Genomic DNA, 57544 nt, shown 5'->3' with positions numbered 1-57544 from the left:
CCGGGCGCGAGATCCGCACCGATCGACAGCTGGCGCTGCTGGTTGACGCGGTCGATCTTGGTCGGCCCCGAGCCCAGCCCGATATCCGCGACGAGGCTGAGCGGCACCGATCCGCCCGTCGCGGTGGCGACCGGCAGGTTCTGGATCGTCGCGAGGCTCGTCCGCGCATTCTGGTCGAGCGCGACGCGGATCGGGATCTGGCGATCGCTGAGCGAGAAGCGCGCGCTGTTCTGGTCGATATCGCCCAGCGTCGCGATGCGGATCGCACTCGACAGGCCCTGCGTCGTCACGCCGAGATTGGCGGCGAGATCGAGCCGCGGGCGGATGACGATTTCAGGCCGCTGCAGATTGCCCGCGACGCGCGGTGCGACGAGCGACGGCAGCTTCGCCATCTCGGTCACGATCTTCTGCGCGGTCGCGTCGAGCTTGACCGGGTCGTCGCCGCCCAGCGTGATCGTCACGTCGCGATTGCTGCCGCCCCAGCCGAACTGCGACCGGAACGACACGCGCGCATCGGGGATCGCCGCGAGCTGCGGCGCGAGACTTCGCTCGAACGCGGTGCTCTTCATCGAGCGATCGTCCTTGAGCGTCGCGGTGACGCGGCCATTGCCGACCGCGGTGCGGGCATAGACCGATGCAACATCGGGTTGCGCCTGGAGGATGCTCGCGACCCGGGTCACGACCGCCTGGGTCTGCGCCAGCGTCGTGCCGGGGACCATGTCGATCGTCGCGGTGCTGGTGTCGCTGTCGCGCGGCGGCTGGAAGGTCGAGGGCAGGACGAAGAACATCGCGATCGTGATCGCGGTCGCGGCCGCACCCGCGACGACCGGCAGCCAGCGGTGCCGCAGCGTGAAGCGCAGCGACGCCATGTACCAGTCCATCAGCTTGCCCTCGCCGTGGCTGGCGGTGCCGTGCGCCTTCAGGAAATAGGCCGCGATCATCGGCGTGATGAGGCGCGCGACCGCGAGGCTCATGAGCACCGAGGCAACCACGGTCAGACCGAAATTCTTGAAGAACTGACCCGAGATACCCGGCATCAGCCCGACCGGCAGGAACACCGCGACGATCGACATCGTCGTCGCGAGCACCGCCAGCCCGATCTCGTCAGCGGCGTCGATCGACGCCTGATAGGCGGATTTGCCCATCCGCATGTGCCGGACGATGTTCTCGATCTCGACGATCGCGTCGTCGACCAGCACGCCCGCGACCAGGCTGAGCGCGAGCAGCGTCATCTGGTTCAGCGTGAAGCCGAGCAGGTCCATGAACCAGAAGGCGGGAATCGCCGACAGCGGAATCGCGAGCGCGGAGATGATCGTCGCGCGCCAGTCACGCAGGAACAGGAACACCACGATCACCGCGAGCACCGCGCCCTCGATCATCGCGTCGATCGCGCTGTGATATTGCTCCTCGGTATATTTCACGCTGTTCGAGCGCAGCACGAAATGCACCGCCGGGTTACGCTTCTCCAGCGCCTCGAGCTTCTTGACCGCATCGTTGAACACGGTGACGTCGGACGCGCCCTTGGCACGCTGGAAGTCGAAGCTGATGACCTGGCGACCGTTGATTGCCGCCGCCGTTCGCTGTTCGGCATAGAGATCGCGGACCTGCGCGATGTCCGCCAGCCGCACGGTCCGCCCGCCGACCGAGATCTGCGTCTGGCCAAGATCATAGGCGTTCTTGGCATTGCCGAGCACGCGCACCGACTGTTCGGATCCGGCGATCTCCGCGCGGCCGCCCGCCGCGTTCAGATTGACCTGACGCAGCTGCGCATTGACCTGGCTCGCGGTCAGCCCCTGGCTCTGCAGCTTGACGGGATCGAGGATCACGCGAATCTCGCGGCTCACCCCGCCATTGCGGTTGACCGCGGCAAGCCCCGATACCGACAGCAGCTCCTTCGCCACGGTATTGTCGATGTACCAGCTCAGCTGTTCGACCGTCATGTCGCTGGCGATCGCGGAATAGCTCGCGATATCCTCGTCGGTGGTGTTGGCGCGGAACACCTGCGGCTCGAGGATGCCCTCGGGCAGGTCGCCGCGGATCTGCGCGATCGCGTCGCGCACGTCGTTGACCGCGCGGTCGATCGGCGTGCCGATATTGAGCTGGATGACCGTCTGCGACGTACCTTCGGTGACCGTCGAGCTGATCTGGTCGATGCCCTGCAGCGTCCGCACCGCCGCCTCGACCCGCTGCGTGACCTGGGTTTCCAGTTCGGTGGGCGCCGCACCCGGCTGGCTGATGACGACGATCGCGATCGGGAAATCGATATCCGGATCGTTGTTCACGTCCATCCGCATGAAGCTGACGATTCCCGCCAGCGTCAGTGCGAGGAACAGCACGATCGGCGGTACCGGGTTGCGGATCGCCCAGGCCGAGATGTTGCGGAAACCCATGGTGCGTCAGCCCCGTTTGCTACTGGTGGGTGTCGTCGTCGCGCTGGTCGTCGCCTTGGTCACGGGCTTGACCTTCTGCCCCGGTGCGAGGAACCCGCCGGCCGACTGGACGACGCGTTCGTTGCCCTGCAGCCCGCCTGCGATCGTCACCGCACTGTCGGAAACCTGACCGATCTTCACGTCGCGGCGCACCACCTTGTCGTCGGGACCGACAACATACACGAAACTGCCCTTGTCGTCGCTCTGCAACGCCGAGTCGGGAAGCTGCGGTGCGACCGTCGCGCCACCGACGATCGACGCCGCGGCGAACCCGCCCGGGCGCAGCGCGGGATCATAGGCGAGCGCGATTCGCGCGACGCCCTGGCGCGTCTGCGGGTCGATCACCGGCGACACCTGCCAGACCTCGCCCTTATACCCCTTGGCCGAGCCGACCGGGGTCACGGTCGCCCGCGCGCCCACCGGCAGGCCGAGCAGATCGCTTTCGGCCAGCGCCGCGCGCATTTCCATCTGTCCGCCCATCGCCATGCGGAATAGCACGCCGGTTCCCGAGCTGACGATCTGCCCGGGCTCGACGCCGCGGGTCAGCACGAGGCCGGCGGCCGGTGCACGGATGTCGAGTCGCCCGTTGCGCGCGCGGGCCTCGCCGAGCGACGCCTGCGCCACCTTCACGCGCGCCGCCGCCGCATCACGCGTCGCCGCCTTGCGCTGGAGATCCGCCTTCGAGATGAACCCGCGATCGACCAGCTGCTGCGCACGGTCGAGCTCCGCTTGCGCGATCGTCTCGTCCGACCGCGCCACCGATACGGATGCCGACAGCGATGCCGCGGTCTCGGTCTGGACCGAGCGGTCGACCGTCGCGAGCACCTGCCCCGCCGCGACCCACTGGCCAGGCTCGACCAGCACGCGCGTGATCATGCCGCCCTCGCCCGCGACGCCGACGGGCATTTCGCGCCGCGCGGCCAGCGTACCGGTCGCGGCGATCACGCGGTCGACGGTCTGGCGACCGGGCACGATGACGGTGACGCTCGGGATCTGCTCGGTCGGCGCACCGGGCGCCGCTGCATCCTTCTTGCCCGATCCGAACGCGAACCAGGCGATGGCGAGCGCCGCGAGGATGACGACCACCGCGATGATGATGTTGCGACGGGTATGCGACGGCGGCGTCTGATCCGTCAGCACCTGCTGCGGCTCGCCGCCGATCGTCCTGGCTTCGTAGTTCATGCGCGCGCTATCCCCGTCCCGACCCGAATCCGCCGGACCACTCGCCAGCTGTATTATATAAATAGATCACCGTGCTCAAGCCCCCCGGCACGCCGCGCAGCCAAATGTCAGACATGACCAGGATCGCACCTGTCTGCAAGCTGCACGCGATGTTCAGCCTGCGTTGACCCGGCTTCGATCAATCGCGAAAGCAGGCTGACTTACAGGGAGACACGATATGACCAGGTTCACCATGATCGCGACGCTGGCGGCGGTTCCGCTCGCCGCCGCGATCCCCGCCGCCGCTTCGGCACAGGCGCAGGCGTCGACGGTCGAACCGATGGTCCCCGCGACCGGGACGGTGCTCGACGTCAGCGCCGAGGGCCGCACCACGCGCGTGCCCGATGTCGCGACGATCCGTGCGGGTGTCGTCTCGCAGGCGACGACCGCCGCGGCCGCGCTGGCGGACAATGCGCAGCGGATGAACCGCGTGCTCGCAGCGTTGAAGAAGGCCGGGGTCGCGCCGCGCGACATCGCCACCGCGACGGTCGGGCTCGCGCCGCAATATCGCTATGCCGACAACCAGCCGCCGGTGGTCACCGGCTATCAGGCGACCAACAGCGTCTCGATCCGCTTCCGCGACGTGGCGAAGTCGGGCGCGATTCTCGATGCGCTGGTCGCCGAGGGCGCGAACCAGATCGACGGCCCCAATCTGTCGATCGACCAGCCCGATGCGGCGCTGGACGAGGCGCGGGCCGACGCGGTCAAGCGCGCGCGTGCACGCGCCGAGATCTATGCGCGGTCCGCTGGCATGCGCGTCTCGCGAATCGTCTCGATCACCGAGAATGGCGAGAATGCCGGCAACCCGAACCCGCCGGTCTTCATGGCGCGCGCCTCGATGGCCAAGGACAGTACGCAGATCGTCGCGGGCGAGAAGGACGTCACCGTTTCGGTCTCGGTCCGCTTCCTGCTGAACTGAGCGCACAGAAAAAGGGCCGCCCGGTTGCCCGGACGGCCCTTTTTTCAACGCTGTGTAGCGACCGCTCTTAGCGGACGCTGCCGCGGCGCACGAGGTTGACGATCGCGAGCAGCACGATCGCGCCAAGCAGCGACACGATGAAGGAGGTCAGCGTCAGCGGTGCGCTGTTGATCGAGCCACCCGACAGGATCAGGCCGCCGATGAAGGCGCCGACGATGCCGACGATGATGTTCAGGAAGATGCCCTGCTGCGCGTCAGTGCGCATGATCATGCTGGCAATCCAGCCGATGACGCCGCCGATGATCAGCCAAAGAATGATACCCATTTTACTTTCCCTCCGTTGTTCCCGTAGCCGGGCGATGGCGGAAAGACGTGCGAGCACGGACGTTTGTTCCGCCCGCGTTTTGATTATGTATGCTGATTCGGGTCAGTATTTTTGCTGCCTTTCGTACAGCGACTTATAGTGCTGGATCCGCGTCACGCGCAGGCCCGGCATCCCCGACCGGTCGATCGCGCGCTGCCATCCGGCAAATTCCTCGACCGTCAGTCCATAGCGGTCGCAGACCTCGTCGACCGACAACAGACCGCCATTGACCGCGGCGACGACCTCGGCCTTGCGGCGTACGACCCACCGCGTCGTGCTGGGCGGCGGCAGCGAATCCAGCGTCAATTGCTCGCCTAGCGGTCCGATGACCTTGGCAGGGCGGAACTTCTGGTTCTCGATCATTTACAACCTCTGATCGGGGCGGGGGCCCCCTCTCGATACGTGGCTACGACCCGTAGCCAAGGGAGTTGAAGAATGGCTGAAACGCCGCGGTAAACGCCGCGGTCATTCCTGTTTCCATCGCGTCAAGGCATCCGCCATTGGCCCGTTGAACGCCCCGTGGACGGGGGCGAACAGCTTGGGATCGATCGCACCCCGCGAAAACCCGGCCTGAACCGCCGCGGTCGGGCTCGCCGCCTGACGCGCGGCGATCCCGACGATCAACACCGCCAGGTCACCGGGCAGAACGGTCAGCTCGGCCTCTCGATCGAAACGGGGGAAGCTCAGATCCAACGCGACACTCGCAAAACACCAACTAGAGGTTCCGTCTAAACGCCGGGGAATGAAAACGAGGTAAAGTTCGGGACAAAGAGTTGTCGCGCCTGTCGCTTTTTTTGCAACGCCTCGTCGCAGAGACTATGGTGTACCGATGGAACAGGCGGATTTTCAGCTCGGCGGCGCGACACCAGGGTCGGGGTCGCTGGCCGGTCGACGGATCGTCGTCGCGATGTCGGGCGGGGTCGACAGCTCGGTCGTCGCGGCGCTCGCGCATGCGACCGGCGCGGAGACGATCGGCGTGACGTTGCAGCTCTACGACCACGGCGAGGCGGTCGGCCGCGCGGGCTCGTGCTGCGCGGGCCGCGACATTCGCGACGCGCGCGCGGTCTGCGACCGGCTCGGCATCGCGCATTACGTCTTCGACCATGAATCGAGTTTTCGCGAACAGGTCGTCGACACCTTTGCCGACGCTTATCTCGCGGGGCGTACGCCGATCCCATGCGTCCAGTGCAACATGGGGCCCAAGTTCACCGACCTGCTGAAGCTCGCGCGCGATCTCGGCGCGGACTGCCTCGCGACCGGCCATTATGTCCGCCGCGTCGAGGGGACGCACGGCGCCGAACTCCACCGCGGCGCGGATCCTGCCCGCGACCAGAGCTATTTCCTGTTCGCGACGACGCAGGCGCAGCTCGACTATCTGCGCTTCCCGCTCGGCGGCCTGCCCAAGGCGCGCGTGCGTGAGATCGCGGCCGAACTCGGCCTAGGCGTCGCGGCCAAGCCCGACAGCCAGGATATCTGCTTCGTCCCCGACGGCGATTACGCCGGGCTGGTCAAGAAGCTGCGCCCGGAGGCGGATACCGCGGGCGATATCGTCGATATCGGCGGCATGAAGCTCGGCGAGCATCGCGGGCTCATCCACTTCACCGTCGGCCAGCGTCGCGGACTGGAGATCGGCGGCAGCCCCGAGCCGCTTTACGTCGTGCGCGTCGAGCCCGACACGAAGCGCGTCGTGGTCGGCCCGCGTCGTGCCCTCGCGGTTTCGGCGGCACAGCTGAGCGACATCAACTGGCTCGGCGACGATTTCACCGGGCCGCTCACCGCCAAGGTGCGCTCGATGGCCAAGCCCGTCCCGGCCCGCCTGATCGGTGACCGCGTCGTGTTCGACTCACCCGAATATGGTGTCGCACCGGGACAGGCGACCGTCCTCTATGCCGGCGACCGCGTGCTCGGCGGCGGCTGGATCGCGTCGACCGAGGCGGCACTCGCCGCCGCCTGACGCGTTAGGTCCGGCATGGATATCGACGACCTGCGCCGCCAGATGGAAGCCGCCGCCGCGGCGATGGACTTCGAGACCGCGGGACGACTGCGCGACCAGATCAGCCTGCTGCGCGGCGGCGGCACCGTCGCCGACACCGCGGGACTCACCCGCCAGCAGCCCGGCGCGATGGGTCTGGGCACCAGCCAGCAGCGTCTGACCCCGCCGCCCGGCTGGGTGAAACCCAAGAAGCCTGACCCGATGACCAAGGGCCGCAAGCGCTAGCCGCCACGTCGCTCCTCTTCCGTCATCCTGACGAAAGTCAGGGTCCAGGGTAACGAAGCAAGACGATCCTGGCTCTGGATCCTGACTTTCGTCAGGATGACGTAGAGTTAGACCGTGATCACGGCAGCAGGAACGTGCCCTCGATCACCGTCACGCATGCACCGCCAAGCACCACCCGGTCGCCTTCGAGCCGGCACGTCAGCCGCCCCCCGCGCGCGCTCGCTTGGAACGCGGTGAAACTGTCCCCCAGCGTCTGCGCCCAGTACGGTACCATCACCGCATGCGCCGACCCCGTCACCGGGTCCTCGTTGATTGCATAATAAGGCGTGAAGACGCGGCTGACGATCGCGGTCGCGGACCCCTTCGCCGCGACGATCGCGACGATCGGAAACTTCGCCAGCGCGACGAAATCGGGTTTCAGGTTGCGGACGATCGCCTCGTCCTCGACGATCACCAGCGCATAGCCCTTGTCGTGCCACAAGGTCTCGACCGGCGAATCGATCGTCAGTGCCGCGACGATCTCCGGCATCGCCTTCGGCGCGGGCGCCCAGGCCGGCAGCTCGAGCGTGTATCCGCCATCCGCGCAGGCGACCTCGAGGATCCCCGCCTGCCGCGTTGCGAACCGGACCCTGTCGCGCGCGCTATCCGACGACAGCACGAAATGCCCGCTCGCCAGCGTCGCATGCCCGCACAGCGCGACCTCTGCGCCCGGCGTGAACCAGCGCAGGTCGAAATCGACGCCCTCTTCGGCCGAGGGGACGATGAACGCGGTCTCGCTCAGGTTGTTCTCCTGCGCGATATCCAGCAGCACAGCATCGTCGAGCCACGCCGACAACGGCATCACCGCCGCCGGATTGCCCGCAAAGGCCGTGTCGGCGAACGCATCGATCTGCGCGAACGGTATTCTCATGCTGCTGCCCCTCATACCCGGTTGTCGGGCACCTAGCGGGTTAAACCCGCTTGCCAAACCAATGCGGCGTCACGTCCGCCTCGACCAGCGGATTGTCGGTATCGACATGCCCTTCGGGATCGAGGTGGATCAGCACTTCGACCTTGGGGAAGGCGGTGCGCAGGTTGCGCTCGACTGCCTCGACGATGTCGTGGGCATGCGCAACGGTCAGGTCGCGCGCGACCTCCATGTGGAACTGCGCGAAATCATGGCTGCCCGACCGGCGGGTGCGGAAGTCATGGATGCCGCGGATGCCGGGCTGACGCGCCGCCACGTCGAGGAACTGTGCACGCAGATCCTCGGGCCATTCCTTGTCCATCAGCTGGTCGATCGCGTTCGACGATGCCGAGAACGCACCCCAGGCGAGCCACAGCGCGATGACGATGCCGAAGATCGGATCCGCCCCGCTCCACCCCATATACTGGTCGAGCACCAGCGCGACGATCACCGACCCGTTGAGCAGCACGTCCGACTGGTAATGGACATTATCTGCCAAGATCGCGACCGAGCCGGTCTGGCGGATGATCCGGCGCTGATAGGCGAGCAGGAACACCGTCGCGACGATCGCGACGACCGACACGCCGATGCCGAAATCGGCGCCCGTGGTCGGCTGAGGATCGTTGAACGCGAGGATCGCGCGCCAGGCGATGCCCGCCGCCGACGCGGTGATCAGCATCACCTGGAACAGCGCGGCGAGCGCCTCCGCCTTGCCGTGGCCGAAACGGTGATCATGATCGGCCGGCGTCGCCGCCAGCCGCACGCCGTACAATGTGACGAGGCTCGCGAGCAGGTCGAGCGCGGTGTCGGCAAGCGAGCCGAGCATCGCCACCGATCCGGTCGTCCACGCCGCAAAGCCCTTCAGCAGCAGCAGGAAACACGCCATCGCGACGCTGGCGAGCGCCGCGCGCGTCGCCAGCGGGATCACCCTGCGGCGTTCGTCCTGGGTCATGGGAATAGCAATCCTTCAGTCCAGCCTTCACCGTCGCGCACGAACAGTCGCCGCTCATGTAGGCGGTGTTCGCGGTCCTGCCACAGCTCGATGCGATCGGGCGCGATCCGGTACCCGCCCCAGTGCGGCGGGCGCGGCACGTCGCCACCCTCGAACCGCGCCTGCGCCTCGGCAAAACGGCGTTCGAACGTGTCGCGCGTGTCGAGCGGGCGCGATTGCTCCGACGCCCATGCCCCGAGTTGCGAATCACGGCCGCGCGTTGCGAAATAGGCGTCCGATTCCGCATCGCTCACCAGGCTGACGCGCCCCTCGATCCGGACCTGCCGGCGCAGCGACTTCCAGTGGAAGAGCAACGCCGCATGCGCGTTCGCGGTCAGCTCGCCGGCCTTGCGGCTTTCGCGGTTGGTGTAGATGACGAAACCATCGGGGCCATGCCCTTTCAGCAGCACCATCCGCACCGACGGACGTCCCTGCGCATCCGCAGTGGCGAGGGCTACCGCGTTGGAGTCGTTGATTTCTGTTTGCCTGGCCTCGGCGTACCAGGCGTCGAACAGCGTGATCGGGTTGTCGGACATGGCAGCGCCATAGCGAAACTCGGCGACTCGCGAAACAGCGCACGGCACGGCGCTCACGGAACGACTCGCGACGCCGACGATTGAATCGGTTTCGCAACGAAGGAAACCGCACCGTGGCAGCGCGCGCCTATTGGCAGGGACAGATCCGGCTCGCGCTGGTCTCGATCCCGGTCGAGATCTACTCCGCCACCAAATCGGGTGCGGCCGTCTCGTTCAAGCAGATCCACGAACCCTCGGGCCAGCCGATCCATTACGACAAGGTCGTGACCGGCGTCGGCCCCGTCGACGCCGACGAGATCATGAAGGGCTATGAGGTCGAAAAGGGCGAATATGTCCTGCTCGACCAGGACGAGATCGACGCGGTGAAGCTCGAATCGAAGAAGACGCTCGAACTGACCCAGTTTGTCGATGCGAGCGAGATCGACGTGCTCTATTATGAGAAGCCCTATTTCGTCGTCCCCGCGGACGATCTGGCGGAAGAGGCGTTCATCGTTTTGCGCGAGGCGCTCCGGCGCACGAAGAAGGTCGGGCTCGGCCAGCTGGCGATGCGCGGCCGCGAATATGTCGTCAGCCTCAAGCCGTGCGGGCGCGGCTTGGTGCTCGAGACGCTGCGCTACGCGGACGAGGTGCACAAGGCGCAGGGCTATTTCCGCGACATCCCCGACGACAAGCCGTCCGAGGAACTGCTCGAACTCGCCGAGGCGCTGATCGAGAAGCGCAGCGGCGACTTCCACCCGCAGGACTTCCACGATCGGTATGTCGACGCGCTGAAGGACCTGATCGAACGCAAGCGCAAGGCGAACGGCAAGACGATCATCGACGACAAGGGCAGCGGCGAGAGCAAGGGGTCGAACGTGGTCGACCTGATGGCGGCGCTGAAGAAGTCGATGGAGAAATCGGGCGGCACGGCCGCGGCTGCGAAGAAGGCGCCCGCCAAGAAAGCTCCGGCCAAGACCGCGCCGAAGACCGCGACCAAGTCTCCGGCGAAGAAACGTGCGTAACGCCCCCTGTTGTGTCCCTGCGAAGGCGGGGACCCAGCCTGGGCTCCCGCATTCGCGGGAGACCGATGGTGGCTGACACCCCCGACCCCCTCGCGCTCTACAATGCCAAGCGGGACTTCGCGAAGACCGCCGAACCCGCCGGCACGCTGACCCCCGGCAACGGCAACAGCTTCATGGTGCAGAAGCACGACGCCACCCGCCTCCACTGGGACCTGCGCCTCGAGATCGACGGCGTCCTCAAAAGCTGGGCGGTCACCCGCGGCCCAAGCCTCGACCCGGACGAAAAGCGCCTCGCGGTCCGCACCGAGGACCATCCCCTGAGCTACGCCACGTTCGAAGGCGCGATCCCCGCGGGAGAATATGGCGGCGGCACGGTGATGCTGTGGGACCGCGGCACCTGGGCACCGATCAAGGGCAAGTCGGCCAAGGACCTCGACAAGGGCCATCTCCACTTCGTCCTCGATGGCGAGCGGATGAAGGGCGAATGGCTGCTGATCCGCCTGAAACCCCGCGCGAAGGAAAAGCGCGAGAACTGGCTGCTGCGCAAGATCGACGACGCCGCGGCGGGCGGCACGGATAGGCTGGTCGACGAAGCGCTGACGAGCGTCTCGACCGGGCGGACCATGGCGGAGATTGCCGAGGGCAAGAAGCCGGCACGCGCGAGCAAACCCGCCCCTCCCCCGTCATCCCGGCGAAAGCCGGGACCCAGAGCGAAAAGCGTCGCGGCGGATACTCTGGATCCTCGCCTTCGCCAGCATGACGGCACGCTTCCCGAATTCCGCGACCCCCAACTCTGCACGCTCGTCTATGCCGTCCCCACCGGCACCGCCTGGCTGCACGAGGTCAAATATGACGGCTACCGCGCGCTCGTCGCCGTCGCGAACGGCAAGGCCAACGTGTTCACCCGCACCGGCCTCGACTGGACCGACAAGTTCGCCGGAATCGCTGCCGCCGCCGCGAAGCTCCCCGTAAAATCGGCGCTGCTCGACGGCGAGATCGTCGCCTTCAAGAACGGCCACCCCGATTTCTCGACGCTGAAAGACGCGATCTCCAGCGGCGGTGACATGACCTTGTTCGCGTTCGACCTGCTCGAGGTCGACGGCGAGGACCTGACCGGCCTGTCCAATCTCGACCGCAAGGCACGCCTCGCACCGTTGATCCCGGCCGATGACGACCGCCTGCGCTATTCGGACCACGTCATCGGCGCGGGCGAGCAATTGTTCGAGACGATGTGCCGCGAGGGCCTCGAAGGCATCGTCTCGAAACGCGCCGACGCGCCCTATCAGGGCAAGCGGACCAAGGCGTGGCTCAAGATCAAATGCACGCACCGCCAGGAATTCGTCATCGTCGGCTGGCTCCCGTCCGACAAGAAGCGCGGCTTCAAGTCGCTGCTGCTCGGTGTCCGCGAGGGCAAGAGCTATCGCTATGCGGGCAAGGTCGGCACCGGTTTCGACCAGGCGCTGATGGACGAGCTGCGCGGCAAGCTCGATGCGCTCGACCGCAAGACGCCGACGGTCGAGGCCCCGAAAGCCGCGGTCCGCGGCGCGCACTGGGTTACGCCGAAGCTGGTCGCCGAGATCGCCTTTGCCGAAACCACCCCCGACGGCGTGCTGCGCCATTCGAGCTTCATCGGCCTGCGCGAGGACAAGGCGGCGAAGGACGTCGTCGCCGAGACCCCCGCCCCGCTCCCCGATGCCGCGCCTGAGACTAAGATCAAGATCACCAACCGCGACCGCGTGATCTTCGACGACTCCGACGTCACCAAGGGCGATCTCGCCGACTATTATGCCGCGCTGTCCGGCCTCATCCTTCCCTTCGCCGGCAATCGCCCGATCAGCCTCGTCCGCTGCCCGCAAGGCCGGTCGCGCGCCTGCTTCTTCCAGAAACATGACGCCGGCAGCTTCGGCGACGCGGTCCATCAGGTACCGATCCGCGAGAAGGACAGGTCGACCGAGGACTATCTCTATGTCGACGATGCCGACGGGCTGGTCGCCTGTGTCCAGATGGGGACGATCGAATTCCACGGCTGGGGATCCTCCAACGAGACGCTCGAAAAGCCCGACCGGCTCGTCTTCGATCTCGACCCCGACGAGGGCCTCGACTTCGACGATACGAAGAAGGCCGCAGAGTATTTGAAGACGCAGCTCGCCGAACTGGGGCTCGTCAGCTTCGCGATGCTGTCGGGCGGCAAGGGCGTCCATGTCGTCGTGCCGCTCACCCCCAAGGCGGAATGGCCCGCGGTCAAGGATTTCGCCGACCGCTTCGCCCGCGCGCTGGCAAGTGCCGAGCCCGACCGGTTCGTGGCATCGATGGCCAAGGCCAAGCGCAAGGGCCGGATCTTCATCGACTGGCTGCGCAACCAGCGCGGCAGCACCGCGGTGATGCCCTATTCCGCCCGCGCCCGCGCTGGCGCACCTGTCGCCGCCCCCGTATCATGGAGCGAATTGCGCGATATCGACACCGCCGCCCGCTGGGGCGTGCGCGACGCCGACGACCTGATCGCACGCGCCGGGTCGCGCGGGTTGAAGGGCTGGGGCGTGGCGGACCAGGTTCTGCCGGATTTCTGAGGGCGGGCGCCTCCCCTAACCCCCGCACTCCACCCCGGCGAAGGCCGGGGCCCAATTGGGGGACACCCGTGATAAAGGGTGGCTAGCCGTTACGCCCCTCCATCCAATTGGGCCCCGGCCTCCGCCGGGGTGGAAGGCGTAGGCGAAACCCGCCCCGCAGACACGCTTTTAGGTTGCGCCGCACCAGCGAAAGGTGAAACACCCGCCGCCACTATTCGAAGGCATCAAGGCATGGAGATGGCGACGCAATCCACGCCCCCGACCGATACGGCGCAATCGAGCGCCTATGACGCGACACGCCATGCCGAGCGCTGGATCGCCGACTATTGCGCGCGCAGCACCGCCGCCGACATGCTCTGCCCCGCCGCCGACGGCAGCATCGACCCCGCCTGGACCGCGACCTTCGCCGAGCTCGCGATGGTCGCCTCGGACGATCTCGGCCATGTCCGCGAACGCGTCCAGCGTCACGCGGTCGATATCGGCACCGGCTTCCGCATCGCCGACGAACCCGACGAGCGCCCCTGGCCGGTCTCCCCCGTCCCGCTGCTGATCGAGGCGGACGCATGGGCGCGGATCGCGGCGGGCGTCGTCCAGCGTGCGACGTTGATGGAAACGGTGATCGCCGATCTGTACGGCGAGGGAAAGCTGGTCGCGGATGGCCATATCCCCGCCGCGCTCGTCACCGGCAGCCCGTTCTTCCTGCGGCCGATGGTCGGGCTCGATCCGCCGGGCGGCCGCCACCTCGATTTCATCGCGATCGATCTCGGCCGCGGTCCAAGCGGCGAATGGCGCGTGCTCGCCGATCATCTGCGCGCGCCCGCGGGTGCGGGCTATGCGCTCGAGAACCGGCTCGCGGTCGGCCGCACGCTCGGCGGGCTGCAGGCGCGGCTGAACGTCCAGCGCCACGCGCCCTTCTTCGCCGCGTTCCGCGCCGGGCTGGCGGCGATGTGCAAGCGCACCGATCCCCGCATCGGGCTGCTCACCCCCGGCCGGTTCAACCCGAGCTATCCCGAACAGGCGCATCTCGCGCGCTATCTGGGGCTGCTGCTCGTCGAGGGCGCGGATCTCGCCGCGCTCGAGGACAAGCTCTATGTCCGCACGATCGGCGGGCTGAAGCGGATCGACGCGCTATGGCGGCGGCTCGATCCGCGGCTGCTCGATCCGCTGGCGTTCGACACGCATTCGCAGATCGGCGTGCCCGGCCTGATCGACGCCTATGCCGCGGGCAATGTCGTGCTGTCGAACGCGCCCGGCTCCGCGGTGCTTGAGGCCCCCGCCTTCTCGGCCTTCCTGCCGCAACTTGCGCGCACGATCCTCGGCGAAGACCTGCTGCTGCCCAACATCGCGACCTGGTGGTGCGGGCAGGACGCGGCACGGACCGCGGTCGAGGCCGATCTCGACCGGCTGCTGATCGCTCCTGCCTATCACACCCGCCCGCTCGGCCTGCCCAACGGCGCGACCGCGGGCGCCGACATCACAGGCGCCGACCGTGCCGCGCTGCTCGCCGACATGGCCCGCCGCCCGCAGGATTATGTCGGGCAGGAGATCGTTCGCCTGTCGACGATGCCCGTCGTCGTCGGCGACACGCTCGAGCCGCGCCCGTTCACGCTGCGCGTCTTTGCAGCACGCGGCGGCGACGGCGAATGGACCGTGCTGCCCGGCGGGTTCGCGCGGATCGGCGAGCACCCAGACGCGCGCGCTGCGGTGATGGGCGAGGGCATCTGGTCCGCCGATGTCTGCGTCTATGGGCCGGAGCCGGTCGCACCCGTCTCGCTCCTCACCGCGCCTGATTCGCTCCACGTCCGGCGCAATCCCGGCACGCTGCCCAGCCGAGTCGCGGACAATTTCTACTGGCTCGGCCGCTATCTCGAGCGCGGCGAGGCATTGCTGGCCGCGATCCGCGTGATGCTCGGCAATTCGATCGATGCCGACGGCGGCGCGGTGCTGTCGTCGCAGACCGTCGGCAAGCTCGTCGGGCTGATCGTCGGCAGCGGTGCCGCACCGCATCCGCCCGCGCTGCGCCGTGCCGACCTTACCGCGTTCGCGCGCACCGCGATGGAGGACGAGGGCTGGCAGTCGGTCGCGACGATCAACCGCCATGCGCGTGCGATCGGCGAGGGATCGCGCGACCGGCTCTCCTCGGACATGGTCCGGCTGCTCGAGGCGCCCTTCCCGACGCATCGCGGGATGCTCGAACGCGCCGGTTCGCTCCAGCGCCGCTATGCCGCGATCGCCGGGCTGTCCGCCGAGCATATGGGACGGACCGCGGCATGGCGGTTCCACGATCTCGGCCGCCGGATCGAGCGTGCGATGGCGATGGCGCGCGCGATCCGGCTGTTCGGCATGCCTGGCGCCTCGCCCGACGACCTGTCGGTGCTGCTCGACCTCGCCGACAGCCAGATCACCTATCGCCAGCGCTATCCGACGGGAATCGCGCGTGTGCCGGTGATGGATCTCGTCGCGCTCGACCCCGGCAACCCGCGCAGCCTTGCCTTCTCCGCCGACCGCATCGCCGCCCGGCTCGCCGAGCTGCCGGTGCTCAGCGACGACGAGATGGCCGAACCGCAACAGGCACAGGCGACCGCACTCATGGCGATCGTAATGACCGCGACCGCCGCCGAGCTGGACGCGGATACGCTGGGCGATGTCGAACGCCGGCTGGCGGGTGTGTCGGACGCGCTGGCGAGACGCTATTTCCTGCAGGGCGCAGAACCGCTCCGCACCAGCGAACTGACGCTCGCATGATCTACGACATCCGCCACGTCACCACCTTTGACTATGGCGCGAGCGTCAAGTTCGCGCGCTGCAACCTCCGGCTGAAGCCCATCGACTGGCCCGGCCAGCGGCTCGACGACTACACGCTCTCGGTCCACCCCGCGGGCCGGATCAGCCCCGCGCGGGCCGAGGCCGGGCTCGCCAACGTCACGCGGCTGGTGGTCGACAGCCCGGTCCGCCACCTGACGATCGAGAGCCGGTCGCGGATCACGGTCGACCGGCTCGTCCCCGTCCCCGCCGCCGGCGACCCGACGCTCGCCGAGATCGCGGCGTTGGCGCGCGCGAGCACCGACCTCTCCGCGGCGAGCCCCGCCACCTATCTCTATCCCTCGCCGCTGATCCCGCTCGACCATGCGATCGCCGATTATTGCGCGGCCGATCTCGACCCCGCGCGCGGCGCGCTGGAGGCGGGGATCGCGCTCGCCCGCCGCATCCAGCGCGAATTCGTGTTCGATGCGGATGCGACGCTGGTCGACACCCCGCCGCACGAGGCGTTCCTCCACCGCAAGGGCGTGTGCCAGGATTTCGCGCAGATCATGATCACCGGCCTGCGCGCCGCCGGCCTGCCCGCCGCCTATGCGTCGGGCTATATCCGCACCATCCCGCCAGCGGGCCAGCCGCGGCTGGTCGGCGCCGACGCGACGCATGCCTGGGTCCTGCTGTGGTGCGGGCCGGTGCATGGCTGGGTCGGGATGGATCCGACCAACGGCATCTGGATGGCCAGCGACCATATCGTCATGGCGGTCGGCCGCGATTATGCCGAGATTGCGCCTGTCGACGGCGTGGTGCTGGGCTCGGGCGCACAGAGCATGGACGTCAGCGTCGACGTCGCGCCGCTCGACGAGACACCGGTCCCGGTCGGCAGGTAACCTGCTTCACGGTCGTCATCCCCGCGGAGGCGGGGACCCATATGCTCGAACGGTTGCGATAGTCTTGCAGGATTGCCGGTATGGGTTCCCGCCTACGCGGGAATGACGAGACGTGCGTCAGTCCTTCCCCTCATGCGGGTTCGGATAGGACCCGCCGCCACTCTCGCCGCCCTTGTCCTTGGCCGGCGCATCGTTCACCCCGTCCTTCTGCTTGGCACCGTCATCGCCCTCGGGCACGCCCTGCATCGGTTGCTTGTCAGCCATCATCGTCTCCTCTCGCCCGCCAAACGCACGGTACGGGAATTGCGTTGCGCCCGCGGCGGCCCCACATAGACGCGCAAGACAGAGTGGGGACCTAAGTGGCCGATCCGTACAAGACCCTGGGCGTTGCCCGCGACGCGAACGAAGCCGACATCAAGAAGGCGTATCGCAAGCTCGCCAAGGAGCTTCATCCCGACCGCAACAAGGACAATCCGAAGGCATCGGAGAAGTTCAGCCAGGTCACCAACGCGTACGACCTGCTGAACGACAAGGACAAGCGCGCGCGCTTCGATCGCGGCGAGATCGACGGCGACGGAAACCCCGCCGCGCCGTTCGGCTTCGGTGGCGGCGGCGGTGGGCGCCCCCAGCCCGGCGGCGGCTTTCGCAGCGAAGGCTATGAGAGCGGCGGCCCCGACATGAGCGACATCTTCGAGGGGCTGTTCGGCGGCGCCCAGCGTGGCGGTGGCGGCGGTTTCGCGAGCGGCTTCGGCCGGCGCCCGCAGCCCAAGGGCGAAAACGTCGCCTATCGCCTGCAGGTCCCGTTCGTCGACGCGGCGACGCTCGAGCCCCAGCGCGTCACGCTCTCCGATGGCAAGACGCTCGATCTGAAACTGCCCGCAGGCGTAGAGAGCGGCACGCAGATGAAGCTCAGCGGCAAGGGCGAGCAGGGCCCGGGCGGGGCGGGCGACGCGATCCTGACGATCGACGTCCAGCCGCACCGCTTCTTCACGCGCGACGGCGACGACGTCCGCATCGACCTGCCGATCAGCCTCGCCGAGGCAGTGCTTGGCGGCTCGATCAAGGCGCCGACGGTCGAAAAGCCGGTCATGCTGACGATCCCCAAGGGCACGACCTCGGGCAAGACGCTGCGCCTCAAGGGCAAGGGCTTCCACAAGAAAACCGGTGGCCGCGGCGATCAGCTCGTCACGCTGATGATCGACATTCCGGCCGACAACAAGGCGCTTGCCGACTTCGTCGAGGGCTGGGCGAAGAGCAATACCGGGAACCCGCGGGGGGCCATGGGCGTCTGAACGCCTTGTGAACGACAGCAATCTTACGCCCGAGGCGCGCGCCCACGACCACGGCGGCACGCGCCGGCGCCTCAATCGCGGCATGGCCAAGGTCAAGCCGGGCAGTCATGCGTTCGAGGTCGTCAAGCGTGCCGCGGTCGGCGTGTTCAACGACGGCTTCATCCATGCGGGCAACCTCGCCTATCTCGCGCTGATGACGGTCTTTCCGTTCTTCATCGTGGCCGCGGCGATCCTGTCGCTGTTCGGCCAGAGCACCGAGACGATCCGTGCGGTCGAATCCTTCCTGAACGTGCTGCCGCCCAACGTTGCCGACCTGTTGCGCAAGCCGATCGCCGACGTGCTCGCCGCACGCACCGGCTCGCTGCTGTGGCTCGGCGCGCTGGTCGGGCTGTGGACCGTCGGCAGCTTCGTCGAGACGATCCGCGACATCTTCCACCGCGCCTACGGGATCAAGGCGACCGCACCCTTCTGGAAATCGCGTCTCGGATCGTCCGCGGTGATCGTCGGCTCGGTGATCATGGCGCTGCTCTCCTTCCTGGTACAGGGCATCCTGACCGCGGCCGAACAGTTCATCTACCGCCTCGTCCCCTTCGCGCAGGACGCCGCGGGCTGGGTCGGCCTGTCGCGTCTAATCCCCGCGCTGCTGATGTTCGGCGCGCTGTACTTGCTGTTCTACTCGGTAACGCCGTCGCGCTATCGCTATTCGAAATGCCGCAAATGGCCCGGCGCGCTCTTCACCGCCGTCTGGTGGATCAGCGCGACCGCATTGCTGCCGATCGTCCTGTCGAGCCTGGGTGGCTATGACCTGACCTATGGCAGCCTGGCGGGCGTCGTCATCATGCTGCTGTTCTTCTACGTCATCGGATTGGGGCTGGTATTCGGGGCGCATTTGAACGCGGCACTGGCGGAACCCCTAGAAACAGCGCTAGAGCAACCGGCTGACGAGGTAGAGGCGAAGGCGAGAACGGCGTGAACGGTTTGATGGCGGGCAAGCGTGGGTTGATCATGGGGCTGGCGAACGACAAGTCGCTGGCCTGGGGGATCGCCAAGAAGCTGTCCGAAGCCGGCGCGGAGCTCGCGTTCAGCTATCAGGGCGAGACGATGGAGAAGCGCGTCCGCCCGCTCGCCGAGCAACTGGGCGTCGCACGGCTGTTCGACTGCGACGTCTCCGACATGGGCGCGCTCGACACGACCTTCGCCAAGCTGGCAGAGGAATGGCCGACGATCGATTTCGTCGTCCATGCGATCGGCTTTTCGGACAAGAACGAGCTGCGCGGCCGGTTCGTCGACACGAGCCTCGACAATTTCCTGATGACGATGAACATCAGCGTCTATTCGTTCGTCGCGGTCGCGCAGCGTGCGGCCAAGATGATGAACCCGGGCGGCTCGATGCTGACGCTCAGCTATTACGGCGCCGAGAAGGTCATCCCGCATTACAACGTGATGGGCGTCGCCAAGGCCGCGCTCGAGACGAGCGTGCAGTATCTCGCGGTCGATCTCGGCCGCGACAATATCCGCGTGAACGCGATCTCGGCCGGCCCGATCAAGACGCTGGCCGCGAGCGGGATCGGCGACTTCCGCCTGATCCTGAAGTGGAACGAATTGAACTCGCCGCTCAAGCGCAACGTGACGATCGACGATGTCGGCGGTGCGGGACTGTATCTGCTCAGCGACCTGGCATCGGGCGTCACGGGCGAAACCCACCATGTCGACGCCGGCTACAACGTGATCGGCATGAAGGCCGAAGACGCCCCCGACATCGCGCTGGTGTAAACGGAAGAAGCACAGACTACCCCCTCTCCCCTGCGGGGAGAGGGAGGGGCCCATGCGCAGCATGGGAGGGTAAGGGCACGGTGAGGCAGAAGGACGGCACCGAAGCCCTCAACCGCGCGCGGAAGCTGCGTCGCGACTCCACCGAGGCGGAAACCCGTTTATGGCAGAAGCTCCGCAGCCGCCGCCTCGCCGACTCAAAGTTCCGCCGCCAGGTGTGGATCGGCCCGTTCATCGCCGACTTTCTGTGCATGGACGCCATGCTCGTCGTCGAGGTAGACGGCAGCCAGCATATTGGCGACGCGGCCTATGATGCCGACAGAAGTACCTACCTCGCGAACAAGGGATACCGTGTGATCCGTGTCTGGAACAACGACGTGATGCAGCGGATGGACGACGCGCTTGCCGCGATCCTGTCCGCGCTCACCAGCGTGCCCTCACCCTCCCATGCTGCGCATGGGCCCCTCCCTCTCCCCGTCGGGGAGAGGGCCAAGTGAGCGTCAACACCTTCGGACGGATGTTCCGCTTCACCACCTGGGGCGAGTCCCACGGACCCGCGCTCGGCGCGGTGGTCGACGGCTGCCCCCCCGGCATCCCCCTCACCGAAGCCGACATCCAGCCCTGGCTCGACAAGCGCCGTCCCGGCACCTCGCGCTTCACCACGCAGCGGCGCGAGCCCGATGCGGTGCGGATCCTCTCGGGCGTGTTCGACGGCCGCACGACGGGCACGCCGATCAGCCTGATGATCGAGAATGTCGACCAGCGCTCGAAGGATTATTCCGACGTCGCCAAGGCCTATCGCCCCGGCCACGCCGACTATGCCTATGACGCCAAATATGGCTTTCGCGATTATCGCGGCGGCGGCCGCTCGTCGGCGCGCGAGACCGCGGCGCGCGTCGCCGCCGGCGCGGTCGCGCGGCTGGTCGTGCCGCAAGTCCGCATCCGCGCCTGGGTCGAGGCGATCGGCGGCGACGCGATCGACCCTGCGAACTTCGACGACGCACAGATCGACCAGAACCCGTTCTTCTGCCCCGATGCGGAAGCGGCGCTGCGCTGGGAAGCGCTGGTCGACGCCGCGCGCAAGGCGGGATCGTCGCTCGGCGCGGTGATCGCGTGCGAGGCAACCGGCGTCCCCGCAGGCTGGGGCGCGCCGCTCTATGCCAAGCTCGATGCCGAACTCGCCTCGGCCTGCATGAGCATCAACGCGGTCAAGGGGATCGAGATCGGCGACGGGTTCGCTGCCGCCGCACTGTCGGGCGAGGCCAATGCCGACCCCATGCGACCGGGCGCAGAAGGCCCCGAATTCCTGGCCAACCATGCCGGCGGGATTGCCGGCGGGATCGCCACCGGCCAGCCGATCCGCCTGCGCGTCGCGTTCAAGCCGACCAGCTCGATCCTCACCCCCGTCGAGACGATCAGTCCGTCCGGCGAGGCCGCGACGATCGCTACCAAGGGCCGCCACGACCCCTGCGTGGGCATCCGCGGCGTGCCCGTCGTCGAGGCGATGGTCGCACTCGTCCTTGCCGATCAGGCGCTGCTCCACCGCGGCCAGTGCGGCTGACCCGGGAACATAAGTCGAACCGAAACGCTGTGTCTCCAACACGATAGGAGAGAAACATGCGTATTCTGACCTCGATCGCAGCGGCAGCCCTGATCCTTCCGGCCGCCGCCATGGCCCAGACCACCGGCGGTACCGCAGGTGGCACGATGGGCGGCACGATGGGCGGCAGCACGACTGGTGGTACCATGGGCGGTACTATGGGTAGCGGCACCACCGGCGGCGCGATGGGCGGCATGTCCACGGGACCGACGACGCAGTCGGGCACCACGGCGACCGATTCCGCGACCCAGACCCGCACCCAGCGCGGCACCCGCGCCCGTAGCCGCACGCGCGGCACGACGGGTACGACGACCGGCACCACCACGGGTCCCGATACGGTGACCGGCACCGGCACCACGACCGGCACGACCTCCGGTTCGATGTCGACCGGCAGCACCGGCCCGGGCACCATGGGTGGAACGATGGGCGGCACGGCTGCAGGTGGCACAATGGGCGGCACCATGGGCGGGACTGCAACGACCGGCGGTACCGTCGGCGGCACGCCGCCACGCTGAGCCATACGGGCTGATCCAAAAAAAGGCCGGGCAATCGCCCGGCCTTTTTCGTGTCAGCGACCGTCGCCTCAGTCGGAGAACGGATCCCGTACCAGGATCGTGTCCGCCCGCTCCGGGCTGGTCGAGACCAGCGCCACCGGGCAGCGGATCAACTCCTCGATACGCCGGATATACTTGATCGCCTGTGCCGGCAGGTCGGCCCAGCTACGCGCACCGGCAGTCGTTTCCTGCCAGCCCTCCATCGTCTCGTAGATCGGCTCGACCAGCGCCTGGTCGGCGGCATGCGCCGGGAAATAATCGAGCGTCTCGCCGCGCAGACGATAGCCGGTGCAGATCGACACCGTCTCAAACCCGTCGAGCACGTCGATCTTGGTCAGCGCGATCCCGGTGATGCCGCCGACCGCCGCCGACTGGCGCACCAGCACCGCGTCGAACCAGCCGCAGCGACGCTTGCGCCCCGTCACCGTCCCGAACTCATGCCCGCGCACACCGAGCCGCTCGCCGGTCTCGTTCTCGAGCTCGGTCGGGAACGGCCCCGACCCGACGCGCGTCGTGTACGCCTTGGCGATCCCGAGCACGAATCCGACCGCGCTCGGCCCCAGGCCCGAACCGCCCGCCGCAGCGCCTGCAATGGTGTTCGACGAGGTGACGAACGGATAGGTGCCGTGATCGACGTCGAGCAGCACGCCCTGCGCGCCCTCGAACAGGATCCGCTTGCCGGCCGAGCGCGCCGCGTTCAGGTCGCGCCACACGGGCTTGGCGAACGGCAGCACGAAACCGGCAATCTCGCGCAGCTCGGCGATCAGCGCCGCACGGTCGATCGGCGGCTCGCCGAACCCGGCGCGCAGCGCATCGTGGTGCGCGGTCAGACGGTCGAGCTGCGGCCCCAGATCGTCGAGATGCGCCAGATCGCACACGCGGATCGCACGGCGACCAACCTTGTCCTCATAGGCCGGACCGATGCCGCGGCGCGTCGTGCCGATCTTGCCCGCGCCGCTCGCATCCTCGCGCAGACCGTCGAGATCGCGGTGGAACGGCAGGATCAGCGCGCAGGTATCGGCGATGCGCAGCGTCTCGGGCGTCGCGACGACACCCTGTGCGCCGAGCCGGGCGATCTCGTCCTTGAGCGCCCAAGGATCGAGCACCACGCCATTGCCGATGAACGACGGCGTGCCGCGGACGATGCCCGACGGCAGCAGCGACAGCTTGTACACATTCTCGCCGACGACGAGCGTGTGGCCGGCATTGTGGCCGCCCTGGAACCGCACGACCATGTCGGCACGCTCGGCGAGCCAGTCGACGATCTTGCCCTTGCCTTCGTCGCCCCATTGCGCGCCGATGACTGCTACGTTGGCCAAACTCTATCTCCTGAGAATTACCCGCAGCGCCTACAGCGCGCGGGGCGCATCCGCCACCCAAAGATGCGTGCAGACCTGCGCTTCGGGGGTATCGCCCGCGTCGAGCGCGGCGACCGTGACCCAGCCCTGCGCCCGCATCGCCGCACCGTCGGCCGCCGGCGTGCCCAGCGGCAGGAACAGGCGGCGACGATCGACGCTGACGACCCGGTCGACCAGCGGGTCGGCAAACAGCGAGAAGCCCGTTGCCGCTTCCTCGGCCCCGCTTTCATGCACCACGGTATAGGTGCCGCCACGCCCGACCTCGCGCGCGCTGCCGTCCGCGAACAGCGAGAAGCCGAGCCAGGTCTGATATTCGAACCCGTGCCGCTCGGTCGGGTCGAGCGTCAGCGCGACGCGGCCGTCGAGCGCTGCGGCGATCCGTGTGAGCGCGTCGAGCCGCGACGCGAGCGCGCCTGTCGTATCGAACATCCGCAGCCGCTCCATCGCCGGCGCGAACGGCCCCGCCGCCTCGATCAGCGGCAGATAGGCGGGCGCGAGCGCGGCGACCGCGCCGGCATCCTTGGCATCAAGCCGGTCGCGCAGCGTCGCGACCTGATCGGGCGCGACCGGCAGCGGGCCCGCCGCAAGCGTCGACACCAGATCGGGCAGTGTGAAGTCGATGGACGCGCCGCGGACCTCGGCCGCACCGAGCATGTCGACCGCGACCGCGACGACCTCCTGCGCGGCGGCGACCGAATCAAGCCCGATCAGCTCGCAACCGATCTGCCGCGTCTCGCGCGCGGGCGCGAGCTGCGACGCGCGCAGCTTGAGCACGGAGCCGGCATAGCTCAGCCGCACCGGCCGCGGGTGATGCCCCATCCGCGTGGCCGCGATCCGCGCGACCTGCGCGGTGATGTCGGGCCGGATCGCGAGCGTACGCTGCGACACCGGATCGACGAACCGCACCGCATCGTGCAGGCCGCCGGCCTTCAATCGCATCTCTAGCCCGTCGGCAAATTCGGCCAGCGGCGGATCGACGCGCTCATAGCCGTGCAGGCGTGCAGCCTCGAGCACACGCGCTTCGAGCGCGGCTGCCGAATCGGCGAAGGGGGGCAGGCGGTCTCGAAAACCTTCGGGGAGCAAAGCAGTCATGCGCGTGCCTCTAACCACTTCGCCCCCCGTTCGCGAGCCTTAGAAGTTGAGACCCATCGCGGTCTTCACCCCCGGCAGTGCGCGCACCTTGGTCAGCAGCTCCGGCGTCACCGCCTCATCGACCGACAGCAGCAGCACGGCCTCGCCGCCCGCCTGGCGGCGGCCGAGATGGAAGGTGCCGATATTGACCCCCGCCTCGCCCAGCGCCGTCCCGAGACGACCGATGAACCCCGGCGCATCCTCGTTGACGACATAGAGCATCGGCCCCGCCAGATCGGCCTCGATCTTGATCCCGAGCAGCTCGACCAGACGCGGCGCCGAATCGCCGAACAGCGTGCCCGCGACCGAGCGCTCGCCGTCCTCGGTCCTGACCGAGACGCGCAGCAGCGTGTGGTAATCCGCCTCGCGCTCGGTCCGCACCTCACGCACCTCGAGCCCGCGTTCGCGCGCCAGCACGGGCGCATTGACCATGTTGACGGTGGCGGTCTGCGTCTGGAGATAGCCCGCCAGCACCGCGCTGGTGATCGGCTTGGGGTTCAGTTCGGCCGCCGCGCCCTCGGTATGCACCGAGATTCGCGTCACCGCGCCATGCGTCAGCTGCCCGACCAGCGCACCGAGCTTTTCCGCCAGCGCCATGTACGGCTTCAACTTGGGCGCTTCGTCCGCCGACAGCGACGGCATGTTGAGCGCGTTGGTGACGCCGCCCGACATCAGGAAATCGGCCATCTGCTCGGCGACCTGGATCGCGACATTGACCTGCGCCTCGGTCGTCGACGCGCCGAGATGCGGCGTGCTGATGAAGTTCGGCGTGTTGAACAGCGGCGACGCCTTGGCGGGCTCCTCGACGAACACGTCGAGCGCGGCACCGCCGACCTGGCCCGAATCGAGCGCCGCCTTCAGCGCGACCTCGTCGATCAGCCCGCCACGCGCGCAGTTGATGATCCGCACGCCCTTCTTGGTCTTGGCGAGCGCCTCGGCCGAGAGGATGTTGCGCGTCTGGTCGGTCAGCGGCGTGTGCAGCGTGATGAAGTCGGCACGTGCGAGCAACTCGTCGAGCGTGACCTTCTCGACGCCGATCTCGATCGCGCGCTCAGGCGTCAGGAACGGATCGAACGCAACGACCTTCATCTTGAGCCCGCGCGCACGGTCGGCAACGATCGAGCCGATATTGCCCGCGCCGATCAGGCCGAGCGTCTTCGACGTCAGCTCGACGCCCATGAAGCGGTTCTTCTCCCACTTACCGGCCTGGGTCGAGGCATCGGCCTCGGGCAGCTGGCGGGCGAGCGCGAACATCAGCGCGATCGCGTGCTCGGCGGTGGTGATCGAGTTGCCGAACGGCGTGTTCATCACGACCACGCCCTTGGCCGATGCGGCGGGGATGTCGACGTTATCGACGCCGATGCCTGCGCGGCCGACGACCTTCAGGTTGGTCGCGTGCTCGAGGATCTCCTTGGTGACCTTGGTCGAGCTGCGAATCGCGAGACCGTCATACTCGCCGATCATCGCCATCAGTTCGGCGGGCGTCTTGCCGGTGATCTCGTCGACCTCGACGCCGCGCTCGCGGAAGATCTGGGCGGCGCGGGGATCCATTTTGTCGGAAATGAGGACTTTTGGCATGGGATTGCTCCTGGGAATGTCGGGGGAACGGAGGTGCGCGCTCGGTTTTGAAAGTCCGTCCTCACCCTGTCCCGTCACCCCGGCGGACGCCGGGGCCCATGGTTGCGGTCCGCTTAGTGAGCGGATGCTCCGTGTCCATGGGTCCCGGCGTTCGCCGGGATGACGGAAAAGGGCGGTGGGAAAAACGGGCGGCAGTAGCGGGTTTTAGGCAGCGTTAGCGGTCGCGTAGGCCCAGTCGAGCCACGGCCCGAGCGCCACGATATCGGCCGTGTCGACGGTCGCGCCGCACCAGATTCGCAGGCCCGGCGGCGCATCACGATAGCCCGCGACGTCGTACGCCGCGCCGGCCTTTTCGAGCGCGGCGGCCATTGCCTTGATCATCGCCTCGTCCGCACCCTCGACCGTCAGGCAGACGCTCGTCTTCGAGCGCGTCGCCGGATCGGCCGCGAGATGGCCGAGCCAGTCGCGCTCCGCGACGATCTTGTCCAAGGCTGCGGCATTCGCGTCCGATCGCGCGATCAGCCCGTCCTTACCCAGAGACTTCGCCCATTCGAGGCTGAAGATCGCGTCCTCGACCGCCAGCATCGACGGCGTGTTGATCGTCTCGCCCTTGAACACGCCCTCGGCGAGCTTGCCCTTCGAGACGAGGCGGAACACCTTGGGCAACGGCCAGGCGGGGGTGTAGCTCTCGAGCCGCTCGACCGCGCGCGGGCCGAGGATCAGCACGCCGTGCGCGCCCTCGCCGCCGAGCACCTTCTGCCATGAGAAGGTCGCGACATCGATCTTGGTCCAGTCGATGTCGTAGGCGAACACGCCCGACGTCGCGTCGGCGAACGACAGGCCTTCGCGGTCGTCGGGGATCCAGTCCGCGTTCGGCACGCGCACGCCGCTGGTGGTGCCGTTCCAGGTGAACAGCACGTCGTTCGACCAGTCGACCGAGTCCAGATCCGGCAGCTGGCCGTAATCGGCGCGCACCACGGTCGGGTCGATCTTGAGCTGCTTGACCGCATCGGTCACCCAGCCCTCGCCGAAGCTTTCCCAGGCGAGCGCGGTGACGGGCTTCGCGCCCAGCATCGTCCACATCGCCATCTCGTACGCGCCGGTGTCGGAGCCGGGAACGATACCGATGCGGTGCGTGTCGGGGAGTTTCAGCATTTCGCGCATCAGGTCGATGCTGTACTGGAGGCGGGTCTTGCCGATCTTCGAGCGATGCGAGCGGCCGAGCGAATCGGTGACGAGCTTGTCCGCGGACCAGCCCGGAGGCTTCGCGCAGGGACCGCTGGAGAAAAAGGGGCGTGCCGGCTTGGTTGCAGGCAGCACAGGCGCACCTGTGGCGGTGGCGTAGGTCGTATCAGTCATGTATCTCTCCTCACAGAGAGCACGCGCGGCGTTGGGACCGCGTGGCCCGTCGCCGGCCCTAACGACGTAGCGCGGCGAGTCAACCTTGTCCGCGCATGCGCTCCCGTCGCCACGCTCCCCCGTTCGCCCCGAGCGAAGTCGAAGGGCAGCGCCGCACACGCCCACGCCTCGACTCGCCGCAACGCCGCCCCGCGACGCGTGACAAGCCGGTGCCACGCGGGGATGATGGCCCCATGTACCGCGTCCTTTACCCTGTCCTGCTCGCGCTCGCGCCCATTCTCGCGCTCGCCGCCTGCGGCCGCGCCGATCGCCCCGCCGCGCCGCAACAGACCCGCCCCAACCTCTCGGTTCCGAGCAATCGCGAGACCGCGCAATGCCTCGCCGACCTGCGCCAGCTCCACGTCTCGTTCCAGCTCCTGCCCGACCGCGAAACCGGCCCCGGCTGCGGGCTCGCGGGCACCGTCAAGCTGGTCGATATCGGCGTCCCCGTCGCCAACCTCACCGCGGTCCGCTGCGGCGCGGCGCGCGCGCTGATCGGCTGGACGCGCAACGCCGTCGCCCCCGCCGCCTATCAGATGCTCGGCAGCGAACTCGCGCGGATCGACAGCATGGGCAGCTATGCATGCCGCAACGTGGTCGGTTCGGCCCGCAACGCGAGCCGCCGCTCGGGCCATGCGGTCGCCAACGCGGTCGATATCGGCGGTTTCGTGCTGAAGGACGGACGACGGATCAGCATCCTGAACGACTGGTCATCGCCCGACCCGCAGGTTCGCCAATTCCTCCAGACGATCCGCGCCTCGGCCTGCAAGCGGTTCGGGACGGTGCTCAGCCCCGACTATAACGCCGCGCACCGCAACCACCTCCACCTCGAGGACGATCGCGCGAATTTCTGCCGCTAGTACACCGGTCTAGCCCTGCGCACGGCTTTCGACTAAATCCGCCGAAATGACAGATACCCGCATTCCCTCACGCGTTTTCGCGAACGCCAGCCAGGACGCTGAAACCGCCCGCGAGATCGTTTCCACGCCGCAGACCCAGCATCCGCATTACCGGCTCGCCTTCCAGGACATGGACTTCCTGCTCCGCGAAGATCTCCGCCCGGTGCGGTTCCAGCTCGAGCTGCTCAAGACCGAACTGGTGCTCGAGGAAGCGAAGATCGCCTCGACCTTCGTCTTCTACGGCTCGGCGCGCATCCCCGAACCCGCCAAGGCACAGGCGCTGCTCGAACTCGCCAGCGACGAGAAGTCGAAGAAGATCGCCGAGCGGCTGGTCGAGAAGTCGAAATATTACGACGTCGCGCGCGAACTCGCCGCCAAGGTCAGCGTCCTGCCCCGCGACGAGCGCGGCTGGCGTCAGTTCGTGGTGTGCTCGGGCGGCGGCCCATCGATCATGGAAGCAGCGAACCGCGGCGCGACCGATGTCGGGGCCGAGTCGATCGGGCTGAACATCGTCCTGCCGCATGAGCAGGCCCCCAACCCGTACGTCACCCCGTCGCTGTCGGTGCAGTTCCACTATTTCGCGCTGCGCAAGATGCACTTCCTGCTCCACGCGCGCGCGCTGGCGGCGTTCCCGGGCGGGTTCGGCACGTTCGACGAGCTGTTCGAGCTGCTGACGCTGATCCAGACGGGCAAGATCCAGCCGATCCCCGTGCTGCTGTTCGGTCGCCAGTTCTGGGAGCGCGTGGTGAATTTCGACGCGCTGGTCGAGGAAGGCGTGGTCAGCGAAAAGGACCTGTCGATCTTCCGCTATGTCGAGACCGCCGATGAAGCCTGGGCCGCGGTCCAGTCCTTCTACCGCGAGCGCGCTGCGGCCGAAGCCGCAGAGGCCGCAGGAGCCTGACCCTCTGCCCCCTCTCCCCTCGGGGGAGAGGGCCGGGGTGAGGGGCTGCCAAACAGCGCATACCCCGAAAAAGCCCCTCTCCTCACCGAGGAGAGGGAGCCGCGATTACTGCTCCGTCCGCGCACCCTTGCGTGCGGCTTCAGGATCGACCGACGGCGCACCCGAAGCCGCCGTGCCGGTGTTCGCGATATCGGCGGTATCGCCGCCGTTCTCGACCGCAGCCTCGGCGGCGTTGGCGGTCGCAGGCTGATCTCCAGCAGCGGCGGGTTCTGCACCGGCGGCAGGCGCTGCCGGCAAGGGCAGGTTCGACCCCTGCTGGTTGAGATACAGGATCACGTTCGCGCGGTCCTCGGCACTGCCCAATCCCGCAAAGGTCATCTTGGTGCCCGGCGCGAACTTGCGCGGGCTGGTCAGCCACGCGTTCATCTTGTCGAAGTCCCACTTGCCGCCGACGCCCTTCAGCGCGTCGGTGAAGGCATAGCCGCCCTTGCCCTGCGCGATCCCCTCGCCCAGCGTCGCGTACAGGTTCGGACCGATCCCGTTCGCGCCGCCCTGGTTGATCGTGTGGCACGCGGCGCACTTCTTGAAGACCTCGGCGCCCTTGGCGGCATCCGCGGTCGGCAGCAGCGACGCGATCGCCACCTCGGCAGCGCCACCGCCGGCACCCTCCTCGACGACGCCCTCGATCGCATAGCCCATCTTCTCGGGGCGCTCGCCGTGGAACAACATGCCCCCCACGATCGACAGCCCAAGCGCCGCACCACAACCTGCGAGCACCCAGCCGGCGATCGTATTGGTCCTGTCGTCCATAAAGCGCACCCACCCCTATTTGATTTAGGACAGCCATAGAAAAGCCTGACCGACACCGCAAGCAAACGCTGCGCCCCGTGTTGCGCGGGCGCCGCGCGCCCTTGATTGCATCCAGCCCGCTGGCTACGCGCCGTGACGATGGAAAACTTCGCCGCCCCCGCCCGTCCGATCGTCGCGCGGATGACCCAAGCCGCGATGGCGGAGCCCGCGCGCGCGGTCGCGTTTCAGGGTGCGCCCGGCGCGAACAGCCATGTCGCGGCGACCGAGGCATTTCCGGACGGCCTGCCGCTGCCCTGTTTCGACTTCGCCGATGCGATCGACGCGGTGAAGGACGGCCGCGCCGACTGTGCGATCATCCCGATCGAGAACTCGCTCCACGGCCGCGTCGCCGATATCCATTTCCTGCTCCCGGAATCGGGGCTGGTGATCACCGGCGAGCATTTCCTGCCGATCCGCCACGCGTTGATGGGGATCGGACCACGCGACGCCATTCGCCAGGCGATGAGCCATCCGCAGGCGCTCGGCCAGTGCCGCCACTGGCTCAAGGCGCACGGGATCGAGCCGGTGAGCTATCCCGACACCGCGGGCGCCGCGGCCAAGGTCGCCGAACTTGCCGACCCGACGATCGCCGCGCTCGCGCCGCCCGCCGCCGCCGCGCTCTACGGCCTCGATCTGCTCGCGACCGACATTGCCGATGCCGATCACAACACGACCCGCTTCGTCACGCTCGCGCGTGGCGGCAAGCCACCGGCGGCGCAGGATCCGGCGGGCGGCGACTGGATGACGACGCTGATCTTCGAGGTCCGCAACGTCCCCGCCGCGCTCTACAAGGCGATGGGCGGCTTCGCGACCAACGGCGTCAACATGACCAAGCTGGAAAGCTACCAGCGCAACGGCAGCTTTGCCGCGACCGAATTCTACGCCGATGTCGTCGGCAAGCCCGGCGACGCGAATCTCGACCACGCGCTAGAGGAACTCGGCTTCCACTCGAAATGGCTCCGCGTGCTCGGCACCTACCGCCAGGCGCGCACGCGCGGCTGAGTCACCCCTTCGCCCAGACGCTCAGCAGCGTGTGCGCGATCGCATAGGGCGGCGGCGGCAGGAACGGCCCCTCCTCGCCGCGCAGCACCGCGCGCACCATCTCGCGCGGTACCCACATCGCATCCTCCAGCTCGTTCACGTCGAGCGTGATCGCGTCGTCCACGGCCTCCGCGACGCACGCGATCATGAGCGACGAGGGGAAGGGCCAGGGCTGGCTCGCGACATAGCGGACACGGCCGACGCGCACGCCCGATTCCTCGGCGATCTCGCGCGCGACCGCCTCCTCGATCGATTCGCCGGGCTCGAGAAACCCCGCCAGCGCTGAATAGCGCCCCGGCGGCCACCCCTTGCCGCGCCCGAGCAGCGCGCGCCCGTCATGCTCGGCGATCATGATGACGACGGGATCGACGCGCGGGAAATGCTCGGTCGCGCAATTGGGGCATTTGCGTGCCCAGCCCGCGCGGAACATCGCCGTCGCGGTCCCGCATTTCGCGCAGAAGCGGTGCCGGACATGCCAGTCGAGCACGCTGCGCGCCGCGGCATAGGTCGCCGCCTCGCCCGGCGCGAGGCTGCCCAGCACCGCCATCAGCGCGGGCGAGCGCATCGCCGGGGCGTTGTCGACCCCCATGCCCGCCAGCAGCGCGGTGAAATGCGGCCGCCCGCTCTCGTCGAGCCCGAGCAGGATCGGTTCGGCATCGTCGGGCAGGTCGGCCATCGACGTCCAGGCCAGCCGCCCCTCATCGGTCACCCCCGGCAACAGACCGTCGAGCGCGAGCAGCCGCGCCCGCCAGTCGCCCTGCGCCGCCGCCAGTGCGTCTGCATCATGGCGGAGAGCATCGGCACGGTCGAGCATCCCGCCGGTAAAACCCGGTGCGACATCGGGCATGAGATCCGCGGTCAAGTTCATCGGCGCACGCCCCCCGCGGATCCGCTTCGCGCGACATCGGCGACCAGCGCGCCGACCACCTCTTTCCGCAACGGCCATTTCTCCCCGGGGAAATAATTGACCATCACCGTGCTCCGGACATGACGGACCGGGTCGACCCAGGCGAACGTCCCCGCCGCGCCGCCCCAGCCGTAGGTGCCCTTCGATGCGCCGCCCGGCACGTCCGCGAGATAGACCGACCCACCCGCGCCGAATCCCATCGCGTTACCCACAGTCGCCGCACCGGTCCCGGTGCCGATCCCGCCGAACGACACCCCCTTGGGCATCAGGTTCGACATGCCAAGCGCGACCGTCTCGGGCTTCATCACCCGCACGCCGCCCAGCGTCCCGCCATCCTGCAGCATGTGCAGGAACCGGTCATAATCGCGCGCCGACATCACCAGCCCCGCGCCGCCATAGGGAAAGCTTGGCCGCTCGGCGAAGACCGACGTCGCTGCAGGGTCGAGCGGGGTGCGGTTGTCGCCGACGAACGCATAGTTGGTCGCCAGCCGCTTCAGCTGGTCCTGTGGCACCATGAAGAAGGTCGAATTCATCTTGAGCGGCGCGAACATCCGCGTCTGCAGGAACCGCTCGAACGACATTCCGCTCGCCACTTCGATCACCCGGCCCATCACGTCGAGCCCGATCGAATAGCTCCATTTGGTGCCCGGCTCGGCGACCAGCGGCAGCGTCGCGGCGCGGTTCGCGAAGTCCTCGAGCGAGGTCGGGCGGACCTTGGCCATCTGCGTTTCCATCTGCGCATTGACCGACATCGGCAGCACGCCGCGCTGCTCATATTCCTTGAGCAGCGGGCCCTTCACATTGATGCTGTAGCCGAGCCCCGCAGTATGCGTCAGCAGCATGCGGATCGTGATCGGCGTCGTCGCGGGCCGCGTCGCCAGCGACGTATCGGGGCTGGTCGCGACCGTCATCGTCTTGAATGCGGGGATGTATTTGCTCAGCGGATCGTCGAGGTTCAGCCGACCGTCCTCGACCAGCATCATCGCCGCCATCCCGGTGATCGGCTTGGTCATCGAATAGACCCGCCACAGCGAATCGGCGTCGGCGAACGGCCGCCCCGGCTCGTCGCCGACTTTTCCGCTCGCCAGGAACAGGGTCGGCCGATCGCCCAGACCGAAGGCGCCGACGATACCGGGCATCTTGTTGTCGCGGACATAGCCATCGAACAGCCGTTCGAGGCTCGGCAAGGCGGCGCGTGCGGGATCGCCCGCGCGTTCGGTGACGGCGATAGGGCCGGGCGCGGCCTGTCGCTGCGCCTGCCCCAAGGCTGCGGTCGTCGCCAGTGCGGCAATCACGCCGGTCGAAATCCAGTGTGCACGCGTCATGCAGGCCTCCCTATCGCGCCCGTATAGCCTGGGCGGCCTTGGCGAAAACGGTCGGCAGCCCGGCGGTATCCAGGGTCTCGACGGGCCACCATTCGCCGGGTTGATGCGCCTCCACCCGCGCCACCGCAAGACCGAGTTCAAGGTCGAAATGCGTGAAGCCATGCGTGACGCGGTCGTCGAGCATCTGCCAGTCGGCCTGTGCCGGTGCGGCCTCGAACCCCGGCGGCTGGTCGGTCCAGGGCCCGGTCGGGAGCGCGCGCATGCCGCCGAGCAGCCCGGTGTCGGGGCGACGCACCAGCAACACCTGTCCGTCGCGCTCGAGCCAGAAGATCGTCCCGTGACGCTGCGGCTTGGCGGCTTTCTTTGCCTTGACCGGCAGCCGTTCGGGCTCGCCTTGCGCAAAGCCGTCGCAGTCGGGGCGGAGCGGGCACAGCAGGCATTTGGGGTTGCGCGTCGTGCAGATCGACGATCCCAGGTCCATCATCGCCTGCGCGAAATCGCCGGCTCGCATGTCGGGCGTGATCGTGTCCGCGGCCGCGCGGATCGCCGGACGCGCGGCGGGGAGCGGCGTCGTGATCGCGAACAGCCGCGCGACGACGCGCTCGACATTGGCATCGACCACCACCGCGCGCTCGCCGAACGCGATCGCCGCCACCGCCGCCGCGGTATAGGCGCCGAGCCCGGGGAGCGTCCGCAGCGCGGCCTCGGTCCGCGGAAACACGCCATCATGCTCCGCGACGACCGCCTTCGCCGCCTTCACCAGGTTGCGCGCGCGGGCATAATAGCCGAGCCCCGCCCAGGCGGCCATCACATCGGCATCGTCCGCCGCGGCGAGGCTCGCAAAATCGGGCCAGCGCGCGGTCCAGGCGAGGAAGCGCGGGGTGACCGCGGCGACCGTGGTCTGCTGCAGCATCACCTCCGACAGCCAGACGCGATAGGGATCGACCGTCTCGCCCGGCCGGGCGCGCCACGGCAGCACGCGACGATGCGCGTCATACCAGTCGAGCAGGGCGACGGGGACCGAAGAGCGCTTGGCGTTCACGCGCCGCCTATGGCATGGGTGGCGCGATGAGCAACCCGCCCGGTATCACCACCGAACAAAAGTCCGCGACCGCGGCCAGCGCGTCGGACGTTCCGCCCGCGCGCAAGACCGCCGTCCGCAAAACTGCTGCCCGCAAGCCCAAAGTCGACGCCGATGCGCCGCGCGCCAACCGGTCGCGCGCGGTCGCCGAGCTGCTCCCCGCGATCGGCGGCGCGGCGTTCCGGCGCTTCGGCTTCATCCAGTCGTCGGTCGTCAGCCGCTGGCCCGAGATCGTCGGCGAGCGGTTTTCCGGTGTCAGCACGCCCGAATCGATCCGCTTCCCGATGGGGCAGAAACAGGATGGCGTCCTGACGCTGACCGTGCGCGGCGCGCATGCGCCGATGATGCAGCACGTCATTCCCGAGATCACCGAGCGCGTGAACCGCTTCTTCGGCTATGCCGCGGTCGCGCGCATCACCATCCGCCAGGGCGAGGTTGCGAAGCCGCGCGTCAAGGCGGCGCCGCCCCCGCTCCGCACCGTTCCCGCCGATCTCGGTCTCAGCCTGAAGGGCATCGCCGATCCCGAACTGCGTGCGGTCCTCGAATCCCTCGCCGCCGGCGTCGCCTCGACGAGCGGCCTTCCCAGGATCAGCTGAATGCGTCTGTTCTTTGCGTTGTTCGGTTTCGCGCTGCTCACCGCGGCCGCGCCCGCCCCGAAGCCCGTGCCCGTCACCCGCACGGCGAGCGGCACCTATGTGCTCGGCAGCCCCGCAGCCCGGGTCAAGCTGGTCGAATATGCCAGCTACACCTGTTCGCATTGTGCCGATTTCTCGACCCAGTCGCAGGCGGTGCTGAAGGGCAGGATGATCGCGTCGGGATCGACCAGCCTCGAATTCCGCCACATGATCCGCGACCGGCTCGATCTCGCCGCGGCGGTGCTCGCCCGCTGCACCGGGCCGCGTGGCTTCTTCCCGACATCGGCGGCGATCTTCGCGGCGCAGCCCGCCTGGCTCGAAAAGGGGATCGAGTTCCAGCAGGTCAACGCCGCGCGCATCAACCTCTATCCGCGGCCGGCGCAGCTCAAGGCCTATGCCGATGGCGCGGGGCTGACCGATCTGGTCAAGGCGCGCGGGCTGTCCGCCGCCGCGATCGACGCGTGCTTCGCGGATACGGCGGAGATCGACCGGATCCTCGCCATCACCGCGGCGGCACCGCCCGAGGTCGATTCGACGCCGTCCTTCTTCATCAACGGCAAGGTCATGCCGCATGGCGGCTGGGCCCAGCTCGAACCCGCGCTGCGCACTGCCGGCGCCCGCTAATTTCGTTGGAGTATCCCGCATGAAGTTCGTCACTGCCATCGCCGTCCTGCCGCTCGCGCTCGCTGCCTGTTCGGGGGGCGATTCGTCGAACACCACCCAGGCCGCAGCCCCCGTCGCCGCGGCGACCGCCCCCGCCGGCCAGAACTGGACCGAGACCGTCGTCAAGACCGACGAGGGCTATCTGATGGGCAACCCCAATGCCCCGATCAAGCTGGTCGAATATGGCGCGCGCTCCTGCCCGACCTGCGGCGCGTTCGGCCGCGAGGCGTTCAAGCCGCTGACCGACAACTACGTCTCGACCGGCAAGGTCAGCTTCGAATTCCGCGACTTTCTTGTCCACGGCGCGCCCGACGTCGCGCTGACATTGCTCGGCCAGTGCGGCGGGACCGCCCCGTTCTTCCCGATCCTCGAGCAGATGTACCAGAACCAGAACGCCTTCCTCGACAAGCTCCAGACGATGCCCCCGGCGATGCAGCAGAGCCTTGCCAATCTCGCCCCGACCGCGGTCGCGACCAAGCTCGCCGAGCACATGGGCGCGATCGACTTCGTCAAGCAGCGCGGCATCCCCGAGGCCAAGGCGCGCGCCTGCCTCGCCGACCAGAAGCAGCTCGAGATCATGGCCAAGCCGACCGAAAACGCGATGCAGTCGGGCACGGTCACCGGCACGCCGACCTTCCTGCTGAACGGCAAGAAGATGGAAAACGTGCTGTCGTGGAGCGAGATGGAAAAGGCGCTCAAGGCCGCCGGCGCGTAAGCCGCATCCCGTCCGGCGGGCATTTGGCAGCCCGGAGTGTTTCCCTGCGAAGGCGGGGACCCAGTCCGGGCTGCTGCCTTCGCGGGAGACCAGAAGCGCGCTGCGCTCGCCAATCGTGAAGGGAGAGCGCGCGCCATGCAGATCAAACGCCTCCGCATCACCGGGTTCAAGAGCTTCGTCGAACCCGCCGACCTGGTGATCGAACCCGGGCTGACCGGCGTGGTCGGCCCCAATGGCTGCGGCAAGTCTAACCTGCTCGAGGCGCTGCGCTGGACGATGGGTGAGGCCAGCGCCAAGTCGCTGCGCGGTGCGGGCATGGACGACGTGATCTTCGCAGGCACCGCGACCCGCCCCGCGCGCGATTTTGCCGAGGTCTCGATCCTCGCCGAGATCGCCGGTCCCGACGGCGCCGACGAACGCGAGATCGTCCGCCGGATCGAACGCGGCGCAGGGTCCGCCTACCGGATCGACGGCCGCGACGTCCGCGCGAAGGATGTCGGGCTGCTCTTCGCCGACGCCGCGACCGGGGCACACAGCCCTGCGCTGGTCAGCCAGGGCCGGATCGGTGCGGTTATCGCCGCCAAGCCCGCCGACCGCCGCGCGATGCTCGAGGATGCCGCCGGGATCGCCGGACTCCATGTTCGCCGCAAGGATGCCGAGGCACGGCTTCGCGCGACCGAGGCCAATCTGGCACGGCTTGACGCGGTCATCGCCGATCAGGACGCACGCGCCGCCGCGCTCAGACGCCAGGCGCGCGCCGCCGAACGCTATCGCCTGCTGTCGAACCAGATCCGCGTCGCGGAGGCACGGACGATCTTCGCGCGCTGGCGCGACGCCGCTGCCGCCGCCGAGGCCGCGACCGCCGACGCCGCGCAGTCCGAGGCGCGGGTGGCCGCCGCTGCCGCCGCCGAATCCCTTGCGGCGAAGGCGCAGCACGACGACGCCGCCGCGGTCGCCACCGCTCGCGCCGCCGCGCTCGCCGCGCGCGACCATGCCGCCGACACCGGCCATAGGCTGGCCGGCCTGCGGACCGAACGCACCGCGCTCGACCGCCGCCTCGCCGATCTCGCCGACTCGCGCCGCCGTATCGCCGAGGACCGGCTGCGCGAGGGTAGCCTCGCCAGCGACGCCGCCGACGCGCTCGCCCGCCTCGCGACCGAGATCGCCGCGCTCGATGCCGCGATCGCCGCCGCCACCGCCGCGCTTCCCGCGCTCGATGCCGCGCAGGCCGAGGCCGAACGCGCCGCGCGCGACGTCGAGGTCGCGCTGGCGCAGGCGATGACCCGCCATGCGAGCGATGTCGCCGAGGCGCGGGTCGCCGCCGCCGCGCTCGCTGCCGCGCGCACCCGCGCCGATCGCGCCGCACGCGACACAGCGCAGATCGATGCGGCGCACCGCGCACTTGGCGATTCCGCCCCGCTTGAGGCGGATCGCGCCGCCGCCGCCGAGGCGCGTCTCGCCGCGCTGGAGGACGCCGCCGCCGCCCGCCACGCGCTCGCGCAGGCCGATAGCGACGAACGCGCCGCAAGTGGTTTGCGCGATGCCGCCGAGACCGCGCGCGCCACCGCCCGCGTCGAGCTCGCCGCGCTCGACAGCGAGGCCGCCGCGCTCACCCGCGCGACCCAGCGCAGCGGCCGCGACCGGCTGCTCGACCATGTCACCGCCATGCCGGGGCGGGAGCGCGCGCTCGCCGCCGCGCTCGGCGACGATCTGGATACCGACCCCGCCGCCTGGGCCGGCGCGACGCCCGCGCCCGGCGATCCCGCGCGCCCGCCCGGCACCACCGCGCTCGCCGCCGACGTCGACGCACCCGCGTCCCTCGCGCGCCGGCTCGCCCAGGTCTTCGTCACCGACCGTGACGACGGCCAGCCGCTCGCGGTCGGCCAGCGCCTCGTCACCCGCGACGGCGTGTTGCGCCGCTGGGACGGCTTCGTCGCACAGGGCAGCGGCGCCGCGGCTGCCGAACGGCTCGAACGTCGCAATCGCCTGAACACGCTGGAAGCCGCGCGGCCCGCCGCCGCCGCCACGCTCGCCGTGCATGACGCGGCGCGCACCGCGATCGACCAACGGATCGCCGCGCACCGCCAAGCCGCCCAGGACGCCCGCGCCCACCTGTCCGCCGCCGAGACCCGCATCCGTGACTCGCAACGCAACGAGGATCGCGCCGCCGCGGCGCTCGAACGCCGCGCCGGACAGCGTGCCGATCTCGACCAGCGCGCGCACCGCGTACATGCCGAACAGGCCGACGCCGCCGCGGACCTCGCCGCCGCCGAGGCCGCGGCCGCCGCATTACCCGACGGCCGCATCAGCGCCGACGCGGTCGCGACGCTCCACCGCGACGCCGAGGCCCGCCGCGGCGCGGTCGCACAGGCGCGCAGCGACCGCGCCGCACAGGACCGGCTGCGCGCCGAAACGCGCGAACGCCTCGCCGCCGCGCAGGCCGATATCCGCAGCTGGCGTGCGCGCGCAGGCGAAGCGGCAACCCGCATCACCGCCTTGGACCGCCGCGCCCGCGACGTCGCCGCCGATGCAGAGGCACTCGCGGACCGCCCCGCCACCCTCGATGCCGCGATCGCCACGCTCGATACCGAGCACGCCGCCGCGCGCGCGGACGCCGACACGCTCCAGACCGCCGAACGCGCCGCCGAAGCCGCGCTTCGCACCGCCGACGACGCGCATCGCCGCGCGGCCGAAGCGCTCGCCGAGGCACGCGAGCACCGCGCCGGCGCGCTCGTCCGTGTCGACACACAGGAGCAGCAGCGCCGCGAACTAGGGCGGCTGTCGGGCGAGCGTTTCGCCTGCCCCGCCCCCGTCCTGCCCGAACGCCTCGACTTCGCGGCCGCCGATGTCCGCACCCCTGCGGACGAGAGCCGCGCACAGGACCGCCTGACCGCCGAGCGCGAGCGGATCGGCGCGGTCAACCTCGTCGCCGACCAAGAGCTCGCCGCACTCGAAACCGAGGCGGTCGGCAATGCGGCCGACCGCGACGAGCTGGGTCAGGCGGTCCACCGGCTGCGCGGCTCGATCGGCACGCTCAACCGCGAGGGGCGACAGCGGTTGCTCGCGGCGTTCGAGACGGTGAACGGCCATTTCCAGCGGCTGTTCGCAACGCTGTTCAATGGCGGCAGCGCGCATCTCGAGCTCGTCGATTCGGACGATCCGCTCGAGGCGGGGCTCGAGATCCTCGCCCAGCCCCCCGGCAAGCGGCTCCAGTCGCTGACCCTATTGTCGGGCGGCGAGCAGGCGCTGACCGCGGTCGCACTCATCTTCGCGCTGTTCCTGACCAATCCCGCGCCGATCTGCGTACTCGACGAGGTCGACGCGCCGCTCGACGACGCCAATATCGACCGCTTCTGCGACCTGCTCGACCGGATGGCGCGCGACACCGCCACGCGCTACCTCGTCGTCACGCACAATGCGGTCACGATGAGCCGCATGCACCGGCTGTTCGGCGTGACGATGATCGAACCCGGGGTCAGCCGCCTCGTCTCGGTCGATCTTCAGGCCGCCACCATCCTCGTCGCGGCATAATGGCGTCACCCGCTGCGAAACGCGCGCAATCGCGCTATAATGGTCGGATGTTCCTCGACGACTCGACGATCTGGCCGCGCAAGGACGATCTCCCGCCGCGCAAGCCCGCCTTCCGCCATGAGAAGGCGCTCAGCCGCATGCTCCTCGTCTATGCGCTCGCGCTGATGCTCCTCCCGATCAGCCTCGGCAGCTTCGTCGACATCATCCGCTACGTCGCTGGGCTGTTTGGATAATCCCCCGGACAGTTGATCCGCATCAATCGACAGGCCCATGCGCGGAACGTAAGATGAACGCATGGCCCAGCTCGACACCCGTGAGAAACTCGAGATCCTGGCCGATGCCGCGAAGTATGACGCATCCTGCGCGTCGTCGGGCACTGCCAAGCGCAATTCGAAGGACGGCAAGGGGCTCGGCTCGACCGAGGGCATGGGCATCTGCCATGCCTATGCGCCCGATGGCCGCTGCATCTCGCTGCTCAAGATCCTGCTGACCAACAGCTGCATCTTCGACTGCCACTACTGCATCAACCGCAAGAGCTCGAACGTCCGCCGCGCGCGCTTCACCGCCAAGGAGGTCGTCGACCTGACGATCGCCTTCTACAAGCGCAACTATATCGAGGGACTGTTCCTCTCCTCGGGGATCATCGCCTCGTCCAACTACACGATGGAGCAGATGGTCGAGGTCGCGCGCAGCTTGCGCGAGGATCATCATTTCCGCGGCTATATCCACCTCAAGACGATCCCCGACGCGGATCCCGAGCTCGTCCACCAGGCGGGGCTCTACGCCGATCGCCTGTCGATCAACGTCGAGCTGCCGACCGCAGGCGGGCTCAAGCGGCTCGCCCCCGAAAAGGACGGCGTCCGGATCGAGACCGCGATGCGCGAGGTCAAGGCCTCGATCGTCGACGGCAAGGACGCCAAGGCCAAGTACAAGTCCGCGCCGCGTTTCGCCCCCGCGGGCCAGTCGACGCAGATGATCGTCGGCGCCGATGCCGCGACCGATGGCGACATCGTCCGCAAGGCCTCGACACTGTACGACCGGTTCGGTCTTCGCCGCGTCTATTATTCGGCGTTCAGCCCGATCCCCGACGCCAGTGCGGTGCTGCCGCTGCAGCGCCCGCCGCTGATGCGCGAGCACCGGCTCTATCAGTCCGACTGGCTGATGCGCTTCTACGAATTCCAGCCGCACGAGGTCGTCGCCGCAGCCGACGACGCGACCGGCATGCTCCCGCTCGACATCGATCCGAAACTTGCCTGGGCGCTCAAGTTCCGCGGATCGTTCCCGGTCGACGTCAACCGTGCGCCGCGCGAGATGCTGCTCCGCGTCCCCGGGCTCGGCGTGAAGGCGGTCAACGGCATCCTGACCAGCCGCCGCTGGCGCCGCCTCCACCTTGCCGATATCGCGCGGCTGACCGTGTCGGTCGCCAAGATCCGCCCGTTCATCATCGCCGAGGACTGGCGCCCGGTCGCACTGTCCGACCGCGCCGAACTCCGCCCGATCGTCGCGCCGAAGCCGCGCCAGATGGAAATGTTCGCCTGATCCTCCGCTCTAGGTAGGCGCGGTCACGGCTGGTGGATCTGAAGTGATGCGCTAAAGTCAGCAATGGCCTTTGGCGTTTTCATTCACCGCTCGGACTCGATCTACGACGACAGCCCGGCCGAACAATACCAGTTTCCCGCCCAGTATCTGAGCCGTGCGCAGCCCAGTATCGGCGACTGGATCCTCTATTACGAACCGCGCAAGGTCGCCGCCACGCGCGGCTATTTCGCGGTCGCCAAGGTCGAGCGGATCATCCCCGATCCGTCGACGCCGGCGATGTATCTCGCGCTGATCGAGCCCGGCTCCTATCTCGATTTTGCCACCCCCGTGCCCTTTTCTGGCGCCGACGGTCCAGTCGAACGCGGCGTTCTCAACGATCAGGGGCGGATATCCGGACGCGCCCAGTCCGCCGTGCGCCCGATCTCCGCTGCCGACTTCAACCGCATCGTCACCCTCGGCCTCGACGACGAGACACCGCTGCTGCCGCGCACCGGCGATGCCGTGGCCGACACAATAGATGATGGCCATTGGCACGAGGAGCGCAGCCCGTTCCTGATCGAGGGCGAGCGTCCGCGCATCGCCAGCCTCACCTCCCGGATAGTCCGCGACCGGATATTTCGCCGCACCGTCCTGCGCGCCTATGACGAACGCTGCGCGATCACAGGGCTGAAGCTGATCAACGGCGGCGGCCGCGCCGAGGTCGAGGCGGCGCATATCCGCCCGGTCGAGGCGAGCGGCCCCGATATCGTCAGCAACGGGCTCGCGCTGTCGGGCACCGCGCACTGGATGTTCGATCGCGGGCTGTTGTCGCTCGCCGATGATCTCGCCATCCTCGTATCGCGCCAGGCCAATGATCCCGACACGATCCGCGGGGTCGTCAACGCGAGCGGCTATGCCACCGCGCCGGCCCGCGCCGCCGATCGGCCGCACCCCCATTTCCTGCAATGGCACCGGGCGCACTGCTTCAAGCAGTAACGACGACACGGCGGCGGCAACCCATTCTCGCCAGCGGGCAAAAATCATGCGGGATCGCGCGCGGCGGTGCGTATGTCTGGATGCAGAGGGAGCGGACGATGCAGGATCCTGTCGATGAAGGACTGACCCGGCTGGCGGCGATGCCGGTGCCGCGTGCGCTCGATGGCGTCGAGGCGTCGGTGTTCGAGAGCATCGCGGAGAATGCGCGCAGTCGGCACACCAGCCTCCTGGTCGGGCGGTGGTCGGTCGGTACGGCGCTGGTGCTGGGACTGATCGGCGGGGCGGCACCGATCGGCCATGGCGCGCCTGCGCAGGCGTCGATCCCGATCGGAATCGACGGCGCGCTTGCTCCCTCGACCTTGCTGCTCGGGCAGTGACGTCCGTGGTCCGTCGTGCGGCACCGACGATCGTCCTCGCCTTCCTCGCGGCGATCGCCGGTGTGTTTATCGGCGGCTGGATCCGGACGCCGGGTACAGCGCACGGCACCGAACTCCACACGCTGCTCCACCGCGGCGTGGTGCTCGACGCCCCGCAGGAGGCAGCGCTCGACCGTCTCGAGGCCGAGTTCGCGGTCCGCCGCGCAGCCCTGGAAGCGGAGCTGCGTGCCGACAATGTCCGTCTCGCCGCCGCGATCGAGCGCGAACATGCCAATGGCCCCGCGGTCGCCGCGGCGGTCGACCGATCGCACCGGACGATGGGCGCGCTGCAAAAGGCGACGCTCGCGCACGTCTTTGCGATGCGCGGCGTGATGCGCGCCGACCAGACCGCGGCGTTCGACCGGGTCGTCGTGCAGGCGCTGACCCCCGCGCATTGATCCCGCCCCGCCCCGACAGGACCGCGCGCCGCACGAGCATCGATCTCGATGCCTATGACGACGCCGCGCTGGTCACCGCGCATCTCGCCGGGCCGACGGCGGATCGGCAGGCGGCGTTCGCGGCGCTGATGCGACGGCACAAGCAGCCGCTCTACCGCCTGATCCTCGCGCAGATCGGCGATCCCGACGAGGCGCTCGACCTGTTGCAGGAGAGCTTCGTCGCGGCGCACGCCGCGCTGTCCCGCTATGACCGCGACCGGTCGCTGCGCGCGTGGCTTGCGCGGATCGCGATCAACAAATGCCGCGACTGGCACCGTCGCCGCCGTGTCCGCCATATGCTCGCCCGCGTGTTGCCGATCGAGGCGGGCGAGCGGGTCGCGGACGGGGCGGCGGATACGGAGACGAACGCGATCGGTCGCGACGACCTCGCCCGCACGATGGCCGATATCGCACGGCTCCCCGCCCCGCTGCGCGAGCCGCTGCTGCTGTGCACGATCCACGAGCTGAGCCAGGCAGAGGCCGCGCAGGCGCTGGGGATCAGCGCAAAGGCGGTCGAGACCCGGATCCGCCGCGCCCGCGCCGCGCTCGCCGCCGCGGCCTGATTTGTCTAACGTCATGAGGGGCAAGCCGATCGGCGGCGTATGACCTGACAGACGTGGCCGCTCCCGGCCCGAGGATCCGCATGACCCGACCGACCCGCCGCCAATTCCTCCGCGACGCCACGCTTGGCGGCGGCGCGCTCGCGCTGCCCTGGTTCCCCGCCTGGGCCCAGCCCGTGTCCGCGGGGATCGCGACCCCGCTGCCGGTGCTGTCCGGCACCGATATCGCGCTGACCGTGGCGCATCTGACGCGGACGATCGACGGCACGCGCAGCCACGCGATCGGCATCAACGGCACCAGCCCCGCGCCGCTGATCCGGCTGAAACAGGGGCAGCAGGTGCGGCTGTCGGTGACCAACAGCCTCGACGAGGAGACGTCGATCCACTGGCACGGGCTGCTCGTACCGTTCCAGATGGACGGCGTGCCCGGGATCAGCTTTCCCGGCATCCCGGCGCGAACCACCTTCACCTACGACTTCCCCGTCGTGCAGGCGGGGACCTATTGGTATCACAGCCATTCGGGGCTGCAGGAGCAGATGGGGCATTACGGCCCGATCGTGATCGATCCCGCCGGCGCCGATCCGATCGTGTCGGACCGCGAACATGTGATCGTCCTGTCGGATCACAGCCCGCTTCACCCGCACGCCATCTTTCGCAAGCTGAAGCTCCAGGGCGGCTATTTCAACTATCAGAAGCAGACGCTTGGCGGCCTGCTCGCGGGCCGGGATCAGCCGGCGGCCGAACGGCGGATGTGGGGCGGAATGCGGATGGACCCGACCGACGTGTCCGACGTCACGGGCGCAACCTACACCTATCTCGTCAACGGGCATGGCCCCGCGGACAACTGGACCGCGCTGTTCACGCCCGGCGAGCGCGTCCGCCTGCGCATCATCAACGCCTCGGCGATGACCAATTTCAACGTCCGTATTCCGGGGCTGAAGATGACGGTCGTGCAGGCCGACGGCCAGAACGTGCGGCCCGTCGCGGTCGACGAGTTCCAGATCGCGGTCGCCGAAACCTACGACGTGATCGTCGAACCCGCCGTGCCCGTCGCCCACACGCTCGTCGCCGAGGCCTGGGACCGGTCGGGCATGGCGCGCGCCACGCTGACGCCGCGCATCGGGATGGTCGCTGCGGTCCCGGCACTGCGCAAACGCCCGCTCGCGACCATGAAGGACATGGGCATGGGCGACATGGCCGCGATGGATCATGGCGCGATGGGCGGCATGGCGGGGATGAACCACGGCACGATGCCGGGCATGGACAAGCCTGCGCAAACTCCTGCCGGCGAGGCACCGATGCCGGCCATGAGCCACAGCATGCGCGACTTTGCCAACGCACCGGGCCTGCCGAAGACGCCGACCGTGCAGACCGTCGCGCCGATGCCGATGGATCGCACCGGCGAGCCGCCACAGGGCCTGAGCGACACCGGTCACACCGTACTGGTGTACCGCGATCTCGTCGCGCTCGACCGCAATCCCGACCTGCGCGGGCCGACGCGACAGCTGCAGATCCACCTGACCGGCAACATGGAACGCTATATGTGGGCGTTCGACGGCGTGAAGCTGAACGAGGTCAAGGCGCCGATCCCGTTCCGCCAGGGCGAACGCGTCCGCGTGACCCTGGTCAACGACACGATGATGGCGCACCCGATCCATCTGCACGGCCATTTCTTCGAGCTGGTGACCGGCCACGGCGATCATGCGCCGCGCAAGCATACGATCAACGTCGCCCCCGGCGGCACCGCGACCTTTGACTTGACCGCCGATGCCGTCGGCGACTGGGCGTTCCATTGCCACATGCTCTACCACATGCACGCGGGCATGATGCAGGTCGTCACCGTCCGCCCCGATGACGAAGCGGGAGCAGCGGCATGAAGACGCTCGCTCTCTTCCTCGCGACCGTCACGGCCACGCCCGCCGCGGCACAGATGCACGAGATGCACGGAATGAAGATGCCCGGCATGGCGATGCCCGCCAAACCCGCGCCCAAAAAGCCCGCATCAAAAGGGCCGGCACCCAAAAAGACCGCCCCGGCAAAACCCGCGGCGCGCAAGGCGGCGCCGGCGCGCAAGGCGGCGCCGGCGCGCGCGCAGACCGCAAAGCCCGCCGCATCGGCGATGCCGGCGATGGACATGTCCCCGACCGCCGCCTGCTCGGCCGAGCATGCCGCAATGGGCCATTGCCAACCCGCCGCCACTGGCGCGGCCCCGCCACCCCCAGCCATCCCAGCCGCCGCCGACCCCTGCCCGCCCGAACACGCCGCGATGGGCCATTGCGCCCCGCCCGCGTCAGACGATTCCGCCGCGCCGACGGGCACCGACCAGCCCGCCGGCACCGCGCCACCACCCGCCCCGCCGACCACGCTCGCGGCGGCGCGCTTCTACGATTCCGCGACGATGGCGACGGCCAACCGGATGATGCGCGACGAACATGGCGGCATGCGCTTCAGCCAGATCCTCTTCAACCTCGCCGAGGTGCAGGTTCGCAGCGGTCGCGACGGCTATCGCTGGGACGGCGCGGGCTGGTTCGGCGGCGATATCGATAGGCTGGTCGTCAAAACCGAAGGCGAAGGCGGTTTCGGCGACCGGGTCGAGGCCGCCGAAGTGCAGGCGCTCTATTCGCGCGCGCTCGACCCGTACTGGAACCTGCAGGCGGGCGTCCGCCAGGATCTCGGCGCAGGCGCCAAACGGACCTATGCCGCGCTCGGGGTCGAGGGTCTGGCGCCCTATTGGTTCGACGTCGAGGGCACGCTGTTCCTGTCCGACAAGGGCGACGTGCTGGCGCGTGCGGAGGCCTGGTACGACCAGCGCATCACCCAGCGCGCGATCCTCCAGCCGCGTGTCGAGCTGAACCTCGCCGCGCAGGACATGCCTGGCAGCCGGATCGGCGCGGGGCTATCCACCGCCGAACTGGGCCTGCGACTGCGCTACGAGATCCGCCGCGAATTCGCGCCCTATGTCGGACTGTCCTGGGAACGGCGCTATGGTGCCACCGCGCGTTATGCGCGCAGCGATGGCGATACGACCGGCGGGGTCTCGCTCGCGCTCGGTGTGCGCGCCTGGTTCTGACGCGCCGCCTGCCACTGTCGATAGCCCAGCAGCGCGAGCAGGATCATCGCCGCATAGAGCCCCGCGGTCAGCATCAGACCCTTCACGACGAACATCCCGACATAGACGATGTCGACGACGATCCACAGCAGCCAGCTCGCACTGTGCCGCCGCGCGGTCCAATATTGCGCGACCAGGCTGAAGCTGCTCAGCGTCGCATCGATCCAGGGCAGCGCCGCGTCGGTATAGCGGCTCATGACAAAGCCGATCGCCATCGCGGCACCCGCACCGGCGCAAAGCCCCGCCAGCGCGGGGATCGGCCGTAGCGGCACGACGGCGACGTCGCCCGCATCCTGCCGCCCGCGCGTCCAGTTGCGCCACCCATAGACCAGCGCACCCGCGAACACCGCCTGCAGCATCATGTCCGCATAGAGCCGCACGTCGAGGAACAGCTTGAAGTACAGCGCACAGGCAAGCAGGTTGACCGGCCAGCACCACAGCCGCCGCACCGCGGTCAGCCAGATGCCGAGGAAACTGACCGCGACCGCGGCGATCTCGAGCATCGTCATGCGCCGTTCTCCGCATCGGCGATCCGGCGGAGGAACGCCTGCCCCGGCGCGGACAGAAACCACGCCGCATGGCCGATCAGATAGCCATCCCAGGCCAGCGCCGCCGCGCTCATGTCGCCGAGCACCCCTGCGAAATACGCGACCTCCGACAAGGCGAATTCGAGGTGTACCAGGGGCAGCAGCCGGACGAGCGTCGCCCGGTCCTCCGCATCGAACGCGGTCGTCGCCGCATAGCCCGCCAGCAGCGCGCACGCCGCCTCGGGCTGGCCGATCGCGGCATCCTCGCCCTGCCCGAGCGCCAGCCAGGCGACACCGCTGCGTTCGATCGCGATCGCCAGGTCGTGCAGCGCGCAGGTCCGGTCCGCCAGCCCGAAATCGATGACGGTCCGCACGTCCTCCGCCTCCCAGAGCAGGTTGGAGGGATGCCAGTCATTATGCGTCCACAAGGGCGGCTGCGCGGCGAGCCGCGGCTGCAACCCGTCGCCGAGCGACGTGAACAGCGACGCGAGCTCACGCCGCCACGACCGCGGGGCGAGGAACGCGGCGAGCGCCGGCCGCGCCGCGACATAGCGTTCCGTCGCCGCGATCGGGTCGGGATCGGGCAGGATGGTGAAGCTGGCGACCAGCGGTTGTGGCGGTCGCGCCGGCGCATCGAACCCCTGCGACGCCCGGTGCAGCCGCGCCAGCGCCACGCCCGCCGCCCGCGCCTGCGCCAGCGACAGGAACGGCGTCCAGGAGGGCCGGTCGCGATACAGGTCGACGTCGGGGGCCTTGCGATGCAGTTCATAGGTCCAGTCGCCGCGGGCCGGCGCGCCGCTGTCGCTGGCGGCGAGCGTCATGACCTCGGGCACCGCAATGTGCGGGCTCAGGTGCGCGATGAACCGGTGTTCCGCGCCCAGCTGATCGGGCGTCCGCATCCGGCGGTGATGCCGCTTGAGCAGGAACATCCCCTGCCCGGTCTCGATCAACGCCGCCGCGGAGAAGGGCCGCGGCGAATGCCAGTGCACGTGCTCGAGCGGACCGGCGGCCGGAAACTGCGCGACCACCGTCGCGGCTTCCTCGGCGGTGATCGCCGGCCAGCTCGGTGCGGCCATGTCGGTACCCATCCCGTGGACCAGATGCACCGCCGGCGAGCCCGCGCCGATCATCGCGCCCGCACCGGTCACAGGCCGCGCGAGATGGTCGCCATGACGGCCGCACCACTCCCGACATAATAGGTCGGCGCAGATCCCGAAATCAGCGTCCCCCCGCGCCCGATCACGTCGCGCGCATTGGTTGAGACCGACTGCACCCCCGCCAGCACGCGCGGATCGGTCACGTTGATCGCGTTCAGCCGCAGGTCGGTCCGCTTGCCGTCGAGCATCGACGCCAGATGCACGCCGACCGACAGGTCGAGCGTCGCATAGCCCTTGATGCTCTCGTCGTTGACGAAGGTCGCATATTGCCGCCCGACATATTTCACCGCGACACTGCCGAACAGCCGTCCGTCGTCATAGGTCCCGCCGCCACCGATCTGCACGGTCGGGCTCGAGACCGCATGCCGGCCGCGGGTCGGCAGATAGTCGTCGCCGACCGGCAGGTCGTCGCTGATCCGCGCGCGCAGATATTCGCCCGAGACATAGACGCTGACACCGCGCGCCGGGCGATAGTCGATCTCGGCATCGATCCCGTAGGAACTCTGTCCCCCGGCATTCAGCGTCGAATTGACCAGCGCGCCACCATTGTTGATGACCGTCGCCAGCTGGCGGTTCCGGAAATCATAATGGAACCCCGTCACCGATGCGGACAGCGCGGGGCCGATATAGCGATAGCCCAGCTCCTGCGAGACCGCATATTCGTTCTTCAGCGCGGTCGTCCCCGCGCTGACCAGCGCACCGCCCGCATAGCTGTCGTAGAGCGTGAACTCGTTCGGCGTGCGGAAGTTCGTGGTGATATTGGCGAACAGCTGCTGCCGGTCGTCGATCTCGTAATGCACCGCCGCCCGCGGCAGCGCGGCGAAGCTGTCGAGACGGACGCGGTCCTGCGGGCCCGGCAGGTAGTTGCGCCCGCTGCGCAGGACATTGACGCCCTTGAACCCGATATCGACTGCGAGACGCGGGGTCAGCGTAATATGGTCGGCCAGGAACGCCGCCTTGGTGACCGTCACGGTCCGCTGGTTCTCATAGGCGAGCAGCCGGCCGTCGGCGGTCCGGATCGCTTTTGCGCGATACCCCCAGCGATCGGCCGGTTCGCCGTCGGCACCGACCGCGGTATAGGACTGGACGACGCGGTCGGTGCCGTGATCGAACCACAGCCCTGCGGTCAGCCGGTGGATGCCGCGCTCGATCGTCAGCGTGTTGACCGTGCCCACGCGGCGCTGGTCGCCGGTATAATTGCCCAGCACCGTCGCGACCCCGTCGACCGCACCCGGCAGCGCGATCGGGTCGGCGAGCGGCTCGATACCCAGGAAGTTACCGGTCGTACCGAGCTGCGTCCCATAGGGCGAATTGCCGTAACCGAACTGCAGATAGCTGGTGCTGTCGAGCGTCACCCCCGCGCCCAGCGCCAGATGCACCGGCGCCGACGCATAGAGGTTGCGGAACGGCGCGCGGTACAGCCGCCAGTAATTGGTGTTGCCCGCGCTGTACCGCGCATCGAAGTTGAAATCGCGTCCCTGCGCGCGCCATTCGGCGAGCGTCGGGCTGCGATAGGTCGACGAGTTCGCATCGTTGAACGACAGCGCCAGGCTCGCGCGGTTGCCGTTGCCCCATTCGCCGAGCAGCTTGGCATCGACATGCTGGCGCGTGTCATGGCCGGCACCGCGCCAGTTGCTGGCGCGCGTGTTTGAATAGGAGACGAAGGCCCGCAACCCCGTCTGGCCGATCCGCCCGCTATCGAGCCGGACGAAGCCGCGCCGCGCCGCATAGGATCCGATCGACAGGTCGACGAGCCCGCGCGGCGCCTCATTCGGATCGTCGAGCCAGAGCGACAGCGACCCGCCCGCGCCGCCCAGCGTCGGCGACGCGATATCGACCGCGCCCTGCGCCAGCGCGATGCGCTGCAGATTCTCGGTATCGGCGAACTGCGAGGGATAGGCATAATAATAGCCGATGTCGTTCTGCGGCGCGCCCTCCATCGTCACGCCGATCTCGTCCTGCCCCAGCCCGCGCAACGTCAGGCTCGAACTGGTCGACAGGCCGTAGGGATCGCTCGACGCGACGGTCGCGCCCGGCAGCAGGTTGACAAGCTGGAACGCGTTGAGCGTCGGCGCCTGCTTGGTGATGAACGCCGCGGCGATCGCGCTCTCGGACTTGGGCACCGTCTGATCGGGGAGCAGCCCCTCGGGATCAAGAAGGCCGACCACGCGGATATCGACCGGGTCGGCGCCGTCCCGCGAATCCGCCTGTGTCTGCGCGCCGGCGGGGGCGAAGGCCACCACAGCAGCAAGTGCCACTGCCAGCGCACTGCATGCAACACGGGGCGGCCGGCCCGTCATCAGGTCAAATCGAAGGATCATCACGGTCTTGCGTCCACTCCACACGGAGGGACGACGGACGCGCCGCCAGCCCTCCCTACGCCGGTATCAACCGGATCAGGTTCAGCGGGTCATGGGCTGCAGCCCACCTCTCAGCCGCGCGTCAGCGGCCCCCCGGGGAGCGCGCCGTCTAGGCGGTTCGGTCTTCCGGGGATAGCGTTATTGCCCGTTTGCCCATCCGCAGCGCCTTCCCAGCACACGCGCGACAGAATTATATGACAATCCACGCCACCCAGACGCTTGCAGTGGGTGACAGCCGGACCGGTTTGCGCCACACAAGCTTTATGGAGCGTGTGCTGACCGACGTCGTTGCCCTGGAGAATCGGGATCTGGGACGGAACCTTACGCATGGCATGCTCGACCTGCTCGGCAAGGCCATCGTGACCGGCCAATATACAGATCGGCCCTTCCCAACCGAGGCGGAGATCGCGGTGGCGCATGGCGTCAGCCGATCGGTGACCCGTGAGGCGGTCAAGATGCTGACCGCCAAGGGACTGGTCAGCGCGCGCCCGCGACAGGGCACGATCGTCCAGCCATCGAGCAGCTGGAACCTGTTCGACACCGATGTGCTGCGCTGGCTGCTGGACCGCAAATTCTCGGTCGAGCTGCTCCAGCAGTTCAACCAGCTGCGGATCGGGATCGAACCCGAAGCGGCGGCGCTCGCGGCGCTGTACCACACCGAACAGGACATGGTCGCGATCGAGGCGGGGCTGGCGCGGATGGCCGCTGCGGAGCGCAGCTATGACGATCCGCTCGACGCGGACATCGCGTTCCACGTCGCCGTCCTGCGCGCGTCGCGCAATCCCTTCTACGCACAGTTTCAGTCGGTGGTCGAAACCGCGCTGCGCACCTCGATCCGCTTCACCAACCGGATCAAGGGGCGCAGCGCGAACATCGCCGACCATGCCGCGGTCGCCGTCGCGATCGCCGCGCGCGATGCCGATGGTGCGCGCGACGCGATGCGACGCCTGATCGGCGACGTTCTCAGCCTGATCGCCGAGGCCTGACACCCGAATCGTCGCGACCCGGTGTACGATCAAGGGACAGCACCGTGCGACGCCGTCACTCGACCTGATCGCGCTTTTCACTTATCGAGACGCGATGCCCTTGGGCCCGGTGCCGCGAGTCGCGATTTGACAAGCGCCGGAATAGCTCGAAGGACGAAATGCGACCGCGCATCATGCGGGTAGCAATTGAAAACATGACGGGAAACAATGCGAAGGGCTCGAGACGAGCGAACTGCACGGATCGGCAAGGTCGCGCTCGCGGCGGCCATGACTGGCGGTTTGGTGAGCGGTGCGCAGGCACAGACGGTCAACGTCAACACACCCGTCAGCGTGCCCGTCGCGGGCAATGTCGACCGGTTTCGTGTCGTGCCGGTGATCACCAGTGTCTATGACAGCAACGTGCTGCGTCTCAACGACGCGCGCGGGAGCGGGCCGCGCGACAATATCCGCGTTTCGCCGGCGCTGGCTGTCAACCTGAACCGCATCTTCGGACGCACCCGCGTCACCGCCGGCGGCACGGTCGGCTATGATTTCAACACCCGGTTCAGCGGCCTTGATCGCGAGCGGATCAACCTGACCTCGAGCGTGACGACCCCGGTCGGCGCGCCCTGCAGCGTGACCGGCAGCGCGGCGCTCGAACGCGCGCAGTTCGATCTCGGCGACACCAACACCGTGGTGACCGAGAGCTTCCTGCGCCAGGCCTATGACGTCGGCGCGAGTTGCCGCGCCGCGGCGGGTTTCTTTCCCGCGGTGGGTGTCAACCGCGTGTCGCTCACCAACAGCAGCCGCAAGGTTCTGGACACGAACCAGTCCGCGCTGCGCGCGGGGATCGGCTATGGGCGGCCCAGCCTCGGTACGCTGCAGCTCATTGGCTCGGTTGCGAAGATCGCGCGCCCGGGTATTGAGGATCTGACCGGGATCGACGATTCGACGATGATCACCGACGTCCAGCTGGTCTTCGAACGTTCGGTCGCGCCGCGCGTCAGCTTCCGGCTTGGCGGCGGCATCACGCATGCCGACCCCAAGCGCGCAGCCGTGCCGTCCTTCAGCGGTCCGTCGTTCGACGCGCAGGTGACGATACGACCGGTGCCCCGGTTCACGATCGTCGGCTCCGGCCGCCGTGCGGTGCAGAATCAGAGCTCGTTTGGCGCGACCTATATCATCGCGGACAGCTACAACCTCAACGTGTCCTATCTGCTCTCGGCGCGTAGCACCGCCACGTTGTTCGCCCAGCGCGCGCGACGCGACCCGCGCGGCGAGGATCTGGCGCTCACGCTTCAGCCACCACGGGGCAAGGACAGACTGAACCAGGTCGGTGGCAGTTATGCATTCGATTTTCACCGGTCGCTGCGGCTCAGCCTGAGCGTCGCTCACCAGCGCCGCACGGCCGACAATGCGATTTACGACTATACGGCCACATCCGCATCGGCGGGTGTCACGGCCCGTTTCTAAGGGGATGATGATGAAGATCCGCATGGCGCATTCGCTTGTTCTGCCGTTGCTCATGGCCGCTGCTGCCGCCGGGGCGCAGGTGCCAACCGCGCCCCCCACGCCTGCGCCGGCGGGTGCCGTGCCCAGCGACGGGTATCGGCTGGCCCCCAATGACGAGGTCGAGGTGACGATTTTCGGCCAGGGTCCGGGTCAGGTGGTCAAGACGCGCGTCAAAAACGACGGCACGATCACCCTGCCGTTCCTCGGCGCGGTCCAGGTCCGCAACCAGACCGCGCGAGAACTGGCCGCGGACATCGCCGCCCGGCTGCGGAGCGGCGGCTATTTCGTCAAGCCCGTCGTCAATGTCGAGGTCACGCAGTTCGTCAGCAGTTCGGTGACCGTGTTCGGCGAGGTCGGAACTCCCGGCATCTATCCGCTCGATCTGCAGCTGACCGTCGGCATGACGCTCGCCCGCGCGGGCGGCACGCGTGGGACAAGCGCGGACTTTGCAATCCTGAAGCGCGACGGCGACCCGGTCGAACACCGCATCCTCCTGTCGGACCTCAGCGGCGAATGGAGCGCGGCGACGCTGCTCGAGGCGAAGGACACGCTCTTCGTTCCGGTCGCGCCCGTGGTCTATATCTACGGTCAGGTGAATTCGCCCGGCTCTTTCGCGCTTAAGACAGGGATGACGGTTCGCCAGGCGCTTGCCCGCGCCGGTGGTCCGACGCTCGCCGGATCGACACGGAACGTCACGATCTTCCGCAACGGCGAGAAGCTGAAGAAGGTCGATCTCGACGGCGAACTGAAGGCCGAGGACTCGGTCTTCATCAATGAAAAATGGCTCTGAATCGTTGATCGGCTTCCGGGGGTCGGAATGTCTCGTTTGATGCGATGCCCTGGGCGTTCATTGTCGCCAGGTCCGTTTCGCAGCAGCCTGACGTCTGCGGTTACGGCCTGAGAAGGGGGCGTTCCGGCAACGGGGCGCCTTTTTTCCATGCCCTACTGCGCCGCCATGTCCGTCGCCGCCGGCGCCGGGGCACCCCGCTACCCGGGCCAGCCGTCGCGATTCCCCCGGCGTTGGTCGAGTGATGCTTGCACGGGTCGCCGGCTTGGGTGATGGGCGTGCCGATGCGACATAACGGCCTGTTCATTGCGCTGGGAGGCGCTGCGCTGGTCGCGACGGCTGGCGTTGCGGTCATGATTGCGCCCGCGCGGACTGGTCTGCCGATCACGCTCGATCCCGCCGCCGATGCCCCCTCCGCGACAGGGCCGCGCAAACCCGCGCATCCGCGCTATACCGGCGTCAACATCGCGACGGGCGGCTTTGCCTCCAAGCGCATTCCCGGGCGCTACGGCTTCGACTATTTCTATCCCAAGCCCCAGGAGACCGCGCCCTTCGTCGCCGCGGGCATGAACGCGATCCGCGTGCCCGTTCTCTGGGAACGGCTGCAACCGCAGCCCAATGCCCCGATCGACGCCACGGAACTCGCACGGCTCGACGAATCGATCGCGGGGCTCGGCGGGTTCGGCCTGATCATCCTCGACGTGCACAATTACGCCAAATACCGGGGCCAACGGCTCGACCAGATCGACCCGCGCGGCGCGATGCTCGCCGACCTCTGGACCCGCCTCGCCCGCCATTATGCCGGGGACAAGCGTATCGCGTTCGGCGTGATGAACGAACCCAATGGCCTGTCCGCCACGGCGTGGCGACCGATTGCGGAGGCGTCGTTACAGGCGATCCGCGCCACGGGCGCGCGCAATCTGGTGCTCGTCCCGGGGACGAACTGGTCGGGTGCACATTCCTGGACGAAAGGCAGCGACTCGAACGGCGAGGCGCTGAAAACGCTCGTCGACCCGGCGAACAACATGGCGTTCGAGATGCACCAATATCCCGACGCCGACTCCTCGGGCACGCATCCGGAATGTGTGGCGCCAAAGGCCGCCGCACAGGCATTCGATTCGGCCACCGCCTGGCTGCGCGCCAATAAGGCACGGGGATTTCTCGGCGAATTCGGTGCGAGCAGCGACCCGAACTGCCTCGCCGCGCTCGATGCGGTGCTCGGCACACTTGACGCGGGCTCGGACGTCTGGCTCGGTTGGACCTATTGGGCAGGCGGCGCCCTGTGGGGGCCGTATATGTACAGCGTGCAACCCGACAAGACCGGGGACAAATCGCAAATGTCTATCCTGATACGGCACAAATCTTAATGATCACAGGGTATAGTGGCCCCGTGGAGCCGTACGGCAATCCTATTGTGCGTTGCAGCAACGTCGCGTACCCGCTCCCCGGATCGGCAAGGCAGATACAAGAATTATGTTGAAGTCATGGATTGCATCGCTGACGCGCTGGCTGGACGGCCGCGGATGGGCCGAGCCCCCCGTGATCGAGCTGACGCATCGCTACACCCCGCCCGCCGCGCCGGTCGTCGACCTGCCCGCGGATCCTGCCCCGGCCAGCACCGCGACGCGGCTGATCGGCGACCGGCGCAGGATCGCGGACACGTTCGATGCCGCACGCCCGGTGCGAACCCGCGGCGAACTGTTCGGACGCGCGGTCGAGCTCGACCATCTGCTCGCCGCGACGCTCGACTTTCACCAGCATGCGGTGATCCACGGCGCACGTGGCTCGGGCAAGACGTCGCTGGTGCGGGTGCTCGGTGAGCATGCGGATGAGTCGGGCGCCGTCGTGCTCTATTTCGCGTGCGAACCGCATGCGACCTTCGCCGACATCATCAGGCTCTATCTCGATGCGCTCCCGCCTGCAGCCTTCGCGCCCGGCGGACAGCGTGCCTTTGCGCAGAAGCTCGAACAGATGCCGGCCAATTTCGGCCCGCGGGCGTTCGTCGATCTGGTGGCAGACCGCGTCACCGCGCCGACGATCCTGATCTTCGACGAGTTCGACCGGATCGAGGATGCGAGCGTGAAGAGCGACGTCGCGGCGGCGATGAAGCTGCTGTCCGACGCGCTCGTGCCCGTGCTGTTCGTGCTGGTCGGGATCGCGCGGACCGTGTCCGACGTCGTCGCTGGCCACCCGTCGCTGCGCCGGCACATGCGGATCGTGTCGCTGGGCCGGATCGGCGCCGACAGCGTCGACGCACTGATCGCACGCGGCGAGGCCAATACCGGCGTCCGCTTCGATACCGATGCGCGCGCGATGATCGCCGATGCCGCCTGTGGCTCGCCCTATCACCTGCGTATGCTGGCCGGGCACTCGTCGCTCGCCGCTGTCAGCAGCGACGCGGATATCGTCACCAAGGCGCATACCCGCACCGGCTTCGTCGATGCGTTCAGCCACTGGGCGCAGATGAACGAGCCCGATGCACGGCTGTTCGCGAAGGTCGTGCTCGGCTGCACGATCGAACAGCGCGATGCGCTCGAGGCCTTGGCCCGCGCCGCCGCGACAATGGACGTCGTTTTGCTTGATACCGATCGATATGATCGTGCCATTTCGATGCTAGACCCCGCATTGGTCCGCGAACGGGGCAATGACGGCGAACACGATGGCGTGTATTTCCGTGACAGTACCGCGCCGCAGATGCTGATCGCGCTGTTGATGACGACCCCTGTTTCCACCACGGCGGCCCGGCTTGGCGCACCGCAGGAGAGCAACCTTGCTAATACCCGCTGATCTGATCGCGTCGCTCAAGGCGCGCTGGCGTATCGAGCTGGCGATCATTCTACTGATCGTCGTGCTGGTCGCACTCTGGACGGCCGTCACGCCCAAGACCTATGTCGCGCAGTCCTCGCTGCTGTTCGACGGCGGCCCGGTCCAGTCGGTCACCGGGGAGGCGGCGCCGGAGGATGGCGTGGTCGCGCTCGTCGCGACCCAGGCCGATGTCCTGCAGAGCGAGGCGATCGCCGCCGCGGTCGTCCGCGACCTGAAGCTTGCCGACAATCCGCAGGTCGCTGACCGGTGGCGTGCGCGCACCGGTGGCACCGGCGACGTCAACGCCTGGTATGGTCGCCAGCTGCTCGGC

General features: G+C 68.3%; 53 protein-coding genes, 1 pseudogene and 1 riboswitch (1 of these 55 running past the window's edge). Of the genes and pseudogenes, 34 read left to right on the top strand and 20 right to left on the bottom strand.

The window, feature by feature from the left end; all coding sequences use genetic code 11:
- Window positions 1-2390: the 5' portion of an efflux RND transporter permease subunit gene (locus tag ASE89_RS03415; RefSeq protein ID WP_031440559.1), read on the bottom strand. 766 nt of this gene lie to the left of the window's left edge; 2390 of the gene's 3156 nt are visible here — the first part of the coding sequence; the start codon lies at window positions 2388-2390; its stop codon lies beyond the left edge, outside the window.
- 6 nt (window positions 2391-2396) lie between these two features.
- A complete protein-coding gene (locus tag ASE89_RS03410; protein ID WP_056674041.1) occupies window positions 2397-3611 on the bottom strand; it encodes an efflux RND transporter periplasmic adaptor subunit in 1215 nt (404 codons plus the stop codon).
- A gap of 217 nt (window positions 3612-3828) precedes the next feature.
- On the opposite strand from ASE89_RS03410, the gene ASE89_RS03405 reads away from it, so the two are divergent.
- Complete coding sequence (locus tag ASE89_RS03405; protein WP_056674038.1) at window positions 3829-4569, top strand: SIMPL domain-containing protein; 741 nt, start codon at window positions 3829-3831, stop codon at window positions 4567-4569.
- 67 nt (window positions 4570-4636) lie between these two features.
- Here ASE89_RS03405 and ASE89_RS03400 read toward each other — a convergent pair whose 3' ends face one another.
- From ASE89_RS03400 to ASE89_RS03390, 3 genes are all read right to left on the bottom strand, one after another.
- Window positions 4637-4894: a GlsB/YeaQ/YmgE family stress response membrane protein gene (locus ASE89_RS03400; protein ID WP_031393003.1), complete on the bottom strand. Its 258-nt coding sequence runs from the start codon at window positions 4892-4894 to the stop codon at window positions 4637-4639.
- Window positions 4895-4996: 102 nt separating this feature from the next.
- Window positions 4997-5296: a CtrA inhibitor SciP gene (gene sciP, locus ASE89_RS03395; protein ID WP_031393004.1), complete on the bottom strand. Its 300-nt coding sequence runs from the start codon at window positions 5294-5296 to the stop codon at window positions 4997-4999.
- A 102-nt stretch (window positions 5297-5398) separates the two neighbouring features.
- A complete protein-coding gene (locus tag ASE89_RS03390; RefSeq protein ID WP_031393005.1) occupies window positions 5399-5626 on the bottom strand; it encodes a hypothetical protein in 228 nt (75 codons plus the stop codon).
- A 136-nt stretch (window positions 5627-5762) separates the two neighbouring features.
- Here ASE89_RS03390 and mnmA point away from each other — a divergent pair, with 136 nt between their 5' ends.
- Entirely contained in the window at window positions 5763-6887 is a 1125-nt protein-coding gene (gene mnmA / locus ASE89_RS03385; protein ID WP_056407215.1) for a tRNA 2-thiouridine(34) synthase MnmA, read from the top strand.
- A gap of 15 nt (window positions 6888-6902) precedes the next feature.
- Window positions 6903-7151 (top strand): UvrB/UvrC motif-containing protein, encoded by a 249-nt coding sequence (locus ASE89_RS03380; RefSeq protein ID WP_031440563.1) that lies wholly within the window; start codon window positions 6903-6905, stop codon window positions 7149-7151.
- A 118-nt stretch (window positions 7152-7269) separates the two neighbouring features.
- On the opposite strand, the gene ASE89_RS03375 is transcribed toward ASE89_RS03380, so the two are convergent.
- From ASE89_RS03375 to pdxH, 3 genes are read right to left on the bottom strand one after another with little or no spacing between them, the layout of a single operon-like run.
- Window positions 7270-8061, bottom strand: coding sequence for a PhzF family phenazine biosynthesis protein (locus ASE89_RS03375; RefSeq protein WP_031440564.1), 792 nt, complete (start codon window positions 8059-8061; stop codon window positions 7270-7272).
- Window positions 8062-8101: 40 nt separating this feature from the next.
- On the bottom strand, window positions 8102-9049 hold the full coding sequence (locus ASE89_RS03370) for a cation diffusion facilitator family transporter (protein ID WP_031440565.1): 948 nt from the start codon (window positions 9047-9049) through the stop codon (window positions 8102-8104).
- On the bottom strand, window positions 9046-9624 hold the full coding sequence (pdxH, locus tag ASE89_RS03365; protein WP_056674035.1) for a pyridoxamine 5'-phosphate oxidase: 579 nt from the start codon (window positions 9622-9624) through the stop codon (window positions 9046-9048). Before pdxH ends, ASE89_RS03370 begins: the two co-directional genes overlap by 4 nt.
- Before the next feature lie 113 nt (window positions 9625-9737).
- On the opposite strand from pdxH, the gene ku reads away from it, so the two are divergent.
- The 4 genes from ku (at window position 9738) to ASE89_RS03345 (ending at window position 16836) form a co-directional block, all read left to right on the top strand.
- Window positions 9738-10625, top strand: coding sequence for a non-homologous end joining protein Ku (gene ku, locus ASE89_RS03360; protein WP_056674031.1), 888 nt, complete (start codon window positions 9738-9740; stop codon window positions 10623-10625).
- Window positions 10626-10690: 65 nt separating this feature from the next.
- The gene (gene ligD / locus ASE89_RS03355) at window positions 10691-13192 is read left to right on the top strand and encodes a DNA ligase D (protein WP_056674028.1); all 2502 of its coding nucleotides are present in this window, start codon (window positions 10691-10693) and stop codon (window positions 13190-13192) included.
- Window positions 13193-13429: 237 nt separating this feature from the next.
- Window positions 13430-15937, top strand: coding sequence for a circularly permuted type 2 ATP-grasp protein (locus tag ASE89_RS03350; protein WP_031440569.1), 2508 nt, complete (start codon window positions 13430-13432; stop codon window positions 15935-15937).
- Entirely contained in the window at window positions 15934-16836 is a 903-nt protein-coding gene (locus ASE89_RS03345; protein ID WP_056674025.1) for a transglutaminase family protein, read from the top strand. The genes ASE89_RS03350 and ASE89_RS03345 overlap by 4 nt, the downstream gene beginning before the upstream one ends.
- 117 nt (window positions 16837-16953) lie before the next feature.
- Here the strand turns inward: ASE89_RS03345 and ASE89_RS20160 are convergent, their stop codons facing one another.
- Entirely contained in the window at window positions 16954-17100 is a 147-nt protein-coding gene (locus tag ASE89_RS20160) for a hypothetical protein (RefSeq protein ID WP_156360378.1), read from the bottom strand.
- 95 nt (window positions 17101-17195) lie between these two features.
- Between ASE89_RS20160 and ASE89_RS03340 the strand changes: the two genes are divergently transcribed.
- From ASE89_RS03340 to ASE89_RS03315, 6 genes are all read left to right on the top strand, one after another.
- A complete protein-coding gene (locus ASE89_RS03340; protein WP_082451212.1) occupies window positions 17196-18128 on the top strand; it encodes a DnaJ C-terminal domain-containing protein in 933 nt (310 codons plus the stop codon).
- Window positions 18129-18135: 7 nt separating this feature from the next.
- A complete protein-coding gene (locus tag ASE89_RS03335; RefSeq protein ID WP_192003066.1) occupies window positions 18136-19101 on the top strand; it encodes a YihY/virulence factor BrkB family protein in 966 nt (321 codons plus the stop codon).
- Entirely contained in the window at window positions 19098-19901 is an 804-nt protein-coding gene (gene fabI / locus ASE89_RS03330) for an enoyl-ACP reductase FabI (protein ID WP_156363254.1), read from the top strand. The genes ASE89_RS03335 and fabI overlap by 4 nt, the downstream gene beginning before the upstream one ends.
- Window positions 19902-19981: 80 nt before the next feature.
- Window positions 19982-20395, top strand: coding sequence for an endonuclease domain-containing protein (locus ASE89_RS03325; protein ID WP_056674019.1), 414 nt, complete (start codon window positions 19982-19984; stop codon window positions 20393-20395).
- A complete protein-coding gene (gene aroC, locus ASE89_RS03320) occupies window positions 20392-21459 on the top strand; it encodes a chorismate synthase (RefSeq protein WP_056674016.1) in 1068 nt (355 codons plus the stop codon). Before ASE89_RS03325 ends, aroC begins: the two co-directional genes overlap by 4 nt.
- Window positions 21460-21515: 56 nt before the next feature.
- Window positions 21516-22013, top strand: a complete 498-nt coding sequence (locus ASE89_RS03315; RefSeq protein WP_056674013.1) for a hypothetical protein — start codon at window positions 21516-21518, stop codon at window positions 22011-22013.
- A gap of 68 nt (window positions 22014-22081) precedes the next feature.
- Here the strand turns inward: ASE89_RS03315 and ASE89_RS03310 are convergent, their stop codons facing one another.
- The 4 genes from ASE89_RS03310 to ASE89_RS03295 form a co-directional block, all read right to left on the bottom strand.
- The gene (locus ASE89_RS03310; protein ID WP_031440105.1) at window positions 22082-23371 is read right to left on the bottom strand and encodes an adenylosuccinate synthase; all 1290 of its coding nucleotides are present in this window, start codon (window positions 23369-23371) and stop codon (window positions 22082-22084) included.
- A gap of 30 nt (window positions 23372-23401) precedes the next feature.
- Entirely contained in the window at window positions 23402-24502 is a 1101-nt protein-coding gene (locus ASE89_RS03305) for an ATP phosphoribosyltransferase regulatory subunit (protein ID WP_056674010.1), read from the bottom strand.
- 39 nt (window positions 24503-24541) lie between these two features.
- Complete coding sequence (gene serA, locus ASE89_RS03300; protein ID WP_056674006.1) at window positions 24542-26119, bottom strand: phosphoglycerate dehydrogenase; 1578 nt, start codon at window positions 26117-26119, stop codon at window positions 24542-24544.
- Between the two features lie 204 nt (window positions 26120-26323).
- Entirely contained in the window at window positions 26324-27478 is a 1155-nt protein-coding gene (locus ASE89_RS03295; protein WP_056674003.1) for a phosphoserine transaminase, read from the bottom strand.
- A gap of 233 nt (window positions 27479-27711) precedes the next feature.
- Between ASE89_RS03295 and ASE89_RS03290 the strand changes: the two genes are divergently transcribed.
- Entirely contained in the window at window positions 27712-28377 is a 666-nt protein-coding gene (locus tag ASE89_RS03290) for an extensin family protein (RefSeq protein ID WP_056407193.1), read from the top strand.
- A gap of 46 nt (window positions 28378-28423) precedes the next feature.
- Window positions 28424-29317 (top strand): TIGR00730 family Rossman fold protein, encoded by an 894-nt coding sequence (locus tag ASE89_RS03285; RefSeq protein ID WP_056407191.1) that lies wholly within the window; start codon window positions 28424-28426, stop codon window positions 29315-29317.
- Window positions 29318-29422: 105 nt separating this feature from the next.
- Here the strand turns inward: ASE89_RS03285 and ASE89_RS03280 are convergent, their stop codons facing one another.
- Window positions 29423-30127, bottom strand: coding sequence for a c-type cytochrome (locus ASE89_RS03280; RefSeq protein WP_031396507.1), 705 nt, complete (start codon window positions 30125-30127; stop codon window positions 29423-29425).
- 138 nt (window positions 30128-30265) lie between these two features.
- Between ASE89_RS03280 and ASE89_RS03275 the strand changes: the two genes are divergently transcribed.
- Window positions 30266-31168, top strand: coding sequence for a prephenate dehydratase (locus ASE89_RS03275; protein ID WP_056673999.1), 903 nt, complete (start codon window positions 30266-30268; stop codon window positions 31166-31168).
- A 1-nt stretch (window position 31169) separates the two neighbouring features.
- Here the strand turns inward: ASE89_RS03275 and nudC are convergent, their stop codons facing one another.
- The 3 genes from nudC to ASE89_RS03260 are packed head-to-tail and all read right to left on the bottom strand — an operon-like array spanning window position 31170 to window position 34481.
- Window positions 31170-32075 carry an NAD(+) diphosphatase gene (nudC, locus tag ASE89_RS03270; protein ID WP_236701601.1) on the bottom strand — a complete coding sequence of 302 codons (906 nt, stop codon included), beginning with the start codon at window positions 32073-32075 and terminating at the stop codon, window positions 31170-31172.
- Window positions 32072-33439, bottom strand: coding sequence for a serine hydrolase domain-containing protein (locus tag ASE89_RS03265; protein ID WP_056673997.1), 1368 nt, complete (start codon window positions 33437-33439; stop codon window positions 32072-32074). The genes nudC and ASE89_RS03265 overlap by 4 nt, the downstream gene beginning before the upstream one ends.
- Window positions 33440-33449: 10 nt before the next feature.
- Entirely contained in the window at window positions 33450-34481 is a 1032-nt protein-coding gene (locus tag ASE89_RS03260) for an A/G-specific adenine glycosylase (protein WP_056673994.1), read from the bottom strand.
- Window positions 34482-34507: 26 nt separating this feature from the next.
- On the opposite strand from ASE89_RS03260, the gene ASE89_RS03255 reads away from it, so the two are divergent.
- From ASE89_RS03255 to ASE89_RS03200, 12 genes are all read left to right on the top strand, one after another.
- The gene (locus ASE89_RS03255) at window positions 34508-35116 is read left to right on the top strand and encodes a DUF721 domain-containing protein (RefSeq protein ID WP_082451278.1); all 609 of its coding nucleotides are present in this window, start codon (window positions 34508-34510) and stop codon (window positions 35114-35116) included.
- Window positions 35117-35779 carry a DsbA family protein gene (locus tag ASE89_RS03250; protein WP_056673991.1) on the top strand — a complete coding sequence of 221 codons (663 nt, stop codon included), beginning with the start codon at window positions 35117-35119 and terminating at the stop codon, window positions 35777-35779.
- 19 nt (window positions 35780-35798) lie between these two features.
- Window positions 35799-36533, top strand: coding sequence for a thioredoxin domain-containing protein (locus tag ASE89_RS03245; protein WP_031439788.1), 735 nt, complete (start codon window positions 35799-35801; stop codon window positions 36531-36533).
- A gap of 135 nt (window positions 36534-36668) precedes the next feature.
- Complete coding sequence (locus tag ASE89_RS03240; protein WP_056673987.1) at window positions 36669-40064, top strand: chromosome segregation SMC family protein; 3396 nt, start codon at window positions 36669-36671, stop codon at window positions 40062-40064.
- Entirely contained in the window at window positions 40064-40297 is a 234-nt protein-coding gene (locus tag ASE89_RS03235; RefSeq protein ID WP_056673984.1) for a hypothetical protein, read from the top strand. Before ASE89_RS03240 ends, ASE89_RS03235 begins: the two co-directional genes overlap by 1 nt.
- A 61-nt stretch (window positions 40298-40358) precedes the next feature.
- Window positions 40359-41603 (top strand): putative DNA modification/repair radical SAM protein, encoded by a 1245-nt coding sequence (locus ASE89_RS03230; protein ID WP_056673981.1) that lies wholly within the window; start codon window positions 40359-40361, stop codon window positions 41601-41603.
- Window positions 41604-41666: 63 nt separating this feature from the next.
- Complete coding sequence (locus tag ASE89_RS03225) at window positions 41667-42578, top strand: HNH endonuclease (protein WP_056673978.1); 912 nt, start codon at window positions 41667-41669, stop codon at window positions 42576-42578.
- Between the two features lie 98 nt (window positions 42579-42676).
- Window positions 42677-42955 carry a hypothetical protein gene (locus ASE89_RS03220; protein ID WP_056673976.1) on the top strand — a complete coding sequence of 93 codons (279 nt, stop codon included), beginning with the start codon at window positions 42677-42679 and terminating at the stop codon, window positions 42953-42955.
- A 5-nt stretch (window positions 42956-42960) separates the two neighbouring features.
- Window positions 42961-43392 carry a periplasmic heavy metal sensor gene (locus ASE89_RS03215; RefSeq protein WP_056675263.1) on the top strand — a complete coding sequence of 144 codons (432 nt, stop codon included), beginning with the start codon at window positions 42961-42963 and terminating at the stop codon, window positions 43390-43392.
- Entirely contained in the window at window positions 43389-43994 is a 606-nt protein-coding gene (locus tag ASE89_RS03210) for an RNA polymerase sigma factor (protein WP_443024333.1), read from the top strand. Before ASE89_RS03215 ends, ASE89_RS03210 begins: the two co-directional genes overlap by 4 nt.
- Before the next feature lie 80 nt (window positions 43995-44074).
- Entirely contained in the window at window positions 44075-45868 is a 1794-nt protein-coding gene (locus tag ASE89_RS03205; protein WP_082451211.1) for a copper resistance system multicopper oxidase, read from the top strand.
- Window positions 45865-47061 (top strand): copper resistance protein B, encoded by a 1197-nt coding sequence (locus tag ASE89_RS03200; protein ID WP_056673973.1) that lies wholly within the window; start codon window positions 45865-45867, stop codon window positions 47059-47061. The genes ASE89_RS03205 and ASE89_RS03200 overlap by 4 nt, the downstream gene beginning before the upstream one ends.
- Here ASE89_RS03200 and pnuC read toward each other — a convergent pair.
- From pnuC to ASE89_RS03185, 3 genes are read right to left on the bottom strand one after another with little or no spacing between them, the layout of a single operon-like run.
- Complete coding sequence (gene pnuC / locus ASE89_RS03195; protein WP_056673970.1) at window positions 46992-47609, bottom strand: nicotinamide riboside transporter PnuC; 618 nt, start codon at window positions 47607-47609, stop codon at window positions 46992-46994. The two genes, ASE89_RS03200 and pnuC, sit on opposite strands and share 70 nt — an antisense overlap.
- The gene (locus tag ASE89_RS03190; protein ID WP_056675253.1) at window positions 47606-48757 is read right to left on the bottom strand and encodes a phosphotransferase enzyme family protein; all 1152 of its coding nucleotides are present in this window, start codon (window positions 48755-48757) and stop codon (window positions 47606-47608) included. Before ASE89_RS03190 ends, pnuC begins: the two co-directional genes overlap by 4 nt.
- Window positions 48758-48771: 14 nt before the next feature.
- The gene (locus tag ASE89_RS03185) at window positions 48772-51084 is read right to left on the bottom strand and encodes a TonB-dependent receptor (RefSeq protein ID WP_056673968.1); all 2313 of its coding nucleotides are present in this window, start codon (window positions 51082-51084) and stop codon (window positions 48772-48774) included.
- 70 nt (window positions 51085-51154) lie between these two features.
- A riboswitch (TPP riboswitch) is annotated at window positions 51155-51243 on the bottom strand.
- A gap of 164 nt (window positions 51244-51407) precedes the next feature.
- On the opposite strand from ASE89_RS03185, the gene ASE89_RS03180 reads away from it, so the two are divergent.
- From ASE89_RS03180 to ASE89_RS20720, 6 genes and pseudogenes are all read left to right on the top strand, one after another.
- Window positions 51408-52130, top strand: a complete 723-nt coding sequence (locus ASE89_RS03180; protein ID WP_056673965.1) for a FadR/GntR family transcriptional regulator — start codon at window positions 51408-51410, stop codon at window positions 52128-52130.
- A gap of 207 nt (window positions 52131-52337) precedes the next feature.
- The gene (locus tag ASE89_RS03175) at window positions 52338-53582 is read left to right on the top strand and encodes an outer membrane beta-barrel protein (protein WP_082451210.1); all 1245 of its coding nucleotides are present in this window, start codon (window positions 52338-52340) and stop codon (window positions 53580-53582) included.
- 10 nt (window positions 53583-53592) lie between these two features.
- Window positions 53593-54411, top strand: coding sequence for an SLBB domain-containing protein (locus ASE89_RS03170; RefSeq protein WP_168427544.1), 819 nt, complete (start codon window positions 53593-53595; stop codon window positions 54409-54411).
- A 281-nt stretch (window positions 54412-54692) separates the two neighbouring features.
- Window positions 54693-55775, top strand: a complete 1083-nt coding sequence (locus ASE89_RS03165; RefSeq protein WP_236701600.1) for a glycoside hydrolase family 5 protein — start codon at window positions 54693-54695, stop codon at window positions 55773-55775.
- A gap of 109 nt (window positions 55776-55884) precedes the next feature.
- On the top strand, window positions 55885-57195 hold the full coding sequence (locus ASE89_RS03160) for an ATP-binding protein (RefSeq protein ID WP_236701599.1): 1311 nt from the start codon (window positions 55885-55887) through the stop codon (window positions 57193-57195).
- A pseudogene (locus tag ASE89_RS20720) lies at window positions 57179-57544 on the top strand (hypothetical protein); the annotation flags it as partial. The gene ASE89_RS03160 and the pseudogene ASE89_RS20720, both read left to right, overlap by 17 nt.

This window comes from Sphingomonas sp. Leaf30, from assembly GCF_001422525.1.
Classification (GTDB): domain Bacteria; phylum Pseudomonadota; class Alphaproteobacteria; order Sphingomonadales; family Sphingomonadaceae; genus Sphingomonas; species Sphingomonas aerolata.
Note: the sequence above shows the minus strand (reverse complement) of the source record. Positions and strands in the feature narration are given on the sequence as shown.

Coding starts and splice junctions, on each gene's coding strand:
- ASE89_RS03410 (WP_056674041.1), bottom strand. CDS start 3,611: ATGAACTACGAAGCCAGGACGATCGGCGGCGAGCCGCAGCAGGTGCTG.
- ASE89_RS03405 (WP_056674038.1), top strand. CDS start 3,829: ATGACCAGGTTCACCATGATCGCGACGCTGGCGGCGGTTCCGCTCGCC.
- ASE89_RS03400 (WP_031393003.1), bottom strand. CDS start 4,894: ATGGGTATCATTCTTTGGCTGATCATCGGCGGCGTCATCGGCTGGATT.
- sciP (WP_031393004.1), bottom strand. CDS start 5,296: ATGATCGAGAACCAGAAGTTCCGCCCTGCCAAGGTCATCGGACCGCTA.
- mnmA (WP_056407215.1), top strand. CDS start 5,763: ATGGAACAGGCGGATTTTCAGCTCGGCGGCGCGACACCAGGGTCGGGG.
- ASE89_RS03380 (WP_031440563.1), top strand. CDS start 6,903: ATGGATATCGACGACCTGCGCCGCCAGATGGAAGCCGCCGCCGCGGCG.
- ASE89_RS03375 (WP_031440564.1), bottom strand. CDS start 8,061: ATGAGAATACCGTTCGCGCAGATCGATGCGTTCGCCGACACGGCCTTT.
- ASE89_RS03370 (WP_031440565.1), bottom strand. CDS start 9,049: ATGACCCAGGACGAACGCCGCAGGGTGATCCCGCTGGCGACGCGCGCG.
- pdxH (WP_056674035.1), bottom strand. CDS start 9,624: ATGTCCGACAACCCGATCACGCTGTTCGACGCCTGGTACGCCGAGGCC.
- ligD (WP_056674028.1), top strand. CDS start 10,691: ATGGTGGCTGACACCCCCGACCCCCTCGCGCTCTACAATGCCAAGCGG.
- ASE89_RS03350 (WP_031440569.1), top strand. CDS start 13,430: ATGGCGACGCAATCCACGCCCCCGACCGATACGGCGCAATCGAGCGCC.
- ASE89_RS03345 (WP_056674025.1), top strand. CDS start 15,934: ATGATCTACGACATCCGCCACGTCACCACCTTTGACTATGGCGCGAGC.
- ASE89_RS20160 (WP_156360378.1), bottom strand. CDS start 17,100: ATGGCTGACAAGCAACCGATGCAGGGCGTGCCCGAGGGCGATGACGGT.
- ASE89_RS03315 (WP_056674013.1), top strand. CDS start 21,516: ATGCGTATTCTGACCTCGATCGCAGCGGCAGCCCTGATCCTTCCGGCC.
- ASE89_RS03305 (WP_056674010.1), bottom strand. CDS start 24,502: ATGACTGCTTTGCTCCCCGAAGGTTTTCGAGACCGCCTGCCCCCCTTC.
- serA (WP_056674006.1), bottom strand. CDS start 26,119: ATGCCAAAAGTCCTCATTTCCGACAAAATGGATCCCCGCGCCGCCCAG.
- ASE89_RS03295 (WP_056674003.1), bottom strand. CDS start 27,478: ATGACTGATACGACCTACGCCACCGCCACAGGTGCGCCTGTGCTGCCT.
- ASE89_RS03290 (WP_056407193.1), top strand. CDS start 27,712: ATGTACCGCGTCCTTTACCCTGTCCTGCTCGCGCTCGCGCCCATTCTC.
- ASE89_RS03285 (WP_056407191.1), top strand. CDS start 28,424: ATGACAGATACCCGCATTCCCTCACGCGTTTTCGCGAACGCCAGCCAG.
- ASE89_RS03280 (WP_031396507.1), bottom strand. CDS start 30,127: ATGGACGACAGGACCAATACGATCGCCGGCTGGGTGCTCGCAGGTTGT.
- ASE89_RS03275 (WP_056673999.1), top strand. CDS start 30,266: ATGGAAAACTTCGCCGCCCCCGCCCGTCCGATCGTCGCGCGGATGACC.
- nudC (WP_236701601.1), bottom strand. CDS start 32,075: ATGAACTTGACCGCGGATCTCATGCCCGATGTCGCACCGGGTTTTACC.
- ASE89_RS03265 (WP_056673997.1), bottom strand. CDS start 33,439: ATGACGCGTGCACACTGGATTTCGACCGGCGTGATTGCCGCACTGGCG.
- ASE89_RS03255 (WP_082451278.1), top strand. CDS start 34,508: ATGAGCAACCCGCCCGGTATCACCACCGAACAAAAGTCCGCGACCGCG.
- ASE89_RS03250 (WP_056673991.1), top strand. CDS start 35,117: ATGCGTCTGTTCTTTGCGTTGTTCGGTTTCGCGCTGCTCACCGCGGCC.
- ASE89_RS03245 (WP_031439788.1), top strand. CDS start 35,799: ATGAAGTTCGTCACTGCCATCGCCGTCCTGCCGCTCGCGCTCGCTGCC.
- ASE89_RS03240 (WP_056673987.1), top strand. CDS start 36,669: ATGCAGATCAAACGCCTCCGCATCACCGGGTTCAAGAGCTTCGTCGAA.
- ASE89_RS03235 (WP_056673984.1), top strand. CDS start 40,064: ATGGCGTCACCCGCTGCGAAACGCGCGCAATCGCGCTATAATGGTCGG.
- ASE89_RS03230 (WP_056673981.1), top strand. CDS start 40,359: ATGGCCCAGCTCGACACCCGTGAGAAACTCGAGATCCTGGCCGATGCC.
- ASE89_RS03225 (WP_056673978.1), top strand. CDS start 41,667: ATGGCCTTTGGCGTTTTCATTCACCGCTCGGACTCGATCTACGACGAC.
- ASE89_RS03220 (WP_056673976.1), top strand. CDS start 42,677: ATGCAGGATCCTGTCGATGAAGGACTGACCCGGCTGGCGGCGATGCCG.
- ASE89_RS03205 (WP_082451211.1), top strand. CDS start 44,075: ATGACCCGACCGACCCGCCGCCAATTCCTCCGCGACGCCACGCTTGGC.
- ASE89_RS03200 (WP_056673973.1), top strand. CDS start 45,865: ATGAAGACGCTCGCTCTCTTCCTCGCGACCGTCACGGCCACGCCCGCC.
- pnuC (WP_056673970.1), bottom strand. CDS start 47,609: ATGACGATGCTCGAGATCGCCGCGGTCGCGGTCAGTTTCCTCGGCATC.
- ASE89_RS03190 (WP_056675253.1), bottom strand. CDS start 48,757: ATGATCGGCGCGGGCTCGCCGGCGGTGCATCTGGTCCACGGGATGGGT.
- ASE89_RS03185 (WP_056673968.1), bottom strand. CDS start 51,084: ATGACGGGCCGGCCGCCCCGTGTTGCATGCAGTGCGCTGGCAGTGGCA.
- ASE89_RS03180 (WP_056673965.1), top strand. CDS start 51,408: ATGGAGCGTGTGCTGACCGACGTCGTTGCCCTGGAGAATCGGGATCTG.
- ASE89_RS03175 (WP_082451210.1), top strand. CDS start 52,338: ATGCGAAGGGCTCGAGACGAGCGAACTGCACGGATCGGCAAGGTCGCG.
- ASE89_RS03170 (WP_168427544.1), top strand. CDS start 53,593: ATGAAGATCCGCATGGCGCATTCGCTTGTTCTGCCGTTGCTCATGGCC.
- ASE89_RS03165 (WP_236701600.1), top strand. CDS start 54,693: ATGCGACATAACGGCCTGTTCATTGCGCTGGGAGGCGCTGCGCTGGTC.